Origin of the sequence: Cytobacillus sp. NCCP-133, assembly GCF_026011715.1 — a bacterium.
Lineage (GTDB): Bacteria > Bacillota > Bacilli > Bacillales > Cytobacillaceae > Cytobacillus.
This window is the reverse complement of the sequence record NZ_BRVM01000023.1, coordinates 1-47,980: the sequence shown is the minus strand read 5'-3', so window position 1 is coordinate 47,980 and position 47,980 is coordinate 1. Positions and strand designations below refer to the sequence as shown.

Genomic DNA, 47,980 nt, shown 5'->3' with positions numbered 1-47,980 from the left:
TAGCTAAAATTCAAGTAGCTTGGTCAATTTCGTTAGCTACCAAAAGTGGCGATTACCCAAGAAGCCCCCACTTCAAGCAACCAGCAAGGGGGTGGTATGTGGTGGGAGTAGTTCACTAAACGGAAATTTATTAGGTCTTACATACTCAATGCCTTTGCAGTCATCGTGAATTTAGAGATTTGTATTGAATCATGCAACGATGTTTAGTGATCTATGTATTGAGACTATAAATTGAAATTTTAATAGGAGGCTTTATCCCTGCATAATTTTCCCAATACAAGAAAAGATAAAGGTGAGTATTTTGAGGAGGTTTTGCGTTTTGGATGAGAAAAAAGATCAGAATGCTTCTAACAAAGATGATGTGAATCGTGAAACGTTGACAACACGCCAGGGACACCCTGTAAGGGATAATCAAAATATCCGTACAGTGGGCAATCGTGGACCAGCCACACTGGAGAATTATCATTTCATTGAAAAGATCTCCCACTTTGACCGTGAAGAGGTGCCAGAACGTGTCGTTCACGCACGAGGCAGCGGTGCTTTCGGTTATTTTGAAACGTATGGAAAAGCAGGTGATGAACCGGTAGAAAAGTATACTCGAGCAAAAGTATTTTCGGAAGCGGGAAAAAGAACGCCGCTAATGGTTCGTTTCTCTACTGTCGCAGGAGGTAAGGATTCGCCGGAAACAGCACGGGATCCACGCGGTTTCGCGATTAAAATGTATACGGAAGATGGTAACTGGGATTTGGTAGGCAATAACCTGAAAATTTTCTTTATCCGCGATGCGATGAAGTTTCCTGATATGATTCACGCTTTTAAACCGGATCCTGCTTCTAACGTGCCAAATCCTGAGCGGATGTTTGACTTCGTGTCACGCACACCTGAAGCAACCCATATGATTACGTTCCTGTTCTCACCATGGGGAATTCCGGCTACATACCGACATATGCAAGGTTCTGGTGTAACACGTATAAATGGGTAAATGAAAAAGGCGAGGCTGTCCTGGTTAAATATCATTGGGAGCCGAAGCAAGGGATCCGTAACTTAACACAAGATGAGGCCAACGAGATTCAAGCGAAGAACGTGGGGCATGCGACACAGGATTTATATGAAGCGATTGAGAATGGAGATTATCCAGAATGGGAGCTCTTTGTCCAGATCATGGAGGATGATTATCATCCAGAGCTTGATTTTGATCCGCTGGATGATACAAAACTTTGGCCGGAGGATCAGTTTCCCTGGCTGCCGGTGGGCCGCATGGTCCTTGATCGGAATCCAGTCGATTTTCATGCGGAGATTGAACAAGCCGCCTTCGGTACAGGGGTTCTTGTCGATGGAATGGACTTCTCAGATGATAAGATGCTCCAGGGGCGAACGTTCTCTTACTCCGATACGCAGCGGTACCGTATAGGGGCGAACTATCTGAAACTTCCAGTGAACGCACCGAAAGCGCCTGTCCGCACGAACCAGCATCGCGGACAAATGGATGTTCATGATCCTAAAGAATTTGGAGATAATCTTCATATTAACTATGAGCCATCCATGCTGGGAGGATTTGAGGAAGCGAGCAGTGAAAATCACCCGCCGCACCAGCCATCATACAATGGGGCAGTGATGAGTGCACCAATTGACCGTCCAAATAACTATGGTCAAGCAGGCCACACATACCGCAGCTTTGACGATTGGGAGCGCGATGAATTGATCAAAAATCTGTCGGAAGCGCTTGCGGCATGCAACAAACGTATTCAGGATGCCATGATTAAGCACTTCACACAAGCTGATGAAGAATATGGGCGCCGTGTAAAGGAAGGCATTGAAGTGAAGATGAAAGAAATGAAAGAGATAAAGGCGGATAACCAATTGCCGGGACGTGAAGCAGGTAAATCAAAGTATGGTCAAGGTGGCCTAGGAACACTTTCGGCAAACGAAGCTGCAAAAGACGCTGTGAAGAAAAGCCACGAAGCGGATCCATACTAATTAAATATAGAAATGAAAGGACTGCACAGTGAATCAGTGGATCTATGATCTGACTTGCTGGCAGTCTTTTTTTGTGATCCAAGTTATGAATCGGCCGTGATAATAGATAAAAGACCCTACCTATGGATGTATGAGTTCATCCGGAGAAGTATTTGCAGTACAATCTCGATAAATATTAAAAATAAGTCCTATAAAAACTGAAAAAGAGGGGCTCATTTTTCCTCACCTTTTCATCGGCCTTCTATATCGGTTACTTTCACCAGTTTATCGGTCAGATTTCATTTTTATCGGTCACTTTTCCAATATATCGGTTAAATCCCAGGTTTATCGGTCACTTTTTTCATATATCGGTCACTTCGCGCTACATCAGCTTCCTACTGCAACGTATTGAAAAGGTTTCAGATAATTAAATTTTTTGAAACTTTATATCTGGAAAACCGTATTCACTATTGAAGCAAGGCTATAATGCTTAGTTTCCTGCTTAAAGCAGGTACATTAGAAAATTCTTTGTAAGGGGGAAGAATAGGATGTTTGAGTTTATAAGTGGGGTTATGATCTTAATTCCGATTTTCATCATTGCAGTAATAGGGGGAATAGGCTACTTCTTTTGGGTGAAATTTCGATATCGTACAGCTAAGTCAAACGAAGCCCTAATTATTACAGGTCCCAGGTTAGGCGATCCAGAAAAAGAGTCCAATATTTTCACAGACTCTGAGGGACGCAGTATGAAAATCATCAGAGGTGGAGGCTACCTCTTAAGGCGTTTCCAAACATCTACCCCGGTAAATCTGACGTCTTTTCAATTGAAGCTTGCTACCCCAAGAGTTTACACAAATGGCGGGGTGCCCATTGTTGCGGATGCCGTGGCAATGGTCAAAGTTGCTGATACATTAAATGGAATTGCTAATTATGCCGAGCAATTTCTAGGAAAGAAGCAAAAAGAGATTGAAGATGAATTATCGAAGTTCTCGGGAGTAATTTGCGGGCAATCCTTTCGAAGATGACGGTTGAGGAAATTAATAACGATCGTGAGAAATTCAATCATGATGTATCAGAAATCGCGCAGAAACAACTGGATTTAATGGGTTTCAAAATTACAGCTTTAGGACTTACAGATATCCGCGATGCAGATAAAGAGAACGGGTACTTAGAGAATCTGGGAAGACCGCGGATTGCACAGGTTCGCAAGCAGGCAGAAATTGCTGAAGCAGACAATGAAAGAGAAACCCGAATACATCGAGCGAAAACAGATCAAGAAGCCAAAAAAGAAGAATATAAGCGTCAAATTGCCATTGCTGAGTCGAAAAAAGAGAAGGATTTAAAAGATGCAGCGTTCATGGAAGAAACAGAACGCGCTCGAGCGAAATCTGAACAATCTTATGAACTGGAAAAGGCAAAACTTTCAAAAGAAGTGAAAGAAGAAGAGTTAACGCTGCAATATCTTGAGCGAGAGCGTGCGGTTAAGCTTGAAGAAGAAGAAAGCAAGGTTCGAAAAGCAAAAGCAGATGCTTCCTATTATGAAACGACCAGAAATGCGGAAGCTGAGGCTCGCAAAGCGGAAATTGATGGAGAAGCGAAAGCGAAGATACGCAGGGAATAAGGTTCTGCCGAAGCCGATGTTATTCGCCAACGCGGTAAAGCCGAAGCGGAAGCTCGAAAGCTATTAGCGGAAGCAATGGAAAAACACGGCGATGTAATTATCACAGAGAAATTGATTGAAATGCTGCCGGTCTTTGCCGAAAAGATTGCCCAGCCACTTACTAATATTGACTCCATTAAAATTATTGATTCGGGTAACGGCCAAGGAATCCCTTCTTTTGGAAAGAGCATTACGAAAACAATGGTGGATATGCAAGAACCATTAAAAGAAATGACAGGAATTGATGTAGCAGAATTAATAAAGTCCTATGCATCCAAGTCCAAAGGAGATAAAATCCAGATTATGATACCGGATAGAATAGAAGATAATGGAGAAAAAGAAAATCAGGATGATTAGTTTTCAGGTATATGCGAAAGCCAGGGGACAGGTCCTCCTGGCTTTTTTGTAATATCGGAATTTATATTCCATTGACTTAGCTTTTGGGAGGATGGGGGTCATGCAGACGTTGCCACAGGACGTTGCGCTCTTAGTCTGCGTTTCTTCGCGGGCAATGCGCCTTGCGCTTTCTTTTGTCACGGCTCTGGTTAATTAGCGTAAAGGTACAAGCAGGCAGTGCGGTAACATCGTATTACCTAACTTTATCGGCCAAAAAAAAGATAGTGTTTGCATTTTTTATTCAATTTCTTCTGCAATTTCTTTTCTATTAGGAGCAAGTGGCGGTTGTTCTAACCATTTGTTTTGTGCCATGAGGTTAAACCACTTTTTTGTAACCATAAGGTTTTTTAAAATAGTTCCTTCATAAGCGGTTATAAGGTCTGTGCGCATGGCTGAGGCTAATCCTGTCCCATGATAGTTTTGGGCAGCTTGGAACAGGAAGCCAATATGATACAACATTAGCTTATCTGAAAAAGGTGGATCCGTTGAAGATGTCACTTCTGTTTCCCAGGATTTCGGTACGGGTAAATTGTCTGTTTGCATTATTTTAGAAAACTTTTTTATTTGTCCATCTGCTGTTTCCCCGGAATCGGTTAAAAACTTCCTTACTTCTTTGGATTGAGCGACTTGACTGAATGCGATTGAAAGTGTTTTGGACATAATGCTTTTTTTGAGGTTGAAAGATATACTAATGATTTCTGTCGCTGTTAATGTTCTGCCTTTTCCGAAAAACCCATCTGTAAAATCTTCGCTGGTAACTAATTTAGGTTTTTTATCTGGATAAAATAAAGGGTCTCTTTGAAAATTTCCTTTTTCGAGCAATAACTCAATTGTTTGATGATACATCTTTTTTGCATCGTTATCGCAGGAATCGTAAAAATCCCTTAAGTCTTTTCTAACAGAAACCGCAAATGAAGTGGTGTGTCCCAGCAAACCATGTAACGTCATGATATGTAAATAATTCAAGCAAAAAACATCTGTGAATAATCTCTGCTTGGTTTTGAAGAGGTCGGACTCATTAAATCCAATCGGAACGGGAAACCCTTCTTTCTCTATAAAGGTTACGATTTGTTGCTTTTGCTTTTCAGATATCTTAATAGCTTCCTCAAAAATGGCTTTAATCGACTCGTCTTCAATAATGGAGACCATATATCGATTAACCATATCTGTCATTGTACCATTTATAAATTCTCCCCAAAGTGTTCCTATTTCAGAAGATGTGAGTTTTAAATTATTCTTATCCACCTAATCACCTCCTTGATATTATTTATCAAGTTATCTTCGAGATATGAGTGTTAAATATTGGGAATCAATCTTATAGTTACGGGAGGAAGACGGTGGAAACAACTTTTTCCAAAAGTATCTGCATGAAACAAACGGTTTTGATAGAAAATATCAGCATAGATATTTGCAATTATGGGGTGGGTGAATGGGCCACACATATAAAATGAAAAAACCTGTAAAAAAGCTTGCTCACCTGAGCATTTTTGGCACCACGCAAATCCATTTGCGCAATCCTTTTGTCATAGCAATGTGGTCAGTTGTTTTCCCGGGATTTGGACATCTCCTTTTGAACAAGTATCTGAGGGGCTTTGCTTTAGTGTTATGGGAACTTTTCATTAACCAAATGATCAAGCTGAATTCAGCGATGGTCTATTCATTTATTGGAGAAGTTGAAAAAGCAAAGGAAGTATTGGATGTCAGGTATATGCACATGTACATACCTGTTTACCTGTTTGCGATTTGGGACAGTTATCGATCTACCGTTGATATGAACCAAATTTATTTATTGAACGAAAAAGACTCAGCATCTATCGAGAGAACGGTGATTAAACCGTTTGAAGTAAATTATCTCGATAAAAGAAAACCGATGGCGGCTTTTTTATGGTCTATGACGATTCCAGGACTTGGACAATTATATATTCATCGGATATTTTCCGCACTTTTCACGTTTGTGATGACGGTTGTCTTTATTCATTTTTCCCATTTCATAGAAGGCTTTCATTATCTCTTGCTTGGAGAGATTGAAAAATCGTCAAGTGTATTGGATATGCAATGGCTCCTGTATTTGCCATCGTTCTATTTTTTTACCATTTTTGATTCCTACATGAATGCAGTAGAAAATAATAATTTGTATGATGCCGAGCAAAAACGTCACTTACGAAAGTATTATCAGTCCAATTCATTCTTAATAAAGAAAGGCATTAAGGTGGAATAAATGCAGATTTTTGCTACATTTGACCATTCACCCTATCTCGAACAGGCCATAAGAAAGCTTGAGCAGCAAGGGATTCAGGATATTTTTGCCATCCCGTTAGATAATCGCAAGGAAGACTTGAAAATGTTTGATACGATTCACTCATCGGATGGCGAAACGCTGATCAATAAAGGAATGCTCCTTGCCGTGATTTTTTCGGTTGTTGGTGCCAGCAGAGGATTCATCCTGGACTGGGGACCTATCTATTGGGGCATGATTGGAGCTGTCGGCGGGTTTTTATTGGGTTTTATGATTGATCTGATTCTGGTCAAAATAAAAAAAAGTAAGCCTACTCTAAAGGGAAAAAAAGCTGAAGTTATATTAATCATTGAATGTAAGGATGAAGAAGGGAAACAAATTGATCATATTTTATGGGAAAACTTAGCACTTGGGGTGGCGAGGGTAAAATGAACACGGTAGACATATAGTTGTCAGGACTGCCGGTATTGATGGTTCAGTCTATGCCATACTGCTATGACGATTCCTAAGGAGAAGCGCAATAAACTTCTGTTCTTCACTATGAACGAAATATTACATAAATAGCAGGTGGACCTAGAAAACTCGCAGTAGCGTGTATTCTAGGTCCTTTTTGTCATCCTTAGAAAACGTTGAAACGGGCATTTGGAAATCCTTGTATTATCGTCCCTTAAAAAATACTGCTTCCATTCAAGATTATCTGCAGCTCCATAACTGTTCAGGTCGGGGTGAATTGTAATTATGTCATATTTTTCTAGTCGTTTTCGAACCTGTTCCTTCATTCTCGCGGCAATCGATTTCTTTTTCATGAATTCCTGCAAAACCCATCTCGGTGTAATGGCAAGCATCATGCAATCAAAATGGCGGCTTTGCCGGTTTTTGTGGGCAGGGGTCGCGCAATACATGAAGAATTTTTCTCCATGAAAACAGAATTCCCAAATCGGATTATAAGGGTCTTTCGGAATCTCTTTCGGCCACTCCATTTCATCGATTTCGCTTATACTCGCTAACTGCTGCCAGAACAGCAGCTCAAATTTTTCTACTATAAAAGAATCCTTCAAATCTTCGGGTGTTTTATAGAAGACGATAAGGGAGGTGTAGTGTCCAAACTTTCTGGATTGCTCGGTGAATTCTTTCAGAAGTGCGGTCACTTGTTTCACGGAGGACTCTTCCCTTGGATCATCCGCAAACCCATACCGCAGCTGATTTTTGCCAAACCCTATTGTGGCCGGGATGCATGGGAAAGGTTTCTCTTTATCAGCCATCTTTGTCACGAAGTTTTCCAATGCCGTTCTTTCCCATTCCTCGAGCTTGTGCCGATCGGAGGATTTAGCTGTGTAAAGAACGCTGATCCTGATCACCCCCTTATGACTCCTACAATATATTCGCTTTATGATAAGGCAGGTGATTGTCCATGGGAAAATGGGCAGGGCAGAGTGCGAAGGGAATTCGAGTGGGAGTTTGTTTGAGGATTCTGTTAGGTGGATTTATGAAGACGGAAAGGGTAGCGGAGTTGGGAAGATGGGCGTGATGGAATGTTCATGAAGCCGGAAGACGGAGTGGGGCAAGGAACAAGGTCTTCATGCGGTGTTCATGAAGCCGGAAAAGGGATTCGAGCCGGGAGAAAGATGGCCATGAAGGGTTCATGAAGCCGGAAAAGGGATTCGAGCCAGGAGAAAGGTGGCCATGAAGATTATAAGAGAACCCCCTTCTTATTTCTTGTCCAATATTTTTAAAAAATCAGGAAACCAGGTTTAACAGCTTCAAATTCGGGTAAAGAAATATGCTTGAGAGAGAATGATCTAGTTAAATTTGGATATTTTGGGGGCAGAAAATGAGCAATCAGATGCGTTTTATCGGGGAAAAGATTTTGAAAGAGAAAGATAGCATAGCAAAAAAGCTGCATGAAGAGCGTATACGCGGCGTGCAGATGACAGTATTGGAGAGAAGTCAGTTTGCCATGATCGAACAGCGGATTATCCAAATTCGCTCTGATTTTGTTGGCTTGTTCGGTGAAGCGATAATCGATTATCACAATAAAGAAAAGAATCATACAAAAATAGATCAATGGGGCAAAGAGACAGGCGAATATTTCTTTAAACTTGGCATTTCTTTGGATGAAGCATTAAAGGACGCAAGCTACTATCGGAAATATATTTGGAAAGCAATAGAAGAAATCATGACTGAGCATGATATGCCTGCAGCAGAGGTATTTAGAGTCATTTATCTGATAGATCCCCTGCTGGATCATGCGGTATATTGTTTCAGCTTATCCTATGTCCAATATCATCAGGTAACTTTGGAAAATGCTAAGCAAGCGTTCCTTGAATTATCAGTTCCCGTAGTACCACTTTCTAAAGGGGTGGGCATCCTGCCGCTAATCGGGAACATTGATACAGACCGGGCACAGCTCTTAATGGAAGAAACATTAAAACATTCTGTGAGGCTCAAGCTGTCACATCTCATATTGGATTTGTCAGGTGTCATGATTGTCGATACGATGGTGGCAGATCAATTATTTAAGGTAATCGAAGCCCTTTCCCTTGTCGGTGTAAAAACAATCATTACTGGAATTCGTCCAGAAGTGGCGCAGACAATTGTAACCCTTGGCATTAAGCTAAATGGGATACAAATAAAAGCCAACCTTTATCAGGCTTTTGAGGAGATACATGGGTGAATTTAAACGACTCAAAAAGCAGTGTGCATCCAAAACAGGTGCACACTGCTTTTGTATTAATGGCAGGCGTTTAAGCCCTGCCAGAGGTTCATGAAATGGACTTAAGGCTGAGGAAGAGGAAAAAACATTAACCTATGAAATGAGTTTTAAAAACGAATAATATTTGAGGGATAAAGATGTAACTGATGTTGAGATTGATTATGTCATTGGGATTAAAGTCAAACCCGCTCCGTAAATCGTTTCAAAGCAAATACATCATCCATTTTCATGATGGAATAAAGATTTATAGGGGACAGGTTTCTTTAATCGAGTCGTATTGGACAGAACTATGAAGCAAAAAGAGTGAACTAAAGATTAATTCACTCTTAAACAGAATTATACATTGTTATCGGTTTTTATTCTCTACACCATTAACTGAATCCGGCTGACCGTATCCCTCAACTTTACCAGCACGTTCTCTGTGATATTCTGATCCTGAACCTTGACCATTACCTATTAATGAATTTGTGTTTTGTTTCTCTGACTTACTGTTTTGATTTGACAAATTGTTTCACCTCCCGTTCACAGTTTAGAATGCTTAATATTTGTGAAACTATTCAATAATAGGAAAAGAACAGATTTATCATGAACTATAGTGTGAACGGGATCAGGTGCATTTTGAACTGTAGCCAAGTAATATAAGTTGATGGGAGAGCTGTCATCGAGGTCAATTTTCGTTCGACTGTAACGTGGGTTAAGGATATTCAAGCCTCATCTGCAACTTATCCTAAGAGAAAGATAAGACTGACTTTTAAATATTTTATTTACATAATAGCTGCTTATTAAATGAATTTTGTGGGAGTTGGAGAATATGAGAATACCAATCTATCAAATCGACGCCTTCACAGACGTAAAGTATAAAGGAAACCCCGCGGCTGTATGTCCATTGGAAAAATGGATAGAGAATGATTTACGAATAATCTTATACCTCAAAGAGAAAACTTTTAAATAAAAACTCTGGAGGAAAGTCATGAGAATTTATAAAGAAAAACCTGAGGACACCCAAAACGAAGAGTTAAATGAGATAAGCAATACAAACTACGGACTTGAGTTAGTTGAAGAAGGCTGCGATTTCGCTGAGGGAGATAAGAACCAATCTCCCCAGTGTGGCGGGTTATAGAGTCCCAGGCTTGTGTAAAATTAAGGGGATATGTTGTTTGCAATTATTTGAACAAGAATGAAAACGAATCCGTTTGAAGGTGTGAAATACTTTGTCATTATCAATTTTCAGCTGAAAATAGAAACCAAAATAGCTCACGCTGAAGTGAGCTATTTTGGTTTAGAGAAATTATATATCGGATCCCGCTTTTAAATTTTCCTATTGTTTTTGAATAGATCTGGCAGGCAATCTCCAGCTGAAACGATGCGATATTCCCCGCAGCATTAAAGTAATCGTAAAAAGAATATAGAAATGATAGGAATCTGATAACCAATCCATGCCTATAATAAACCCGGCAAAAACACCCCATAGAAGATATACTTCATCTCGTAAAACAATGGGCTTTCGCTGAGCCAAAACATCACGGATCATTCCTCCGCCGGCACCGGTTATGGCAGCTGAAAACATAACAGCAAATAAGGGCAGGTCAATGGATTGTGCATACATAGCCCCCTGAACAGCAAACGCTGACAAGCCAATTGAGTCAAAAATACTCCATTTCGTCAGAAGCTGAACGGCGCTTCTTGGCAATAAGATGACGATGCTGATGGTGATAAGAGCAACGATGAAAAGAGTGGTTTGCTGCCATAATTCTATGATTGGAATGCCAGTAAAAAGGTTTCGAATAGCTCCGCCGCCAAATGCTGTAATTAATCCCAGAACATAGGCGCCAACAATATCGTATTTTACTTCCAGCGCAACGACTGCCCCGCTCATTGCAAATGCAATGGTTCCAATCACGTTCAATACATCCCAAACCATACAATCCCCCTAATCAAGTATCTCTGTCCTTGTACCTGAGAGGTTTACCGATTTAGAAGGCCTGCCCCGTGGGTGGATCATGCGCTCTCCAGAGTAGCGTCCCGCTGTGGTCTTTTTACCTGAGAGATTCATCTTTCCTAAAGATTTGCCCCTTCGGTGACGTACGATACGTTCTCTCCCGCAGCAGTCATTCGCAAGTGTTTGTTTTTATAATTCTACAGTATAGAAGGGAGTCTTGAACTGTCAATAGAAATGTGTTGGGGGGGAGTGGAAGTTAGAAAACGGCAAGTAAGAACTGGGAAAAGGAGTTCATATGCAGGTGAAAGGCGAACAGGTCTCCTAATTTAACCAGCAATCGTATTTTCAGGTGCATAGGCTGTTGCACCAAGATGGGCTACATTAGGGGGGAATAAAATTACATCCCATGTTTTTGTATACAATTCCTTCTCTTCTTTAAACGAATATTACTTTGAGTGAGGAAGACTTAAAGCTCAAAAACCCCCGCATTGCGCGAGGGCCGCTGTTACCACGTATAAGCACCTTCACATGTATTAGCCTTTGGTTCATAATAACAATGCAGTTTAAATTGTCCTGAAAAAGGCTGATCGTACCATGTAGGGGGACATGGAGCATATGGATTAAAATACCATAGAGCAAACTTGGAAGGATGCTGTCTCCAATAGTCTAAGGTTTGTTTGGCCAATCTTTTTTCTACACTTCTTGCCCTGTTATAAAAAACATTCCCTTTCTGCACAGCTTCAAAAGAATAATTTCCTCCTTGTACTTGAAAAATCACTTGCGGTATGGTCCTTAAACCTTCAAAATCGAGACAATTCGCTTTTCGGCGATTGACAATTACATTTCCAACCATCAGCATCCCGAGTTTTCCTTCACCTTCGGCTTCTGCCCTCATCATCCTTGCCATTAATGCAACGTCACTGTCGGTATATTGTACTCTTGGCACTTTTTATCACCTCTAAAAGAAGTGTATTAAGAAATCCTGCAAAAATGTTAACGGCTTCAGTTTGAGGGAATATAATTCGGCCATAGTATACGTTTGAAAGCTCTGCCTATGTTCAGAGCAAAGGGATTGGTCTGTCTTTTTAAGGAACCCAAACTTTAGCGGTTATTTTTAAAGAGGGATGAAAGTCGCCTCTTTTTTGCTGTCTTTAGAAATAGAATAAAATGAATTCAATTGAACATAGGCAAAGCTTGTTTTATTAAGTGAAACTTCAATCAGCAGGGATTTTATTCCTCGCTGATTGGTTTAGACCAGAGAGCTTCTAGGAGTCTCAGCTGGATGGAGCAGTTTGACTTCCACTTTTTCTCCTATGATTTCTTTGGTCTTGAACCGGGAGTTATCCTGCCCGTAGACGCGATAATTCACTAATATAGAAATGAGTGATAAATTATGAGTACAGTCAATCATAATCTTCAGGAGAATTGGCTGAAGAATATTATTCTCTTTTTAAGCAGTCAGAGGATTTCGCTTTTTGGATCGTCCCTCGTACAATATGCCATTATGTGGCATATAACGTTAACGACAGAATCAGGTTTGATGATGACACTGTTCATCATCTGCGGGTTTATTCCACCTTCTTTTTGTTACCGGTTGCAGGTGTCTGGGCGGATCGATACAACCGGAAAATGCTGATTATTTTGGCAGATGGTCTTATCGCATTTTTAACGCTGATTCTAACCATACTCTTCATAATGGAAATGAATCGATATGGCTTCTGTTTGCCATGGCTGCCATTCGAGCCCTCGGAACAGGAATCCAGACACCAGCTGTCGGAGCGATTCTGCCGCAGATTGTCCCTAAGGATAAGCTCACAAAGGTAAACGGAGCCAACGGAAGTATTCAAGCGGTTATTATGTTTGTTTCGCCAATGGTCAGTGCGGTTTTGCTGGCAGCTGCATCACTTGAGATCATCTTCTTCATCGATGTCATCACAGCGGCGATTGCCATTGTGACACTGTTGACGTTTGTAAAAATCGCTGTGCACAAAAAAGCAGCAGCAAAACAGACAACGAGCTACTTCAGCGACTTTAAACAAGGGCTGCAATATGTGAATAGTAACCCTTTCCTGAAGAAGTTTTTCTTGTTCTTTGCCATATTCATCGTACTAATGGCGCCTGCTGCCTTTCTGACGCCTTTGCAGGTCACCCGTACCTTTGGTGGGGATGTATGGGAACTGACTGCCATTGAAATTGCTTTTTCAGTTGGCATGATGGCTGGAGGCGGATGGTTTTCTATGGAGCCGGAGAATCCATTATTGGATGAATATATTCTGCGGCAGTCAGGTAAAAAAAATCCTAAAATCTGTTATATTCCTACGGCTACAGGAGATTCAGAAGTTTGCATTCAGTGGTTTTATGACTTTTTTAAAAAACAAAAGTGCAATCCCTCCCATTTATCACTATTTAAACCGCCTACAAGAGATATAGAGGGATTTATACTGGATAAAGACATCATTTATGTTGGAGGCGGAAATACGAAGAATTTATTGGCTTTATGGAAAGAATGGGGACTAGACAGCATTTTGCGAAAGGCTTGGAATCAAGGGATTTTATTAGCCGGCATTAGCGCAGGCTCCATTTGCTGGTTTGAAGAGGGGGTAACGGATTCTTATGGTGATAAACTGGAGCCTTTGACATGCCTGGGATTCTTGAAGGGAAGCAATTGCCCTCATTACGATGGAGAAGCGGAAAGAAGGCCTGCCTATCATGAATTGTTGGCTGCTGGTAAAATAAAGCCGGGTATAGCAGCAGATGATGGAGTGGCGATCCATTATATAGAGGAAGAGGTCAGCCGAATCGTAAGTTCAAGTCGGGACGCCAGAGCCTATAAGGTTTATTTTGATAAGGAAGTAAAGGAGACTGAACTGGAAACCGAATACTTGGGTTCTTGAGGCGCATTGGTTAATATAAATCTGGAGTGCAATTTCTATAGCAGAAGGAAGGGGTAAACGATGGATTTACAGACGGTTATGCAGGAGCTGGAAGCTCTCGGCAAGGAACGGACTAAAAAGATGTACATATCCAATGGTGCACATGAGCCGGTTTTTGGCGTGGCTACAGGCGCCATGAAGCCAATCGCCAAAAAAATAAAAAGAAATCAGCCTTTGGCGGAGGAGCTTTACGCTACAGGGAACTACGATGCCATGTACTTTGCAGGCATCATAGCAGATCCTGAAGCGATGACGGAGGCCGATTTTGACCGCTGGATGGATGATGCCTATTTTTATATGCTGTCCGATTATGTTGTGGCCGTTACATTGTCTGAAACTGATATCGCACAAGAGGTTGCAGATAAATGGATTGAAAGCGGGGAAGAGCTGAAGATGTCAGGGGGCTGGAGCTGCTACTGCTGGCTTCTTGGAAATCGGCCCGACGCTGAATTTTCCGAAGAGAAGCTGGCCGAAATGCTTGATAAAGTGAAAGATACCATTCACGATTCACCGGAGCGCACGAAATCCGCCATGAATAATTTTGTTTATACCGTGGGTGTATCTTATTTGCCGCTCCATGAAAAAGCAATAGAGACCGCAAAAGCGATAGGCCCGGTAGAAATGAAGCGGGACAAGAAAAAAAGCAGTCTCCTGCGCGCATCAGAAAATATTCAAAAGGAAGTTGATAAAGGGAGGATTGGGTTTAAACGGAAATATGTCAGATGTTAAGAGGGACAAGGTGCACTGTTTAGACTTGAGCATTCTTCTTGAAAGCATGTCATAGAAATGAAAACGGAAAAAGAGAAAATGGCAGCCGGAGAAATGTACGACCCTGCAAGACCCTGTTACTGGCTCTGCCCATTGCACATTGGTTCCTTATTGGAAGAAGGTTTTAAATAAGACTGAATTTACGGCACTGCAATTATCAGAACGGGGCGGAAAGCTTTATTGTGAGGATATAGGCGATAAAGTGAAATTATCCGGTAAGGCAGTTGCTTATTTGGAAGGAAACATATATGTTTAAAGGATTTGTTTCATTGTTTGCTAGAACATGCCATAATGATGACCTTCATTACGATCCCGCTCATAATGGAGCGGATGCCAAAAAAGCCTCTGCTGATCAATAAAATGATGGAGGTGTAAGAGTATGAATAAACGAAGGACAATCAGTAAAATTAAAGATTCAGTAAAATTAAAGATTTCGTTGAGAAGAATTCGGAAAGTAAGCTATTAACAACGGAATATCACGGTTTTTCACAAAAGCTCCTATTTCAATGTGATGCGGCAGCCAAATCGAAAAAACCTTTACGAAATTTAAAAACAATCACCAGCGCAAATGTGACGTGTGCCAGCCGTCAAAAGCGTCGCGCTAAAATAACGAAAAGTGCCAGTTCATAGGGAGCTGGCACTTTTTTAATAAAATCTTTTTTCATTGATTGTTGTTTTTGCTAAGAATTTTGCCCGTTTATTTCCGCTGTAGTCACTTGCTTTCCGCGGGGCGGGCGGAGAGCCTCCTGGGCGCGCCTGTGGGGTCTCACTTGTCCCACTCCTCCCGCAGGAGTCAAGTGCCCTCTGCGAGGTAATCTGGTCCTAGTTCTTGATAGGGTTCACCTGTTTTTAAAATGTTGTAAGCGATTGTTAAAATTAAATGGGCGGAAGCAACGCGCCCTTTCATTTTTCCTTGACGTTTACTAATCCTTTTCCTATGGGACGAAATTCGCTTATTTTGTCTTGAAGTAGCCAGGACGCATTCGACAGCCATCGTTTTCAAGGCTTTATTTCCTTGTGTGGTTTTGTTTGTTTTTTTTACCGGCGCTTTCGTTGTTTCCGGGACAAACGCCAGCCCATGAAGCAAGATGTTTGGAGGATTTAACTACAGACATATCAACTCCCATCTCGGCGATAAATGTGGCGGCTGCGTTCTTGTTTACACCTGGGATGGTGTCTAGCAATTCTACCTGTTTACGATATGGAGACAGAAGATTGTCAATTTGTTCTTCCAACTCTTCAATTGTTTTTTCTAGATAATTCATATGATCCCAGTGGTAACTCAACATATCACGATGGTGACGGCGCATCCGTCCATTGATGGCACTTGCAATCTCTGCAATACTTGCTTTTGTTCACTTATCCACCAGTTCGTGTAGCTGTTTGGTTTCAATTTTTTCACCGTTGATAATTGCCTCAAGAATCTTACGTCCTGAAACACCAAAAATATTTGATAGAACCGAGGTTAGTTTGATGTTGGCATCCTGAAGAATTTTGTGAATGCGATTTCGCTCCGAGGTACGATGATGAATTAATTTTTTTCGATAGCGAGTCAGATCGCGTAAATCGCGAATATCCTCTGGTGGGACAAATGTGCTCTCAATAAGTCCGCATCGTAAAAGTTGCGCCAACCATTCGGCATCTTTCACATCGGTTTTGCGTCCTGGAACATTTTTTACGTGTCGTGCATTTGCAAGAACTAATCGGAAAGTGTCTTCGAGGATATTCCATACGGGTTTCCAGTAGACCCCGGTACTTTCCATAACCACATCGGTTACCTCACGTTCAGATAACCAATCACTTAATGCCAATAAATCCGTGGTCGTAGTTTCAAACGTTTCAATTGTTTTTTCTGGCTTTCTGTCTAATCGTCCAAATAATACACAAGCTACCACCGTTTCTTGGTGTACATCTAGGCCTGCACACCGTTCAATCATCGCTTCCATAGGAGAATCACCTCAAAAAATAAATTAACAATACAGGTGACAGTAGAAATGATGCAAAAATTTTGTATACGTACTATTCGTACAGTAAATGGTTCTTCAATACTGTCACAACCAGTTTCTTATACAGGGTATCTTCGTGGAAGACCCACCAAAAAAGCATTCAGCCTGGTTGTATTGTACGATCATTATGGACAGTGGTTTTGTGGGTTAGACTTCTTTTGGGGAAGGAGATGAATTTTTTTCATTGTAGATGGTGGCGGCTTTAAAGCCGCCATTGGGGTTTATTATGTTTTCAGCGTAAAGGAGCTAAGTCTATCTTTGTCTTTGAACAGGGCTATCATTCTCCATTTCACCTGCTAATTATAAAACATGATCTCTAAAAGCCTCTATTGCTAGGGATATCCATTTTTTCTTCTCGATGGACATGTGAGAATAAAAGGGCTCGAATTCTTCTGAATGGGCTAAGATTTTTAACTTGCCGCTCTCTGCTTTTTCTTTAACCGTGATATAAGGTAATGCTCAAAATCCAGGGCCGCTCATGACCACCTTCTTGATAGCCTCTATACTCCATAGCTCCATCGTCTGAAAATGCTGGATGCCATGCTTTAAAAGATATTTTTCAAACATGGCCTGGTAGCTGCAGCCTTCATTATTTGTGATATAAAAGGGGCTGGCCTGACTGGTTTGATATTCATCAAAATGGTCAGGACCATCATTCCCGCACACAAGGACAATTAAGAACAAGCCGCCTGAATGTGGTGAGTTTTATAGTCCCAGTCTTGTATTACATATGGAGTTATAAAGAAGAAGGAGAGCAATTGATCTGCACAATGCTCTCCTTCTTTTTTAGTATTAGGTAAAGGACAACTTTGCATGAATATTTTAGCAGAATGACAGGGCAAGTTAGGAGATGTTCTTGATGATGGATGAATTGCTGAATGTGCTGGAAGAACGAAAAGATGAGATGATCGCAATACGCAGTTATTTACATCAGAATCCAGAGCTTTCCTTTAAAAATCAGCCCGAAGCGCTACAGTTTCACCCGGCTTTCCCCCCTCTCAATCTCATAACGGATTATCCGGATTACGTAGATCCGAGAAACTGATATTCTTGGAAAAGGAGTAGCTGCTTCTCCTTTTTTTCGGATTGCTCTCTTAAAGCAGGGGGGAATAAAATTTACATCCCATGTTTTTGTATACAATTCCTTCTCTTCTTTAAACGAATATTACTTTGAGTGAAGAAGACTTAAAGCTCAAAAACCCTCGCATTGCGCGAGGGCCGCTGTTACCACGTATAAGCACCTTCACATGTATTAGCCTTTGGTTCATAATAACAATGCAGTTTAAATTGTCCTGAAAAAGGCTGATCGTACCATGTAGGCGGACATGGAGCATATGGATTAAAATACCATAGAGCAAACTTGGAAGGATGCTCTCCAATAGTCTAAGGTTTGTTTGGCCAATCTTTTTCCTACACTTCTTGCCCTGTTATAAAAAACATTCCCTTTCTGCACAGCTTCAAAAGAATAATTTCCTCCTTGTACTTGAAAAATCACTTGCGGTATGGTCCTTAAACCTTCAAAATCGAGACAATTCGCTTTTCGGCGATTGACAATTACATTTCCAACCATCAGCATCCCGAGTTTTCCTTCACCTTCGGCTTCTGCCTCATCATCCTTGCCATTAATGCAACGTCTCTGTCGGTATATTGTACTCTTGGCACTTTTTATCACCTCTAAAAGAAGTGTATTAAGAAATCCTGCAAAAATGTTAACGGGTACAGTAAAAGGGGAGAAAATATTAAATAGATTAGTGGTGGAGGGCATATCCCAAAGAGTCAAACTACTTCCATGTTCTCTTCAACTTTACTGTTTATTTCGTAAAGATGATGTTTTTGATCTAAAGTGGATATAAAGTAGAAGTTTAATGGAACAGCACAATATAATAAAAAAGTAAGTAGTTAGGAATGAGGGATGTTATGGGAAGAAATTTAGTTTTTCATATACCTGCTTATACAAGTATTAATTCAGCTTTTCCTAAACCAATCAATGATCAATATGATTATTGGATGCCATTAATAAATTATTTTTTATCAAAAGCAGACACGATTGAATTTCATTGTTGGAATGAAGAAAATAAGGTTGTTGAAGAGATCAAATGCCTTAATATAAATAAGATTGAAATGCAGGATATCACCATATTTAAAGGGGAAATAAACTCAGCTCTTACAGGTTATCTATTGAATCAATATTTGGATGACAACAACAATTTCAAGTGGTTTACGGTGGATTTGATTCACGATAAAGTACCTGTGTGTCATTCTGGTCATTGGGGGACGGAATTCTTTGTACCTAATGCTCAAGAAAAGGATGCTGCAATGATTAAAAAAGCAGTTTCGACAGAAACAAGTTTGCATCAATACTAGATAATTTAGGCATTTCTCATTATGAGGAATGCTTTTTTCTTTTGTCTAAAACGATTAAAATACATATTTCAATAAAAATATAATTAAAAACAGTATTTTTTTATTGAAAAACGATAAAAACCATGGTAAATTCAAATTGAAATTAAATAGTGAGGTGCTTTTTATGAAAAAAGGAACAACATTCTTTTTAAAGATAGCAGTCATTCTGATTGGAATCCCGGTTCTTGCATTGTGCATCTTTTTGGTGCCTGAGTTAGGGAATGTTTCAGCAGAATTGCTTCCGGAGTTCGCTGTTATAAAATATCTCGTTTCCATCATTTTTTATGCATCGGCGATCCCGTTTTACTTTGCATTATTTCAGGCTTTCAAACTCTTGCGCTATATTGACAAAAATGAAGCTTTCTCCAATTTATCTGTAAAGGCTTTAAAGAATATCAAATACTGTGCTATTTCGATCAGCATTCTGCATGTATTGGTCCTGCCGATGTTCTATCTGTTTGCAGAAATGGACGATGCCCCAGGTGTAATCTTCGTCGGATTGGTTGTTCCGTTTGCTTCGATGGTAATTGCAGTCTTTGCGGCTGTCCTTCAAAAACTTTTACAAGAAGCAATCGATTTTAAATCAGAAAATGACTTAACGGTCTGAGGTGAATACAATGGCAATTATAATCAATATTGATGTGATGATGGCTAAAAGGAAAATGAGCGTGACAGAGCTTTCAGAGAGAGTTGGGATCACAATGGCAAACCTTTCGATATTGAAAAATGGAAAGGCAAAAGCCATAAGGTTTTCAACTTTAGAAGGGATCTGCAAAGCATTGGACTGTCAGCCGGGAGATATTTTAGAATACCGCAGCGTTGACGGCACCAAAGATAACTAGAGCAGGTTGGACATTGAAAAAAAGAGAAATTTCCTTTTCCTATATTAAAAAAAGGAGAGTTATACATGAATACAGCCATTCATAAGACAGAGGGACAAACCATAAGAGCACTCAAGCAGCTTGTTCGTTTTGGGTGGGAGCAGGCCCTATCATGCTTGTTTCCTGTCGCTATTTTTGCTTCCTTGGCATTAACCCAATTCTTGCCGCTTCCTTTTCTGCCTCGATATGACTGGCTGCTGATCATTTGTCTTCTCATGCAGTGGATGATGGTGCGCTTGGGGCTTGAAACAAAGGATGAACTAAAGGTCATCACATTGTTCCACGTGATTGGTCTTGCCCTCGAACTATTTAAAGTACATATGGGTTCCTGGGCTTACCCAGAAGAGGGGTACTCCAAAGTTTTTGGCGTCCCTTTGTATAGCGGATTCATGTACGCCAGTGTAGCAAGTTATCTTTGCCAGGCGTGGAGGAGGCTAAAAGTGGAACTGGTCAAGTGGCCGCCGTTTTTGGTGGTTGTACCGCTTGCTGCTTCAATTTATTTGAATTTCTTCACCCACCATTTTTGGATGGATGTCCGCTGGTGGCTTTCCGGACTTGTTATCATTGTCTTTTGGCAATCATGGGCTGTATATGAAGTAGGCGGGACGCGTTACCGTATGCCGCTCGCACTTTCGTTTCTGCTCATCGGATTTTTTATCTGGATAGCCGAAAATATCGCAACGTATTTTAGAGCATGGGAATACCCAAACCAAGCTGAAGCATGGAGTCTCGTTCATCTTGGAAAGGTGAGTTCATGGCTATTATTAGTGATTGTCAGTTTTTTGATCGTAGCGACGTTAAAGCAGGTTAAGGGGAGAAATACCACTAAGGTAGATGCTAGTCAATTTATTTAACTGTTGTAATCATTAGCTTTCATGTTATAAACATTTCCAACGGCTACTTCAATATTGGTATCATCAATTATCTCCTTTTCCACACATCCGGCAAGCAGCAGAACCGTACACATTAAGATAAGCCTTTTGATTTCTTTTTCATCTTCTTTTTTACCCTTTTGGCAATCATGATGGCGGCAAAGAGCAAGGGGATATAAATGAATGTAAAGCCAAACCCTATTTTCCCAAAATAGTCATTAAGCAGACTAATCTCTTGGCGCGTATTAATAAAGTTAATCAATAATAATAAAGCACTGATAACAAAAAACACTCCGATTTTTTGTCTAATATTAAAGATTCTTTTGATAAGTCTAGAACAAATCCAAATGGCAATACATACATTCGGAAGCATAATTAAGTTCCAGTTTGCAATTCCTATATATTCGAAACGTTCCACAAAAGGCATTTCAACAATTTTCCACATGGTCAGAGTGGGCCAGACCTGTATAGCAAGCTGATCTTCCGAATAATAGGCAAACGTAATGACTGCTAAAATAGTATATATCAAGGTAGTGGTTAATACAGCAAGGTGAGCCCACTTTTTGGATTTCTTTGGTTCTTTTATAAAAGGGTAAAAAAACAGAATAATCTCAAAACCGATGAAGGTAAGCGACATATTGTAGGAACCTATGAGAAGTTCCTTAACTGAATGATCCCAAATTGGGAGGAGATTATAGAAATTTGAGAATTTAATGGCCCAGCCAAATGTCAGAAGAAGATAAGCCGGCAATATTAGGCCGAAAAAGGCTATACCCACTACCGTTCTGAGCCCTCCAAAAATGATATAAGTACAAAGCATCATGAATCCAAAGGAGAACCAGAAAGTGCTAAGCTCCGGAAACATCCACACTTGAATGACCTCGATAAATGTTCGTACTATAGCTAAGACGTACAAAAAAAGTAGCCTATGAAAATGGAGCTGATTGCTTTGCCGATCAAATTGCCTGTAAGGTACTTATGGGCTGTCACAAAATCACCATCAACCGTTTCGGCAATTTTATAAATCATCCAAATGATGACATGTATGCATCCCCCGGCAAACAGGATGGAAATTCAGGCATCATAGCCTGCATCCTTTGCGATGACTCTCTGATAGCCAAGAACCCCAATGCCAATTTGCATGGACATAATTAAATAAAACACTAGAAATGGAGATATCTTCAATCTGTCTGGTATTGGCTGCTCCTGTATCTGGTTCACCCCCGTTTCATGATTGGTAACTGGCTGCTGTAAAACTGCGTTCCCGCTCCCGAGTTATTCATCAATATTCTTTTTCTCTTGTGCTTTTTTCTTGCTAAAGCGGATAGGAATTTTAGTTCGCAAAAGAGCCGACTCTTGGATTGCATTTGAAATGGAAGCCTGATAATCACATCTTTCATATCTGTAACCCTTGGCGGATATAAATGCTTAAGTTCTGTTTCAATCGTCAGCATGACGTAGCCATTTAAAATTTTTTGTTCGATTAATGAAAGGTCATTTATTGAAGGGTCATCACAAATCTGCACATCTGCAACAGGTACAAGCTGTTTAATGTCCCGATTTCCCGGAATTCCTCTTCCAGAAGATATGGGAGAGAATACCATCCTGTATCATATTTTCATCAATTGAAGTGGCTATAAAGTAAGTCCAAAGCGCACATTTGTTTTTTGGTTGTAGTAAAAAAATTTCTTAAAGTCTTTGGATAAAGGATTTTTCCGATACCTAATACTGGATATCCTCTTTATTCCGTTTTTTTTCAACTAGAAAGGCGCAGGTCAAACCAATGATGAATGTGCGGAACCTACTGCTTCGTACAGTCTGTGGAGCAAGGTTATCGCTATTGTGAAGCCAACGTGGACAATTCTTCGACTCGGAAATCTCATGTTTGCATTTACTTCGCTTTCCTTCTCCAATGAAGGGGACGTAAAGTCAGTTCTTGGTCATTTATTCGCTTTGGGCTGTTTCAACACTTCGTCCTGCCACAATTGATACAGATAGATGATGATCGCAAAACCGACCATCATAGCAACAATAGCTATTGTAGACATAGTCGATTCACTCGAAACAATCCCCATCTGTTGCCATACCGGGTAAACAATGTACATAAATAACCCGTCCAATAGTATATTGACAATCAAATACATCCAAAATTTTCCGAAAGTGAAGCTGAATACCCAGATAACTATAACTAAATATGCCCCATACACCCAAGGAACCGGGACGACTTTATCCCACCCGAACAGACTGGAACCTGTCTCTTTCCACCATCCGTAATGGTAAGCCGCTTGATATGCCAAGGTATGAATAACGGTCATAAATAAAGCGACCGGCATGTACCTGCGTACAGTATCCATTTTCAAAAAGAACAAGGACGCCCAAGGCAATATCAAGAGTGACCAGAGAATAATCTGTTTCATGTCATTAAAACCCCACATTAGTTTTATGTGTAGTGTACTCTTGGTTCATATATTTATTCGATTATCCGATAAAAGTAACTGAAACACCGACTTGGTTAAGCAGAATAATATTCCACTTGGAAATAATGTTTGCGGTTGGCTACGATTTTTTTAGATGCTTTAAGGAAGGTTTAAATCATAAGACAGCAACCAAATGGTATTCGGATAGCGATGATTTATTTCCAGAATTAACAGAACGTTTCAGACCGGCAAATTTATCAAAGTGGATTGATTTTAAGTTTGCTATTAAAGCAGATTTGGAAGCTTATGAAAAACCATACTATCGATTTCCTGTGTTTAGTGATAAAGTATTCGTTTTTAACCTAGAAAATCAAGTGATTTATTTGCTTATATTGAAGAGAGATTTGATGGTGGCAAAGGGCGTTTTGTTGAAGGCTTACCCTCAAAAGAAGATTTAATGAAACTTTATTGGGCAAGTATGAGAACTCTTGATGAGTTTTTGAAAAACAAGCCTTATAAAAACCCTGAACTATATATTTTTGAACAAGTTCCAGTAAAGCTAATAGACTATATAGAGTAAATTTTTGTTCAACTAAAGCTCTGTTATATACAGTTTAGTTCAATGAGAAAAGGTAAATAATATGAGAAACACGGTTTGGAAGATCGAATAGGCAGAAATAAAATAAATTATGGTGAAGTATTACATATTTTGTTTTCAAGGGAAGTGGGACTGTGCATGTTATTTTATTACTAGGGTTCCTATTTGCAGGATGGAAATGGGGAGATTGGAGAAATTGGAAGAAATATTATTCCACTATTCTTTTCTTTATTATAGGGGACTTAATATATAGTTATTTATTGTATAATTATCCCATGTGGCAATTTCATCCTTCATTTGATAAAGCCATACTGCCGAACCATACTTTGATTTCTCTTGCAGTTGAATTTATTAGTTTCCCTGTAAAAGTATTAATTTACCTTGGGAATTTTCCCGAACATAAAAATAAAGTAAAGCAATTATACTATATTCTCACATGGGTGATCTTTTTTACAGTATTTGAGTTTACTTCAATAAATATATGGGGTGGTCTTTCACACCATAATGGTTGGAATATGCTTTATACTTTCTTTTTTTATATCGTTATTTTTGTCATGCTTCGACTGCATCAAAATCGTCCATTATTGGCATGGGCATTTTCTTTTGTGATTATTACATTTTTATTGTTTTCCTTCGATGTTCCCATTGGGTCCATGAAGTAAAAGGATAGATATACCTCAAGGGTAATTATCTAGACTCCCCTGCTAAAATTAGGAACACTCGCCGCTTATGTGGCGAGTGTTCCTTCATGTTAAACAAAAAAGCAAGTCAATTAAATCTATTAGATATTCTGAACTCTTTTTTCTATTATGAAAGGATGTAGCCACTCGCAATAAATATTGCAGTTGCCAGCACAGCCCCAATAGCCGAGACCTTCAATTTATATCGGGCATAATCAACAAGATCCATATCAAGAATGGAAGCGGTTGTGATGGTGGTATCACCAAGCGGGGAGGTTATCGCACCAAATGCACCGCTAGCAAAAACAGCTCCAACTGTCAGAGGAATGGACGCTTCGGTTGAGACAGCCAGTGTTATTCCCAAAGGCATAAACAGACCCCATGTTCCCCATGAACTTCCTATGAAATACCCCACGACAGATCCCAGTACAAATATGGCGGCAGGCGTCAGATTGGCGGGCAGAAAGCTTCCTAAAGAGCTCCCGATAAACTTGGAGAAACCAAGATCTTCGGCAGCCATTGTTAGGGCCCAGATAAGAATGAGGAGGCTAATCGCTTCCATCATCTGATTGCCGCCATCATAAAAGTGATAGAGGATTTCATTCATCTTCTCGCTTCTTATTATGTAGAAAACAAACGTTAATACAAGAGTGATAAAGACAGCCAGGAGCATGACAAACGTGGCATCCGCCATGGAAAAAGCTTCAAAAATGGTCTCTGCTCCCTGATCTATGCCGTCCTGCCATAACAGAAATAGTGAAAATGCCAGAAGCAAAGTGACCGGAAATATCAAATGCCATGGCTGTGCTTTTACAAGGGATAATTCTTTCTTAATCCCCTGGCGGTGAAACTCATGTTCTTGTTCTTCGAGATCCTGATGTACCTGTTTGTTTTGCTGGTTGATCTTTTTAGGTGACCAAAATGTCTGCACAACCCCGATCAGCAGCATAATGATTGCATAGAAGTTAAACAAGATGCTTAAGAGGAAAATTTCATAAGCGGACATATTCAGGTTAAGGCCGCTGATTCCGCCTTCAACCAAAGAGACCATGAATCCGACAAAGGCAGTCGCAACCGGCAAAAGCACAATCACAGACTCTGTCGAGATATCGAGCGTCATGCCCACCTTTTGCTTGGACAGGTTCATTTTTTTAATCAGAGTTTTTATTATAGGCCCAATCATCATGATCCGGAACATCGGCATCATGAAGGTGAAAGGGATGGTTATCCAAATGAAGCCCAAGAGGCCGCGTTCTGTTTTGATCCTGGTCCCAGCCCATTCTGAAAAACCCTTAATGCCTCCGGCTATATTCATCATGCCGACCAGCCCGCCGAATAAATATAAAAACCCGACGATTTTAATATTGGTTTCATCAGAGAGGGTGGTAACGATGTATGAGACGGATTGCTCTGTACCAGCCAGCAGGTCAGAAGAAACAATGATCGATCCAACCAAAATGCCCGCCACTAAACCAGGCAGAATGTTTTTAAGCCAAATGGACATTGCTATAACGATTAAAAATGGTAAGAGAGAAAGCCATGTTTGATCCAATTTTCTGCCCTCCAAAAAAAATGCCATTACTGATTTAGTATAGCCAAGGGAGGGTTGTCCATTCCTGAATCCTGACTGTAATTATAGAAGCATTAGATCGCCATCCTTCATTCAAAGAAGCGTTCATGAAACGATTCTTCATTTTATTTTTCAAAATGATGAAAAGGTAAGCTGAATCCGTCATTTTTATGAAATGGTTAGAAATTACTGAAGGTCGTCATGAAGGGCTCATGAAGCCGGAAATGAAGGGAGCGCGAGGAAAAAAGGTCGTCATGAAAGGTCTATGAAGCCGGAAATGAAGGGAGTGTGAGGAAAAAGGTCGTCATGAAACGCTCATGAAGCCGGAAATGAAGCGAGTCCGAGGAAAAAGGTCGTCATGAAACGCTCATGAAGCCGGAAATGAAGCGAGTCCGAGGAAAAAGGTCGCCATGAAACGCTCATGAAGCCGGAAATGAAGGGAGCGTGAGGAAGAAGGTCGCCATGAAGCTTTAATGAAGCCGATAATGAAGAGAGCCAGAAGAAAAGGTCGTCCTGGAGCGCTCATGTAATCGGTAATCAAGCCATATATGGAATAAAAGTCGTCATCAGTCAGTACTCTGCAGCACTATTGATGCAATTCACCTTATTTCATTCTTTCATGGTTAAAGGACGCCCGATAAATATGGGTGTTTACCTCAGTAACAATCCCCTAGCCTATCACATATTTTGATGAAGAGAGTATTCGAAGATAAGGACGGCTGATTTCGGATGTTCTTTAGTTTGCCCCTTTCAAGTTACTTCACATCTTATTAATAAATCCGGAGGTATGTACATGAATGATTTTCAAAATGAGCTTCAAATGTTGAATGTTGGGGATTTCCATGCGAACGAAGCGCTTCCTTGGGATCAGAACCAATACTATATGGATCAGTCTCGACAGTGCGGTGGTTTTGGCTTTAGCTGCTTCTTCTTTTTCTGCTTCAGCTGCTTTAACTGTTTTAATTGTTTCCGCTGCTCTAACTGTTTTCGCTGTGGAGGCCGTTGCGGAGGACGCTGTGGCGGGCGTTGTGGCGGCCGCTAGCACTAACAAGAATGCCAGTTTATTAAAAACTGGCTTGACCATCAAAAAAGGAGCCCCTGCATCTGCATGCAGGGGTTTTTCGTTTTAGCGTTTGACATATGAGACAAATCCCGGTACATAGGATTATAGAGAAAGATATTTTCATAAATAGGAATCGTTTACGGGTAAGGAGGAGCGATATGAAAAATTTGACCCCTTCTATGCGGTTAAAAGTGAAAAGGGACACGTTTTTTCTCCCTGATCCAACCAAGGGTGTGTATTTTCGGAACAATGTCAGCTCCTTCCGCATGGAAGGCAGTATGATCGATCAGTGGATTCAAAAGTTAATTCCGATGTTTAATGGTGAAAATACGTTGGGGGATTTGACAGCTGGTTTGCCGGGTCCACATAGAAATCGGGTGTTTGAAATTGCAGAAGTGCTGTATCGAAATGGCTTTGTTCGGGATGTAAGCCAAGACCATCCTCATCAATTAAAAGATCATGTTCTTAAAAAGTACTCTTCTCAAATCGAATTCCTGGAAAGTTTCGGCGATTCAGGTGCATACCGGTTTCAGGCCTATCGGCAGGCAAAAGTGCTGGCAGCAGGATCGGGCCCTTTTTTTGTTTCGCTGGTTTCTTCGCTGATTGAGTCCGGATTGCAGAAGGTCCATATGCTCATTACGGACCCGGAATCGACAAATAGGCAGCGGCTGAAAGATATTATCGAACACGCACGTCAAACAGATCCCGATGTCTCAGTAGAGGAGGTAACCCATCAGAAGGATGAAGATGATTCCTGGGAGGAATTGATTCAGCCGTATGATTCCATTTTATATGTGTCAGATTCAGGCGATGTGGAGGAACTGCGGGTTATACATGCCGTTTGCGGGGCGGAGAAGAAGGTGTTCCTTCCTGCTATATTTTACAAACAGGCTGGTCTGGCAGGTCCGCTGGTTCATCCGGAATCAGAAGGGTGCTGGGAGTCTGCGTGGCACCGCATCCATCAATCTGCGTTTTGCGAAGACAAGCAATTGCACACCATCTCCTCAACAGCAGGAGCCATGCTGGCTAATTTGATCGTGTTTGAACTATTTAAAGAGGTTACAGGCTTGAGTAGTGCTGACCAGCGCAATCAGTTCTTCCTGCTTAATTTAGAGACGCTGGAAGGAAATTGGCATTCGTTTAGGCCTCATCCGATAGTGACCGGAAAAACAGCAGCGGAATGGGTTCAAGATGCTGATCTGAAGATCGAACAGAGTTCGAGCAGAAGTGACCCGAACAGTTTGTTTCTTTTCTTCAGCCAATTGACATCCAAAGAATCAGGGATTTTTCATAAATGGGAGGAGGGAGACTTAAAGCAGCTTCCGTTAGCACAGTGCGAGGTTCAGGCAGTCGACCTGTTGTCTGAGGGTCCGGCAGAGCTGCTGCCAAGCATTGTATGTACAGATTTGACGCATGAGGAGGCACGCAGGGAAGCAGGTCTGACCGGGATAGAAGAGTATGTGTCGCGGATGGCTGGCCAGCTCGTTTCGGCTCTGCTTCCACAACGCGAAATAAATGTAAATTCTAATGAATTTTTTGGTGTGGGAGCAGGGGAAACCTTTGCAGAGGGGGTTTTACGCGGGCTGGACCAGTGGTTGGACGAGGAACTGGCTAAGCGCGCAAGGGATCAGAATACTGTGGCACGAGTGCACTTGAGTGCAGTAGAAGATGAACGCTGCAGGTTTTATTTGGACGCATTGACAACGATGCAGGGAGCTCCGAAAATCTGCATGGGTGAGGGAGTGTCGGGCTTCCCTGTGGTCTGGGTCGGTTCGAACGATCGCTGGTGTGGCAGTGCGGGATTTAATCTAACATTAGCGCTGAGGAAAGCGCTGCAGCAGTCGATCATACAGGGGCAAAACCAAACCGGCAGACATAAGGCAACAGCAATGGAGGCATCATCTGTGCTAGTGGAAGAAAAGGAGCCGCTAAGTTTTGTCATTCCGCCTTGTGAAGAGATTGCACAATCCCAGGTTTTGCTGGCTGCCAGACAGGTGCTGGAACGGAATCGCAAGCAGCTTTTAGTCTGTGAATTTTTGCTAGAACCATTTTTTAAAGAGCATCTGGCAGGGGTGTTCGGGGTGTTCATACGAGAGGAGGAATCTCAGTGAGTGCTGTCGTGGTAGTTGTTGGAGAAGGACTGCTGGCGGACAGCGTATGCAAAGAACTGCCCTCCAGATTGAATGTCGTTCGCCATAAAAATTTCGAGCCAGAACTGCCGGAAGGCACGCAATTGATTTTGGTGCTGCACGATACCTGGATGCCTGCTGTTCATAAAAAGGCAGAAGAGGTGTCACGGTCATCCGGAATTCCTTGGCTGCGGGGCTTTGTTTCATTTGGAGAGGGTGTGGTTGGTCCGCTGGTTCACCCTGGGACAGCGGGGTGCTCACAGTGTGCGGACATGCGGAAACTCTTTGCAGCGCGCGACCGCGAAGAGATGTGGGAATTGCAGCAGAGACTCGAAGGGCAAGAGGGATTGATACGTGACGCATGGGCATCGCGCACGGGACTTTTACAGATGGCTTACCTGCTCGTGGCGGAGGTGCAAAGGGTGCTGGAGGGCAGTTTGGAAGACTTTGAGGGACGAATGTTTTTGATCAGCCTGAAAACACTTCAGAATTCTCGTCACCTGATTGTACCAGATTCATTGTGTCCGATCTGCAGTTCCTTGCCTGAAGATTCAGAGGCAGCTGCCCGAATATCCATGCAGCCAAGCCCAAAAATAAGCGCAGACAGTTACCGCTGCCGTTCATTGGAGGATTTAAATAAAACGCTCGTTAATAATTATCTGGATCCACGGACTGGATTGTTTAATGGCAAAATGTATGATTTCACACCTCCATTTGCAGATGTCGTTGTAAACCTGCCGCTGTTTAGAGGAGACGAAGGCGTTGCAGGCCGATCGCATTCCTATAAGGTGAGTGAATTGACGGCGATTTTAGAGGGGCTTGAGCGGTCGTGCGGTATAACTCCACGTGGAAAAAGGACGGTAGTCTATGACAGTTACCACAACTTGAAAGATCGAGCTCTTAATCCTGTTACAGTAGGTGTGCATGCGGATGAACAGTATGAACGGCCGGGTTTTCCATTTAAAAAGTTTGATCCTGATAGCCCTATTAATTGGGTGTGGGGGTATTCCTTTTTGCAGGAGCGTCCGATTTTGGTTCCTGAGCTGCTTGCTTATTACAGCTTGGGCTGCGGAAATGGATATGTCTATGAAACGTCCAACGGATGCGCGCTGGGCGGTAGCTTGGAGGAGGCCATTTTCTACGGTATTTTGGAAGTGGTGGAACGTGATTCGTTCATGATGGCCTGGTACGGCAAGTTTTGCCTTCCGTGTCTTGATCCTTACTCCTCAAATGACCAGGATTTGCAGTTAATGATTGATCGAGTAAGGACGGTAGCGGGATATGATCTGTATTTGTATAACGCGACAATGGAGCACGGAATTCCAAGTGTTTGGGCAATGGCGAAAAACAGGAAGCAAAAGGGCTTGAATATCATTTGTGCGGCAGGGGCTCATCTGGATCCGGTACGGGCGGTAAAAAGCGCGGTTCACGAATTAGCTGGGATGATGATGACACTAGACAATAAATTTGAAGCGAACAAGAAGGAATTTATGCGGATGCTGCAAGATTCTTCGCTCGTCCGGAAAATGGATGACCATGGGATGCTTTACGGCTTGCCGGAAGCGGAGGAGCGCTTAAAGTTTCTGCTGGATGAAAATCGGCCGCTCCGAACGTTTTCTGAGGAATTCAAGCGGGAGGGGAGACATGCAGACCTGACAGATGAGCTGCAGGACATTCTTCAAGCGTTGCATGAAGTGAACCTTGATGTCATTGTGGTGGATCAGACCTCACCGGAAGTGAGGCGCAGCGGATTGTATTGTGTCAAAGTGCTGATTCCTGGGATGCTGCCCATGACATTTGGTCATCACTTAACACGCGTATCAGGGCTTGAGAGGGTACTAAAGGTCCCAACGAAACTTGGGTATGCCAAAGAACCGCTTACACTTGACCAGCTTAATCCACATCCCCATCCATTTCCATAAGCTCTGACTGGGAGGTAAAAGATGAGTCTAGAGACATTTCTGTACAATTTGCATTTTGATATTGAAAAGGTTAGCCCATCAGACTGGGAAGTGGATTGGGAAGATGCACCGCTTGCTTATAAGCTTTACCGCGGCTTGCCAGATGTGCCCCTGTCGCTGGAAGTTCCCCTTTCGCTTGATGAATGGGATCCACCGGCAAAGCCTGACCTTAGGAGAATCGGTCATTTTCTCTGGTATGTATTCGGCCTGCATCAAGTTTGCCAGTCAGTTTCTCTCTTTGATTCCAATGAACAAGATGATCCACTTATACAGTCGTTTCGGCGGTCTGTTCCTTCTGGCGGAGCGCTGTATCCAAACGAAATATACATGTATCTGAAATTGGAGGATTTACCTGAGGGCATATACCATTATGATGTGCTGCATCACCGCCTGGTTCTGCTGCGTGAAGGCAATTATGATTCATATATAGATCGGGCTCTTGGCAATCGCTGTGATGTGTCATCTTGTTTTGGTGCTGTGTTTGTGTCGACCATGTTTTGGAAAAATTTCTTTAAATATCATAACTTTGCTTATCGCCTGCAGGGGTTGGATGCAGGTGTGGTGATCGGACAATTATTAGAGGTGGCGAAGAGGTTTGGTTTTGCAGCGGGGGTGTACTTCCAATTTCTTGATCGTGCCCTCAACCATCTCCTTGGGCTATCTGAACAGGAGGAGAGCGTATATGCCGTTATCCCGCTCTCAGTCGAACCGACAAATTGGTTTAATAACAGAAGCAATATAGACGGGATCGTCTCTGCCTCCGAATTGTGCCAGGAAGTGAAATCGATTCAGACTCATTATTCCACCGGTTCGCTCAGAGTGAAAGAATTTCCGATGGTAACCAAAATCAATGAAGCGTCCATGCTGGAATCAACAGGATCGTTTCAGCAAATCATACCTGCAGTGAGGAATTGTGAGGGAAAGGAGGTTGCTCTTCCTTATGTAAAAAGATTATCTTTTGATCTGGCGTCAGTCTGCAGAAAGCGGTTTTCACCGGACATGGATTTCGCTTTAGGAAAGGTTAGCGGGCAGCAATTGGCTGCTCTGCTGCAGGAGGCAGCCGCTTCCTTCCCGTATCGGAACGATATAGACACGGCACCTGACAATCGACAGTCACTCGTCACACTTTATGGCTGTTTGAACCATGTTGAAGGCATTCCGGATGGCGCCTATTATTATGACAGCGATGCTCATACGCTGAGAGAGCTAAATCCTGGAGATCATCGGCTTTTAATACAATCTGGAATGCCTATGGGCAATGTGAATTTGTTCCAAGTCCCGCTCTGTCTGCATGTAGCAGGGGATAAAGATTTCTATAAAACGGCACTTGGCTTCAGAGGCTATCGTATTCTGCAAATGGAAGCGGGTATGCTTGTGCAGCGTTTGCTTATAGCGGCAACTGCCCTCGGGATGGGAGGGCATCCACTTCTCGGGTATGATGCGAAAATGTGTGATGAAATTTACAAACTGGAATCACAAGGGAAAACGAGCCTCATCCAAATCCCGATTGGCTTTTATCGGTCCCGTCCATGGCTGAGGGGAAGTTTAATTAGCTAGACAAGGCGATGATCCTGTTGCTGTTGGAAGTAAAGTTAATATCGACGCACAGCCGTACGGAACGACTAGAAGCTGCAACTTTTATTATAAGGCGCCTTTTGCTATATGCCTTAAGCAGAAGGCGCCTTGTGTTTTACCTGGAAACTCAAAAAAGATTGAAATGGCAATTGCAATGTGTCATTGTTCAAACTTTCGATGGTAATGCGACAAAGCCATAAGGGGAAAGATATAGCGGTAACTGTGATAGTGGATATAGAAGCTTTCTGCCATGGCTTGCCCTTTTGGATAGGCTGTGGTCCAATCCTCTTTATCAATCGAGTTCAGCAAATAATGAATTCCTTTTTGAATGGCTGGTGTCGGCCTGTCTTCAACAGCAAGTAAAGCATCAACTGCCCAGGACGTGTCCGTTAGGGTACTTGCATTCAAGGGTACATATGTTTTTTGACTGTCGCTCAGACAGGATTCGCCCCAGCCGCCATCATGGTTTTGAATCCTCTTCAAGAAGTCAGCGCCCTTCCGGATGGCTGGGTGACCTGGAGATAATCCAGCAGCCATAAGACCTGTGAGCGACGCCCATGTTCCATATATATAGCAAACTCCCCATCTGCCATACCACGAACCGTCCTGCTCCTGATTTTTTAAAAGCCATTTAAAAGCTTTTTGAAAAGATGAATGATCCTTTGGAAGATCTGTATAGCTGCCCAAAAACTCCAGGGTCCTTCCTGTCAAATCGGCAGAGGTCGGATCGCCAAAAATATATTCACCCTTTTCGATCGGCAGGAAATCGAGCCATGGATTCTGGGTATTCCTTTCAAATGAAGGCCAGCCGCCATCCTCATTCTGCATGGATAAAAGCCAGCTTATGCCCCGATCCCAGGCACCCTGATAGATTGGGGTATCCTTTGCGCTTCTGGCAATCGATCGGAGCGATGCAGTCGTGTCGTCTACATCAGGGTTGACTGTATTGACATCGGAAAATCCCCATCCGCCTGGCAAGCTATTCGGATTATGAATGACCCAGTCCCCAAACTCATCCTGCTGCCGCTTCAGCAAGTAGGTGTTTGCTTTTTGAACAAAGGGGTCTTTATGGGAAACACCGGCCAATTGGAGAGTAGAATTAATGAGGGAAGTGTTCCACACACTGGCATCTGTATATTGCATATGCGGGAGACTGCCGATATCCGTCCGAAGCGATTTCAATCCCTTCACGGCCTTTATTATGATCTGGTCATCCTTAGCGTAGCCCAATGATAAAAGGGCAAAGATCATTAAAAAGGTTGAACTGAAATAACTATAAAACGTTCCATCCGGTTCAATGCGCTCGAGCATATATTCTTTGGCCCGGTCCATTGCCATGGAGTGAAGCTGTTCCGGCAGGCCCAAGAGGTCTTCTATGCCGTCTTTAATGGCTGATAATAAGGAGCGGTAATCAGGGTGAATGGCCCAATCATCGTTTCCGGATCTTGTTAGGTTTAATTCTGAAAGGTCCGGGCTATATTTCGTTTTTAAGCTGAATTTAGTTTCTGCCAGAATCAGGATAGGAGCAAGATTCACTCGTCCGTATACGGAAAACTGATAGAAGTTAAAGGGAAAAGAAAGGGGCAGAAGCATGACTTCAACCGGGATCGGAAAGGATGCTGGCCATTTGTACTGCCCGGTGGAAGAGAGCATAATTTTCGTAAAAATATTCACATTTTCCATCCCGCCATTCTCAAGGATAAATCGCCTGGCTGCGATCATCCTTGGATCTTCCTTCTGAACATAGCCGGAGTAGAGGAGTGCGTAATAGGCCTCCAATGTGGCAGTCGCATTTCCACCTCTTTCATCATAAAAAAGTTTCCAGGCGCCATTTCCTTCCTGTTTGTTTCGTATTCGGGAAACCAGCCCCCTCATTAATTTTTCATCATGTATTTCCAGTGTTCTTAATAAAATGATCATATAAGCATCTGTCGAGATGCCTGTATCAAAGGGATATTTCCAAGAACCGTCTGAAGACTGGGCTTTTTTTAGCTTGTGGATTAACTGGTTAATCCCTTGAGTAGTATTGTACATGACTCACATTCCTCTCCCGGTAGTTTCCTATATTGATTCATATTCAGTTAACGGAGGGAGAATTCATAGAGGAGGGGATGAAGATCTTTTTCCGGACAAAACAAGAGCAGTCCCCCATTGAAATGATAAAGGAAGAATTAAAGAAAAGAACAGGTGTCCAAAAAACGGCAGCACTATCAGCAGAAGAGAAGAAAATCCTCGATCAAATCAAAAGGGAAACAGAAATATGGAATAAAAATAATGTCACAAGAACAAAAGCTTATTTGGATTTCTACCGGCAGCATCCAGAAATTCACTGGGCATTTCTCGGGCATATGGTTTCCCGGAATGGCGGCTGGAACATGACCGATCTCAAGGGTGAGCTACTGTCCAGATTATTATCGGACAAGGAGAAACAATCCTTTTTTTCTTTTCTGGAAAGGGGAAACTGGCTCATCTTTCAGGATGCCTATCCGCAATTTTTGATTTACCGTGAAAGCCTTAGAAAAAACAGGCCGTTATTTTTCCTGCTTCCGTTCTTAAATATTTCCGTCTTTATGGAAGCAATCTGGAATTGCTTCTGGAGAAAGCGTCAGCCATTCTTTCTCACCATCGCTCTGATTATAAATGAACAAAGCTACCTGGAAAAAAGGGTGATTCAGAATCACAATTATAAAAACGGGGTATTTCACAAGCTTGAATTCAAGCTTCAGGAGTTTCTTTCACTCAATCACATTCTTTTTCCATATAAAAAGGGGAGAGCAATTCACTTAAAGGGGCTGACTTTATATCATTTTGAGTCTTTGCATGAGCGGATTCTATTAGGGAAGAGACTGTATCATGTCTTATTCAGGAACAAGGATGTGCTTGCTAACACGGAACAATGGGCGAACACCCACCCTCATACAGGATCAAGGAAGGATTATTGGCCAGCTATTTTTAATGCTGTTCATGAAGGGGTGCCGGGCGAAAAATATCAGTTTCAATTAAAATCCTGCAACCTCCGGCCAGGGGGCAGAAGAATCTATAGTCCGGCCCTTGAAAACGCCTGGGAAAATGTAAGTCATGCAGTAGCGGAAAAAGGGGACTGGTTTGAACACTTTCACGTACTGGATTATTTTATGGAAATAGAAGATACCATTAATGGGGAGATTCAGGATGAATACTGTAAAACACTTGAAAGACTCGAGCTCGCAGCTCTGGCAAAAAAAGCCATCACGATTTGGCATTAAAAGATACATACCTGCCATGCTCCTCGCTTCCTTATTGGGAACCTATCTAGATCTTTATTATGTCGGAAAGCAGCTTTACCACTTCCCGATTCGCCCCTTGCCATCCATTTTTTCCATTCATATCGGATTTACACTGGTTGCCCTGCCGATCACGATGATTGTTATTTTGAATTTCCTGCAAAGGTGTAGGATATGGTTAAGGATCCTATTTGTATTGTGCTTGAGTTTATTGATGGCTGTTATGGAAAAAGCGGCAGAAAATATGGGACTGTTCGTTCATGCAGAGGAATGGAATCACATGAATACCTTTGCGGGCTATTGCCTATTTATTGGGCTGATCTATGCGTTTCATGGATGGATGAATAGGGAGAGAGAATAAGAGACTGGCGAGGAAAGAGTTCAATTACAGCAGTAGCCATTTGATGAAAGCGGCTATAATAAGTGAACGAAAAAGGACGCGTGAGATTCACACGTCCTTTCTTGCTGTCTGCCAACTAATTTAGTAATCCGTAACGATAACATCTCGTTCTAAAAACGCTTCGATCAGTTCACTAATTTGAAAAGCAGTCTGCGGAGCATCATAATTCTCCAATACATGTTTATAGTTCTTTTTATAGCCCATTGTTTCGTCGTAATGGGCCATGTGCCGCTTGATGTCTTCCTCAGGATCCTGGCGTTCTTTTTGCCGCTCAATAACCGTTTCGCGATCCGCAAAAATAAAGAAGCTCATAACCTGCTCGCCGTACATTTTTTTCAGCTTTTCGGCACCTTCAGGATTCAGCGTCAAATAGATGAGGGGATGCTTTTGGAATGCCTGGACGATATCCTCTTCGCGAATTCCATAATAATACCCATCAATTTCAACACTCTCGAGAAATTCTTGCTGTTTTTGCATCTGCTTGAAGGTTTGTTCATCAATGAAATGATAGTCTTCACCATCTTTTTCATAATGTCGGGGGGAACGAGTGGTGTAGGAAAGCACGGTTTGCATATCAAACGCAGTAGCCACCATTTTAGCAATGGTTTTTCTCCCTGATCCATCTGGACCAGTGTAAATGAATATTTTTTCTTTTCCCTGGATTTGATACATAAATGACCTCCTATTTTTAAATGTAGTAAAGAAACATCTGTCTCTGCGAAGTGTATTGCACCTTAATGCCAATATGCCTTTTGCAGCCTGCAATGAAGCTTTGTTAAAAAGTGAAAGAAGATGTCCCTTGTAATGATTGTACCTAAAAATGCGGCTGAATTGGGAAAATTCCTTTAATATTAACAGAATATTCAAAAGTTAATATCCTTAAAACCCCTTTTACAGAGAAAAAAAAGTATTGTGAGGAAGCTTTATAAGGGACTAAAGGAATCTGCGCCGAAAGGCTGTTTTGAATTTTAAATGTTATTAATTTATGAATCAGATTCTCACATGGATAGTACATTAAAGGACTTCTTCTATAAGACAAATATTAGTTTTTGCTGGTGTTTATTAAAGGAAGTTAACAGTCTATTTACAAATAGGTGAATGTCTAATTGTTCGACATTTTTTTAAGGATCCCTTGTTATTATGGCATTATTTTAGAAGGAAAGGAGCTGACAATTATTAAAACATTCGATAGTGATCGGGAAAAAACAGAATGAATTGATTGCCTAATTGGTTATTTGGATTAGCATTTAGCAGCCAGATTGATAACCACCTGGTGAAAACAATTTCCATTGTTCCAAAAGGGATCAAGTCTAAACGATGCTAGGAGGAATCGTGATGGAGGTTTACTTTATGTTGGTTTATATGTTTCTGTTACGCTTGTGCTTGGCTGGCTGATTAGCATTGCTTTTAATCTGTTTACACATTAGCGATTTATCTGTCATAAGAAGCTATAAAAATATGAATCTGCCACCGGCACTCGTCTCTCATTCAAAATTTCATACATACAGCAAGATCACCCATTCAGCAGCTGCCCTTTAGCGTTTTTGATTTTAAATATGAAAGATCCAGAGCTTATCTTCATAACCAGGGAGGGAATTGATGTGTGGATTTTAACCCTTCTTTTACAGGACAGAATCAAAATGTTTGAGTATGACAATAAGGATGAAGCCAGAGCAGAGTTTGAAAAAGCAGATGGTTGTAAATTTCTTTCTGAGATTATCCATTTTAAGGATTTTGAAAAAAGAGTAAGGTTAAAAACTGGTGATGTCAGAAATCCCCCTTGGAGATTTTGAGAAGAAGCGGCAAGTCACATACTAGCTGAAAATGGCTATGATGCACCATGGAATAGCTTTCTTATGTAAAGAGAAGACAAAAAGCCTATTCATCAAGCGATGAAAGGCTTTTTGTATGTACTCATTCTTTCGTCAGAACCGACAGAACTTCACCGGTGATTCTTTGTGCTTCCTGCTTCAATGCAGCGGGAAGGGCGGTAGCGATCGGGTGAAACACTTCAACGATATGATAATTCTTGAATCCCTGCACCTGGGCAGCTGTCGTCCCCTGTACGATAAACTTATCGGTACAGACGGCTGCAGAAGGGATTCCGAGCTTTTCTAAATAGATTCCATCAAGCACACTGCTTGAGCTGCATGATCCTCAGTCGCCGACACCTGCTACAACGGCATGGCAGGACTTCAATTGATCAAGCATAGCATCCGGAAACGGCAGGGAAGGGTTCTTTTTATCGAACCAGACGACTTCCGCATGATGGTTTTCACGAAACTCTTCAGCCAATGCTGATAAGAAAACATCCGAATTTCTTTTTCCGTTGTTGATAAAGGCAACTTTCCTTCCTTTCACATCCGATAGCCTGGGCGCCAAAACGTTTTCTGTTTCCACAGGGCCTTCTGTTGGATCAAGTACAATAACCTTATCTGTCAAAATCAATTCTTCTCCTCCTTTCACAGTTTTCTAATTGCCACGAGTCAAACTGACCCGTATTAGCAGTCACTTCATGTAAAGCCTGACAAACGAACCTGCTTCGTAACCGCAACAGATTGACTGACGCTTCCCCAGCCTGGAATAAAAGACGAGAATCGTCCGGCAGGACCTCCTCCGGTAATCAGCAGAATATCGTCAGGGGAAGGAAAGGCTGTTGCCCATTCATCTTTTTCCTCAGCTAAAGGTTCCAGTCTCAAGCCAAACTGATAAAACTCCGATTTTTTCCTTCTGGCATGTTCGAACAGAAAATCTTTTACTCTAGCTTTATCCCATCCATGCTCCAATAGAGTGGCCACATGTTCAGGGCAAAGCACCAGCGCACATTGCGTGCTTCTTTGCATATGGAAGGTTGCCAGATTGGTCATGATGTCAGCAATAGACATCAAAATTCCCTCTGGTATATGGGCTACGTGGTTGTTAATTTGATGCGGACCTTCGGAAGCAAAGGCAGTCACTGTGCTATCACTTCGATTAAACCCTCTCTCTACATGAAGAGGGTCCCATTCAGGAACATCCGCTTCCCCAATGCAAAAACTGATTTTTCCCGGATGTCCGATTGTCGTTTGGTCAAATTGAGAAGACCCGCCTGCATTCTTCATGATCAGGCCAATCGCACGTCCAATCGTTGCATTCGCTCGATGGGCGCCACCCATCAGATTTTTCCCGGTATTGAGCCCGATTTGATGAATAATCGGTCCGTTGACGATCAAAAGGATTGATGCGCCACCTGTACTTGCTGTTGGACCGTGAACCCCAAATGCCGGATCCAGAACAGCCTCCATTGCCGCCATGACGACAGGCATATAAGCAGGGATGCAGCCAGCCATTACCGCATTAATCGCAACTTTTTCAGCCGTAATAAATCGGTTTCTCTCCGGAATTGTCCCTGCAATGTCAGACGGCTGCGCTTTCACATAGTCAAGCATTGCCTGGACTCTTTCAGGGGTCGGGGGGATAATCGGCAGACCATCAGTCCAGCCCTTTTCGAAAAAGTGGTCTACTGCTTCCTGGGCTTGGCTGAATTCTAGTGTTTTGGAAGAAAGTTGGGTCATTGTGTCACCTCCTTGGGAAATGCTATTCTTCTTTTTTATTATAAAGCAAATAGGCTGACTTGTATAAATATTTAGATTATTCTAAATATAATTTATATGACCGGGGATGCCGACTTTGTCTGTTGTTAAACCGGCAATCACAATAAAGATGAGAAGATTCCCGGCTGGTCGGAGGGATGGGAGCTATTAGAAACCGGCTCTGCAGATGAGATTGAGGGAATCAGCATTCATATGAAAGATCCCGTTATGCTGATGTATACATCCGTTACAACAGGAAGACCTAAAGGAGCGATTTGGACACATGAAACGACTTTCTGGTTTTCGTCCATGCAGGGGCTAAGATGGAAGTTTACTGGTGAAGAAGTGGGGATGACAACAGGGCCCCTCTATCATGTGGCAGCATTGGAAGATATCGCATTGCCGATCATGCTGATGGGCGGCACACTTTTAATCACCAAAAGCAAAGGATTTAAGATTGAGAGAATTCTATCTGTTATTGAGAGCGAAAAGGTCACCGATTGCTTCCTATTTCCATTTATGATCTATGAAATGCTGAATTCATCTCAAATTGATCAGTATAAGCTTGAAAACTTAAATGTTATCTATACGGGAGGAGACCCCATTATGCCATGGGGACTCCAGCAGCTCAAAAAGAAATTTCCGCATGTGAGGCTTGTACAAGTATACGGCCTGACAGAAGGAACACCGATCGCGGCTTCGCTTGACCACGAGGACGTTTTTGAAAAAAGCCATACAGTTGGTAAGCCATCACCGCTGACCGAAATTAAAATCATTGATGACTCCGGAAAACCTCTTCCTGTAGGGACAGTGGGCGAGATCGCGATCAAAAGTCCAGCCGTATCCTCAGGTTACTGGGGAAAGCCAAGGGAAACAAAGGCAACATTTGTGGATGGCTGGTGCAAAACCGGTGATTTAGGAAAATTCGATGAGGAAGGATTCCTGACCATTGCGGGCCGAAAAAAAGATATGATTCGAAGCGGCGGTGAGAATATCTATGCCGCTGAAATTGAGGATGTACTTTTCCGGCATGATGCAATAAAGGAAGTATCGATTATTGGCATTCCTGACCCCAAATTTATTGAAGCGGTATGCGCTGTTATTGTCAAAAAGGAGGGCAAGCAGCTTACGGAAGAGGAAGTAATTGAATACTGCAAAAAACATCTTGCAGGCTACAAAAAACCAAAGAAGGTTATTTTTGTGGACGAATTACCGCGAACTCCATCCGGTAAAGTACAAAAGTTTGTTCTGCGAAACCAGTATAGAGGTGTGAATCATGGATAGGGAGGAAAGGAATTTGGGGACGGTACAAGCTGTTTCATGGTCAAAGCAGGATGGCATTGCAACGCTTATCATTAATAATCCGCCAGTGAATGTCCTTAGTAAAGGTGTTGTTGAACAATTGTCCATTGCTGCGGAAGAAATTAGAACGGACCTCGAGGTGAAGGTTGTTATTCTTACGGGGGCAGGCGAAAAGGCCTTTATGGCTGGAGGGGATATTAAAAGCTTTCCTGATTGGATTGGAAAAGGGGCAGAGGAAGCCAAGCAAAAATCCCTTTGGCTTCAGGAGCCGCTTAATAAACTTGAGAGGCTCCCGCAGCCGACCATTGCTGCGATCAATGGTTTAGCTCTAGGGGGAGGGTGCGAACTGGCCTTAAGCTGTGACATTCGGATTGCTGAGGAACAGGTTAAAATCGGTCTTCCCGAAATAAAATTAGGATTATTTCCGGGTGCGGGCGGCACACAGCGGCTTCCACGGCTAGTCGGGAAAGCACGGGCAAAAGAAATCATCTTTACCGGTGAACCTCTGACGGCGGAGGAAGCCTGTCAAATTGGTCTTGTGAACCATATTGCTCCAAAAGGAAGATCCCTGGAGAAAGCGATGGAACTGGCGAATAAAATTAACAAATTTTCTAAGCCTGCACTTTCTTATGCCAAGCAAGCGATTGATGATGGGTATGAGCAAGCACTGGAAAAAGGTTTGGTAACAGAAGCTGAATATTTTGGCTATGTCTTTCAGACAAGGGATGTAAAAGAAGGAGTTGAAGCCTTTATCCAAAAGCGGAAGGCTAACTTTATGGATAAATAGCGGATAGAGAAGTTTGAAAATTAAAACTTTTAGAGAGTTTTAAAGAGGTATGTATAGTGCTTTACAAAGGTTATAGAACCTCCTTGATTCCCTCTAGCTTCGTATTTCGGGGTTATCTTTCGCACCGTTTTTTGAAATTTCTGGTCAACCTATTCGATGATTGATGCTCGTAGGCGTATCGAACAATAGATTACTATTCTAGGAGTGAAGTTGTGAATCAAAGCCGAGCTATAGTAGAACAAACTGCTTTACCTGTCATTATGGCCCCCATGTTTTTAGTATCAAGTCCTAAAATGGTCGTTGAAGGCTGCAAAAATGGCGTCATTGGATCTTTTCCATTATTGAATGCACGAACTGCTGAAATTTTAGAAAACTGGATGGCTGAGATTACAAACGAGCTTCAGCAGGCACAGGATGCTGAGCCGCATAAAAAGATTGCTCCATGGGCCGTCCATTTTATCGCCCATCGTTCTAATAAAAGGTACGAAGCGGATCTGGAGTTAATTAAAAAATATCAACCACCCATTGTAATTACGTCATTAGGTGATCCAAGCCCTGTCGTTAAAATCGTACATGAATACAATGGGCTGGTATTTTCAGATGTTATTAATCTGTTTTATGCAAGAAAGGCAGCACAGAAAGGAGTCGATGGACTCATACTCGTCTGCAATGGTGAAGGAGGACATGCGGGAACACTTAATCCGTTCGCATTTTTAAGTGCCGTTAAAGAATTTTTTGATGGGATAACGATTTTAGCAGGAAGCATCTCCAATGGGCAAGATCTCCTTGCCGCAGAAGCCCTTGGTGCAGACTTTGCCTATATGGGGACGAGATTTATTGCGGCTGCAGAAAGTTTCGCCAATGAGCACTATCAGAAAATGCTAATTGATTCATTTATGGAAGACCTCATTTACACGGATGCTTTTAGCGGGGTAAATGCTAATTATCTTATTCCGAGTATTCGAGCGGCCGGGTTGGATCCGAATCAGTTAACAAAGAAAGAAGAAGTTGACTTTTCCAAAATGAACGAAACAGAAGCTAAAGCCTGGAAGGATATTCTCTCAGCCGGACAAGGCGTTCATAGTGTCAAGAAGGTGCAGACAACAGCTGAAATCGTACAAGAGCTTCAGGAGTCTTATGAAAAAGCTGTCGCTACTATACTGAAGAAGCATTCAGTTAATAAGTATTATAAGAGAGAATCCAATAACAAATAGTTTCAATGTAACTGAGAATGAAAGTAAAGAAAGGGCCTGCCCCTGGCTTCATTATTACGTAAGCGTCAAACTACACCCACCTAGTTTCAGTGTTATTGCCATGAGATAATCTTCTCATAAATAATGAGGAGGCTTCTAAATGAAAAAAACAGAATTGCATATGGAATGGGAACGGCGGATTGCGGATTACGAATCAAGCGGCCATACTCAAGCCACATGGTGTGCAATTAATAAAGTAAATGTTAATCAGTTAAAGTACTGGTTGAAAAAAATAAAAGGTCCAAAGCGAAACCGCAGCACCAAATCCAAATTTACACCTGTCGTTGTGACCGAACCACCTGCGAATGAATCAATGGAAATTAAAATCGGCCAGGCATCCATAGAAGTTCAACCAGGTTTTAATCCATCGTTCCTCGCCGATATTGTAAGGACGCTTAAAACCTTATGTTGAATGAGGCAGCCATAAACTCCGTTTACCTCGCTCGAGGCAGTACAGATTTAAGAAAATCAATTGATGGCTTGGCCGTTATCGTAAGGGAGGAATTCGATCTTGATCCCTTCTCTCCCTGTCTCTTCGTTTTCTGTAACCGGCAGCGCGACAAATTGAAAATCCTGCATTGGGTCCACAATGGGTTCTGGCTGTATTATCGCCGTTTGGAAAGAGGTACTTTCCAGTGGCCATCGGAAAATAGTTCGACACCATTGAAGATCAATTCCCGTCAATTGCGATGGCTGCTTGATGGGTTATCCCTTGAACAGAAACAGGCACATCAAGCCGTAAGTGCCCGAACAATCATATAAAATAATAGAAGAAATTCGGCTGTTTTTGTCGTATAATGAACCTATGAAAAAGACAACGAACTTCCCCACTCAAGACCCTACAATTGAAGATCTTCTGAAACGCTTGGAAGTGCTTGAAAACAAAAACGCTGAGTTAGAGGCGAAACTGAAAAACCAAAACGATTTGGAAAACAAACTAAAATGGTTTGAAGAACAGTTTCGTCTCCAGCAGCAAAAAAGATTCGGCATTTCGAGCGAAAAAACCAATCCCGATCAACTGGACCTTTTCAATGAAACCGAAAATGAAGCCGATCCAGAAATCCCGGAACCAGCTTTGGAGTCCATCACTTATCAGCGAAAGCGCAAGAAACATGGACAGCGTGCATTGATGCTTGAAAACCTGCCTGTGGAAACGGTCGAATACCGTTTGTCCCTGGAAGAGCAGGTCTGTTCGTGCTGCAACGGGACTATGCATCAAATGAGCACGGAAGTCCGACAGGAACTGAAGTTCATTCCTGCGGAATTGAAAGTGGTCAAGCATGTCCGCCATGTTTACGGCTGCCGTAATTGCGAGCGCAAAGAGCTTGAGACGCCAATTGTCACTGCACCAATGCCAAAGCCAGTCCATCCGGGAAGCTTGGTTTCCTCTTCCCTTATGGCTCACATCATGAATCAAAAATACGTAGACGGCCTTCCCCTTTATCGCCAAGAAAAGCAATTCAAAAGGATGGGGGTGGGATTATCCCGGCAAACCATTGCCAATTGGATGATCCATGGAGCGGACCAGTGGCTCAGCTTGATGTATGATCGTATGCATCAAATCCTGTTGGAGCAAGATATATTGCATGCGGACGAAACCACTCTCCAAGTCTTACGGGAACCCGACAGGCCAGCCACTTCAAAATCCTATATCTGGCTTTACCGCACAGGGAAGGAAGGCCCTTCGGCCATCCTTTACGATTACAAGGAAACAAGGGCCGGCAAAAATGCGAAGGATTTTCTCTCCGGGTTCAAAGGCTTCTTACAAGTGGACGGTTACGCAGGGTACCATAAGGTACCGGATGTCACCCTTGTCGGCTGTTGGGCCCACGCCAGAAGAAAGTTCGATGAGGCATTAAAGGCACTACCGCCTGCAAAGCGCCAGACCTCTGGAACCAAAGCGGCCGAAGGTCTGCAATTCTGTAATCAATTATATAGAATCGAGCGTGATTTGAAGGAGTTATCTGCTGAAGAACGCCATGAAAAACGCCTTGAACTCAGCAAGCCAGTCATGGATGCTTTTTTGACATGGCTTAAAAAACAAAAGGGCCAGGTGCTACCAAAGAGTGCCCTCGGAGAGGCCGTCACATACAGTCTTAACCAGTGGGAAAAGCTTGAGGTATTTTTGCAAGATGGGCGTTTGGAGATCGATAATAATAGAAGCGAACGGTCGATTAAGCCCTTCGTAATCGGACGAAAGAATTGGCTTTTCAGCAACACTCCACGTGGAGCGCGTTCGAGCGCAATCATTTATAGCATTGTAGAGACAGCGAAAGAAAATGACTTAAATCCATATTATTATTTACGCTATCTATTTGAGGAGCTTCCCAATCTGGATCCAAAAGACCAGAATGCACTGGACAAATTACTGCCATGGTCAGAAACGCTTCCGGTCCATTGCAGGCTCTTTAATCAATTATCTAAATCATAACTTGATCCCCATCTATAATATAGGTGGGGATTATTTTACGCTTACCCATCAAATATGACGGAGTTAAGAAAAAAGAGTAAAGGTCAAATAGAGGAGTAATTAATTTATTTCAACAAAAATCGGTCAAACTCATTTGACCGATTTTTGTTATGGAATTAAATGGAAATTCTGTTAAAATCCTCACTTGTTAGTGGGGGTGAACCCCAATTAATCCAAATCAATCCCTTAATCGTAACATTTTACATCTCTTTTAATAAAACTTTTCATTTACTTCCCACGATTCCACTGTTAAATAAGCAGCTTTTGGATCCATCCCCTTCCCCATCAAATAGGTCATTGCAGCAACTTCTTGTAAGGCATGCTCATAGGAAGTTGCTTTCGCTTCATTCAGACCATAAGTCACAAAAGGAGCAATTTTCCTTAATACTTTATCCTTTAAATGAGGATATAACGGCTGCTTTGTCACTTGTTCTGCCCATATTTCCGATTGAGGGTATTGAGGAAACTGTCGAACATGCTGAGATGGAAAAAAAGGCATATAATTGAGATACATATGACTCACCTTGTAACTATACCTCCCTTTTTTATTCCTGCGTTATCCTATGTTAGGTGATTATGCTAAGACTAGACGTTTACCTAACCATATAACCCTTTCTCTAGTTCATGTGATAGATAGCTTTGATCTATTTGGTAATTAATCATATTGGAATACATTGATTATTCATCCTTCCTTTAATGAACTGTAGGTTCCGATTTTGTTTATAGTGGGCTAAAAGGTACAAAGGGACCAGTATACACGTGCCATGGCTCATGGCTCATATGCCACGGAACATGACTCATATGCCATGGAGATGGACAAATATAATGATGCATTTCTTTCACCTCTTGGATATTTTTTGATGATTACATTTCCATGTTCTTCTTCAAAAAAACAAATCCTTTATAATTTCATCTTTGTGAAGACCTTAGCCTATACTACGTTCCACTATTGTCCTAGGTATAGGTATTTTCCCTAAAGATTCCCTTATTTAGGCTATAACCCTAGGTAATGAGCCTTTTGCTTCGGTATTACAAAAAAAGGAGGCAAGATAAATTCTGATATTAATAAAAGAAACCCTTGTTTTATTCTTTATTCAAGGGTTTCTCCGTATTGTGATTTTTTTGGTAAAACAAAGAGGATAAAATAATGCCCCATTTGCTTTATAATTATATGTTTTTACTTAGGTATGGTGCTTTACCAAAAATGAATCCAGGGGTCACGTCAACAAAGTAGTTTGCACCTTAAAAATTTAACAAGGAAACGTCCATTTTTTGTACGCTACAGGCTTCATATCTGAGATTTTAGGTAAGAACAGTATATTTCATCAAAAATTTGGTCTCTATTTTGGGTTGCGTATAAAGTAAAGCATAGATATGAATTTCAGTAATAATTTTTTAAAATGTAGTGACCTTGTTCCAGAAAAGGGCGCGTTTCTGGAACTAAGAAGGAACGCTTTTCTAGAAAGAGTTTTTTCCTGTAAATGCTGTAACTAAAGGAAAACAGGAATTTGTTTGGCTTGCCTATAACCTGTTAAAATTAAAATATACACTACAAATGAAACACATAATGGAAACCCGTAGGATTGCCAAAGGAGAAAGATGAAGGTGATTGGGGTGAAGAACGATGAAGAAGTTGTCAAGTTTGCGTAGACGGATTCGAGAATGGCTAAGAAAGAGGAGAGAACGAAAAGAAGAGAAGTCACTCCCGAGTTTTGGAAACCGTTTGATTAATGACCATCAGGAACAATTGGAAAAGCCAAAAAAATTTTATCAAAATGAAAAACCAACCGAGGAATAATTACAGGGTACGATGCTTCCATAGCGGAGGGTCGCTTTTTTCTTATATAAGTAAACCAGCTAATAGAAGCTCCTTGTTGTTCCATTAAAGGGCGCATTTCCGGAATAAGGATCTGCGCCTATTTTGCATGAAAAGGGCCAGATAATTGAAAAAGAATTTCAAATAAATTGGATATTTATGTTAACATTGGTTTGGAGTTTGTGAAGGATTGTTTAAGAAGAAGCCCCAACTTGGCTTCTTTTTTTGATTTTAGGTGACACATTAAGGACACATAACTAATATATAATTTTGTTTTAATAATGGTTAGATGTTTTTGACACCCTTAAATTTCCGAAAGTTGACGGTATTGCCTGTCCAGAATTAGTCGATTATAATGTCC

The 47,980-nt window shown here is 41.8% G+C and carries 44 protein-coding genes, 7 pseudogenes and 2 riboswitches; of the genes and pseudogenes, 32 read left to right on the top strand and 19 right to left on the bottom strand.

Annotated elements, in window-relative coordinates; genetic code table 11:
• The first annotated feature begins 319 nt into the window (after window positions 1–319).
• Window positions 320–1,977 (top strand): annotated as a pseudogene (locus tag NCCP133_RS19125) (catalase).
• 527 nt (window positions 1,978–2,504) lie between these two features.
• Window positions 2,505–3,973: pseudogene (locus NCCP133_RS19120) on the top strand (flotillin family protein).
• 276 nt (window positions 3,974–4,249) lie between these two features.
• Here the strand turns inward: NCCP133_RS19120 and NCCP133_RS19115 are convergent.
• Window positions 4,250–5,257 (bottom strand): DUF3231 family protein, encoded by a 1,008-nt coding sequence (locus tag NCCP133_RS19115; RefSeq protein WP_264806853.1) that lies wholly within the window; start codon window positions 5,255–5,257, stop codon window positions 4,250–4,252.
• A 184-nt stretch (window positions 5,258–5,441) separates the two neighbouring features.
• Here NCCP133_RS19115 and NCCP133_RS19110 point away from each other — a divergent pair, with 184 nt between their 5' ends.
• Both NCCP133_RS19110 and NCCP133_RS19105 read left to right on the top strand, forming a co-directional pair.
• The gene (locus NCCP133_RS19110) at window positions 5,442–6,230 is read left to right on the top strand and encodes a hypothetical protein (RefSeq protein ID WP_264806852.1); all 789 of its coding nucleotides are present in this window, start codon (window positions 5,442–5,444) and stop codon (window positions 6,228–6,230) included.
• Window positions 6,231–6,680, top strand: a complete 450-nt coding sequence (locus NCCP133_RS19105; RefSeq protein ID WP_264806851.1) for a hypothetical protein — start codon at window positions 6,231–6,233, stop codon at window positions 6,678–6,680.
• A 167-nt stretch (window positions 6,681–6,847) separates the two neighbouring features.
• Here NCCP133_RS19105 and NCCP133_RS19100 read toward each other — a convergent pair whose 3' ends face one another.
• Window positions 6,848–7,597 (bottom strand): YqcI/YcgG family protein, encoded by a 750-nt coding sequence (locus NCCP133_RS19100; protein WP_442874295.1) that lies wholly within the window; start codon window positions 7,595–7,597, stop codon window positions 6,848–6,850.
• A 482-nt stretch (window positions 7,598–8,079) separates the two neighbouring features.
• On the opposite strand from NCCP133_RS19100, the gene NCCP133_RS19095 reads away from it, so the two are divergent.
• Complete coding sequence (locus NCCP133_RS19095; protein WP_264806850.1) at window positions 8,080–8,922, top strand: STAS domain-containing protein; 843 nt, start codon at window positions 8,080–8,082, stop codon at window positions 8,920–8,922.
• Window positions 8,923–9,307: 385 nt separating this feature from the next.
• On the opposite strand, the gene NCCP133_RS19090 is transcribed toward NCCP133_RS19095, so the two are convergent.
• The gene (locus NCCP133_RS19090; protein ID WP_264806849.1) at window positions 9,308–9,466 is read right to left on the bottom strand and encodes a hypothetical protein; all 159 of its coding nucleotides are present in this window, start codon (window positions 9,464–9,466) and stop codon (window positions 9,308–9,310) included.
• 465 nt (window positions 9,467–9,931) lie between these two features.
• On the opposite strand from NCCP133_RS19090, the gene NCCP133_RS19085 reads away from it, so the two are divergent.
• Window positions 9,932–10,081 (top strand): hypothetical protein, encoded by a 150-nt coding sequence (locus tag NCCP133_RS19085; protein ID WP_264806848.1) that lies wholly within the window; start codon window positions 9,932–9,934, stop codon window positions 10,079–10,081.
• A 198-nt stretch (window positions 10,082–10,279) separates the two neighbouring features.
• On the opposite strand, the gene NCCP133_RS19080 is transcribed toward NCCP133_RS19085, so the two are convergent.
• Window positions 10,280–10,882 (bottom strand): trimeric intracellular cation channel family protein, encoded by a 603-nt coding sequence (locus tag NCCP133_RS19080; protein WP_264806847.1) that lies wholly within the window; start codon window positions 10,880–10,882, stop codon window positions 10,280–10,282.
• Window positions 10,883–10,903: 21 nt separating this feature from the next.
• Window positions 10,904–10,976: riboswitch (glycine riboswitch) on the bottom strand.
• A gap of 3 nt (window positions 10,977–10,979) precedes the next feature.
• A riboswitch (glycine riboswitch) is annotated at window positions 10,980–11,073 on the bottom strand.
• 332 nt (window positions 11,074–11,405) lie between these two features.
• A complete protein-coding gene (locus NCCP133_RS19075) occupies window positions 11,406–11,846 on the bottom strand; it encodes a cell wall hydrolase (protein ID WP_264806846.1) in 441 nt (146 codons plus the stop codon).
• 447 nt (window positions 11,847–12,293) lie between these two features.
• Between NCCP133_RS19075 and NCCP133_RS19070 the strand changes: the two are divergent.
• From NCCP133_RS19070 to NCCP133_RS19050, 5 genes and pseudogenes are all read left to right on the top strand, one after another.
• A pseudogene (locus NCCP133_RS19070) lies at window positions 12,294–13,128 on the top strand (MFS transporter); the annotation flags it as partial.
• Complete coding sequence (locus NCCP133_RS19065) at window positions 13,111–13,794, top strand: peptidase E (RefSeq protein ID WP_264806860.1); 684 nt, start codon at window positions 13,111–13,113, stop codon at window positions 13,792–13,794. The pseudogene NCCP133_RS19070 and the gene NCCP133_RS19065, both read left to right, overlap by 18 nt.
• Window positions 13,795–13,854: 60 nt before the next feature.
• Window positions 13,855–14,562: a DNA alkylation repair protein gene (locus NCCP133_RS19060; RefSeq protein WP_264806845.1), complete on the top strand. Its 708-nt coding sequence runs from the start codon at window positions 13,855–13,857 to the stop codon at window positions 14,560–14,562.
• A gap of 103 nt (window positions 14,563–14,665) precedes the next feature.
• A complete protein-coding gene (locus NCCP133_RS19055; RefSeq protein ID WP_264806859.1) occupies window positions 14,666–14,857 on the top strand; it encodes a PhzF family phenazine biosynthesis protein in 192 nt (63 codons plus the stop codon).
• Between the two features lie 167 nt (window positions 14,858–15,024).
• A pseudogene (locus NCCP133_RS19050) lies at window positions 15,025–15,206 on the top strand (hypothetical protein).
• A 402-nt stretch (window positions 15,207–15,608) separates the two neighbouring features.
• Here the strand turns inward: NCCP133_RS19050 and NCCP133_RS19045 are convergent.
• From NCCP133_RS19045 to NCCP133_RS19035, 3 genes and pseudogenes are all read right to left on the bottom strand, one after another.
• Window positions 15,609–15,866 carry a transposase gene (locus tag NCCP133_RS19045; RefSeq protein WP_264806844.1) on the bottom strand — a complete coding sequence of 86 codons (258 nt, stop codon included), beginning with the start codon at window positions 15,864–15,866 and terminating at the stop codon, window positions 15,609–15,611.
• Between the two features lie 90 nt (window positions 15,867–15,956).
• Window positions 15,957–16,547: an IS110 family transposase gene (locus tag NCCP133_RS19040; protein WP_264806843.1), complete on the bottom strand. Its 591-nt coding sequence runs from the start codon at window positions 16,545–16,547 to the stop codon at window positions 15,957–15,959.
• A 360-nt stretch (window positions 16,548–16,907) separates the two neighbouring features.
• Window positions 16,908–17,282: pseudogene (locus NCCP133_RS19035) on the bottom strand (LysR substrate-binding domain-containing protein); the annotation flags it as partial.
• 184 nt (window positions 17,283–17,466) lie between these two features.
• On the opposite strand from NCCP133_RS19035, the gene NCCP133_RS19030 reads away from it, so the two are divergent.
• Window positions 17,467–17,652, top strand: coding sequence for a hypothetical protein (locus NCCP133_RS19030; RefSeq protein ID WP_264806842.1), 186 nt, complete (start codon window positions 17,467–17,469; stop codon window positions 17,650–17,652).
• Window positions 17,653–17,831: 179 nt separating this feature from the next.
• Here the strand turns inward: NCCP133_RS19030 and NCCP133_RS19025 are convergent.
• Window positions 17,832–18,269, bottom strand: a pseudogene (locus NCCP133_RS19025) (cell wall hydrolase).
• A 255-nt stretch (window positions 18,270–18,524) separates the two neighbouring features.
• Here NCCP133_RS19025 and NCCP133_RS19020 point away from each other — a divergent pair.
• The 4 genes from NCCP133_RS19020 to NCCP133_RS19005 all read left to right on the top strand — a co-directional run bounded on the left by NCCP133_RS19020 (window position 18,525) and on the right by NCCP133_RS19005 (window position 20,745).
• Window positions 18,525–18,971, top strand: coding sequence for a hypothetical protein (locus NCCP133_RS19020; RefSeq protein ID WP_264806840.1), 447 nt, complete (start codon window positions 18,525–18,527; stop codon window positions 18,969–18,971).
• A 163-nt stretch (window positions 18,972–19,134) separates the two neighbouring features.
• The gene (locus tag NCCP133_RS19015; protein ID WP_264806839.1) at window positions 19,135–19,617 is read left to right on the top strand and encodes a DUF2975 domain-containing protein; all 483 of its coding nucleotides are present in this window, start codon (window positions 19,135–19,137) and stop codon (window positions 19,615–19,617) included.
• Window positions 19,618–19,627: 10 nt separating this feature from the next.
• A complete protein-coding gene (locus NCCP133_RS19010; protein ID WP_264806838.1) occupies window positions 19,628–19,852 on the top strand; it encodes a helix-turn-helix domain-containing protein in 225 nt (74 codons plus the stop codon).
• Window positions 19,853–19,953: 101 nt separating this feature from the next.
• Entirely contained in the window at window positions 19,954–20,745 is a 792-nt protein-coding gene (locus NCCP133_RS19005) for a DUF817 domain-containing protein (RefSeq protein WP_264806858.1), read from the top strand.
• A 112-nt stretch (window positions 20,746–20,857) separates the two neighbouring features.
• Here NCCP133_RS19005 and NCCP133_RS19000 read toward each other — a convergent pair whose 3' ends face one another.
• The 4 genes and pseudogenes from NCCP133_RS19000 to NCCP133_RS18990 form a co-directional block, all read right to left on the bottom strand.
• Window positions 20,858–21,628 carry a GerAB/ArcD/ProY family transporter gene (locus NCCP133_RS19000; RefSeq protein ID WP_309298092.1) on the bottom strand — a complete coding sequence of 257 codons (771 nt, stop codon included), beginning with the start codon at window positions 21,626–21,628 and terminating at the stop codon, window positions 20,858–20,860.
• A gap of 38 nt (window positions 21,629–21,666) precedes the next feature.
• A pseudogene (locus NCCP133_RS21915) lies at window positions 21,667–21,906 on the bottom strand (GerAB/ArcD/ProY family transporter).
• A gap of 74 nt (window positions 21,907–21,980) precedes the next feature.
• On the bottom strand, window positions 21,981–22,367 hold the full coding sequence (locus tag NCCP133_RS18995) for a hypothetical protein (protein WP_264806837.1): 387 nt from the start codon (window positions 22,365–22,367) through the stop codon (window positions 21,981–21,983).
• 336 nt (window positions 22,368–22,703) lie between these two features.
• On the bottom strand, window positions 22,704–23,180 hold the full coding sequence (locus NCCP133_RS18990) for a hypothetical protein (RefSeq protein ID WP_264806836.1): 477 nt from the start codon (window positions 23,178–23,180) through the stop codon (window positions 22,704–22,706).
• A 116-nt stretch (window positions 23,181–23,296) separates the two neighbouring features.
• On the opposite strand from NCCP133_RS18990, the gene NCCP133_RS18985 reads away from it, so the two are divergent.
• Both NCCP133_RS18985 and NCCP133_RS18980 read left to right on the top strand, forming a co-directional pair.
• The gene (locus NCCP133_RS18985) at window positions 23,297–23,638 is read left to right on the top strand and encodes a hypothetical protein (RefSeq protein ID WP_264806835.1); all 342 of its coding nucleotides are present in this window, start codon (window positions 23,297–23,299) and stop codon (window positions 23,636–23,638) included.
• 274 nt (window positions 23,639–23,912) lie between these two features.
• Entirely contained in the window at window positions 23,913–24,440 is a 528-nt protein-coding gene (locus tag NCCP133_RS18980) for a CBO0543 family protein (RefSeq protein ID WP_264806834.1), read from the top strand.
• 145 nt (window positions 24,441–24,585) lie between these two features.
• Here NCCP133_RS18980 and NCCP133_RS18975 read toward each other — a convergent pair whose 3' ends face one another.
• Window positions 24,586–26,010, bottom strand: coding sequence for a Na+/H+ antiporter NhaC family protein (locus NCCP133_RS18975; RefSeq protein ID WP_264806832.1), 1,425 nt, complete (start codon window positions 26,008–26,010; stop codon window positions 24,586–24,588).
• A gap of 805 nt (window positions 26,011–26,815) precedes the next feature.
• Between NCCP133_RS18975 and NCCP133_RS18970 the strand changes: the two genes are divergently transcribed.
• From NCCP133_RS18970 to NCCP133_RS18955, 4 genes are all read left to right on the top strand, one after another.
• Window positions 26,816–27,070 (top strand): heterocycloanthracin/sonorensin family bacteriocin, encoded by a 255-nt coding sequence (locus NCCP133_RS18970; protein ID WP_309298091.1) that lies wholly within the window; start codon window positions 26,816–26,818, stop codon window positions 27,068–27,070.
• Between the two features lie 179 nt (window positions 27,071–27,249).
• On the top strand, window positions 27,250–29,202 hold the full coding sequence (locus NCCP133_RS18965; RefSeq protein WP_264806831.1) for a putative thiazole-containing bacteriocin maturation protein: 1,953 nt from the start codon (window positions 27,250–27,252) through the stop codon (window positions 29,200–29,202).
• Window positions 29,199–31,142, top strand: a complete 1,944-nt coding sequence (locus NCCP133_RS18960) for a TOMM precursor leader peptide-binding protein (protein ID WP_264806830.1) — start codon at window positions 29,199–29,201, stop codon at window positions 31,140–31,142. The genes NCCP133_RS18965 and NCCP133_RS18960 overlap by 4 nt, the downstream gene beginning before the upstream one ends.
• Window positions 31,143–31,163: 21 nt before the next feature.
• The gene (locus NCCP133_RS18955) at window positions 31,164–32,738 is read left to right on the top strand and encodes a SagB family peptide dehydrogenase (RefSeq protein ID WP_264806829.1); all 1,575 of its coding nucleotides are present in this window, start codon (window positions 31,164–31,166) and stop codon (window positions 32,736–32,738) included.
• Between the two features lie 177 nt (window positions 32,739–32,915).
• On the opposite strand, the gene NCCP133_RS18950 is transcribed toward NCCP133_RS18955, so the two are convergent.
• Window positions 32,916–34,790, bottom strand: a complete 1,875-nt coding sequence (locus tag NCCP133_RS18950) for a terpene cyclase/mutase family protein (RefSeq protein ID WP_264806828.1) — start codon at window positions 34,788–34,790, stop codon at window positions 32,916–32,918.
• A gap of 77 nt (window positions 34,791–34,867) precedes the next feature.
• Here NCCP133_RS18950 and NCCP133_RS18945 point away from each other — a divergent pair, with 77 nt between their 5' ends.
• Window positions 34,868–36,001 (top strand): DUF2515 domain-containing protein, encoded by a 1,134-nt coding sequence (locus NCCP133_RS18945; RefSeq protein ID WP_264806827.1) that lies wholly within the window; start codon window positions 34,868–34,870, stop codon window positions 35,999–36,001.
• Complete coding sequence (locus NCCP133_RS18940; protein WP_264806826.1) at window positions 35,928–36,380, top strand: CBO0543 family protein; 453 nt, start codon at window positions 35,928–35,930, stop codon at window positions 36,378–36,380. Before NCCP133_RS18945 ends, NCCP133_RS18940 begins: the two co-directional genes overlap by 74 nt.
• Before the next feature lie 120 nt (window positions 36,381–36,500).
• On the opposite strand, the gene NCCP133_RS18935 is transcribed toward NCCP133_RS18940, so the two are convergent.
• The gene (locus NCCP133_RS18935; protein ID WP_264806825.1) at window positions 36,501–37,091 is read right to left on the bottom strand and encodes a guanylate kinase; all 591 of its coding nucleotides are present in this window, start codon (window positions 37,089–37,091) and stop codon (window positions 36,501–36,503) included.
• Between the two features lie 884 nt (window positions 37,092–37,975).
• Here NCCP133_RS18935 and NCCP133_RS18930 point away from each other — a divergent pair.
• A complete protein-coding gene (locus NCCP133_RS18930; RefSeq protein ID WP_264806824.1) occupies window positions 37,976–38,212 on the top strand; it encodes a hypothetical protein in 237 nt (78 codons plus the stop codon).
• A 121-nt stretch (window positions 38,213–38,333) separates the two neighbouring features.
• Here the strand turns inward: NCCP133_RS18930 and NCCP133_RS21910 are convergent, their stop codons facing one another.
• A complete protein-coding gene (locus tag NCCP133_RS21910; RefSeq protein WP_309298090.1) occupies window positions 38,334–38,867 on the bottom strand; it encodes a UGSC family (seleno)protein in 534 nt (177 codons plus the stop codon).
• 65 nt (window positions 38,868–38,932) lie between these two features.
• Entirely contained in the window at window positions 38,933–39,973 is a 1,041-nt protein-coding gene (locus NCCP133_RS18915) for a hypothetical protein (RefSeq protein WP_264806821.1), read from the bottom strand.
• A 156-nt stretch (window positions 39,974–40,129) separates the two neighbouring features.
• On the opposite strand from NCCP133_RS18915, the gene NCCP133_RS18910 reads away from it, so the two are divergent.
• The 6 genes from NCCP133_RS18910 (at window position 40,130) to tnpC (ending at window position 45,764) form a co-directional block, all read left to right on the top strand.
• Window positions 40,130–41,275, top strand: coding sequence for a class I adenylate-forming enzyme family protein (locus NCCP133_RS18910; protein WP_264806856.1), 1,146 nt, complete (start codon window positions 40,130–40,132; stop codon window positions 41,273–41,275).
• 13 nt (window positions 41,276–41,288) lie between these two features.
• Window positions 41,289–42,080 carry an enoyl-CoA hydratase gene (locus tag NCCP133_RS18905; protein WP_264806820.1) on the top strand — a complete coding sequence of 264 codons (792 nt, stop codon included), beginning with the start codon at window positions 41,289–41,291 and terminating at the stop codon, window positions 42,078–42,080.
• A 260-nt stretch (window positions 42,081–42,340) separates the two neighbouring features.
• On the top strand, window positions 42,341–43,294 hold the full coding sequence (locus NCCP133_RS18900) for an NAD(P)H-dependent flavin oxidoreductase (RefSeq protein ID WP_264806855.1): 954 nt from the start codon (window positions 42,341–42,343) through the stop codon (window positions 43,292–43,294).
• A 139-nt stretch (window positions 43,295–43,433) separates the two neighbouring features.
• On the top strand, window positions 43,434–43,745 hold the full coding sequence (gene tnpA / locus NCCP133_RS18895) for an IS66 family insertion sequence element accessory protein TnpA (RefSeq protein ID WP_264806819.1): 312 nt from the start codon (window positions 43,434–43,436) through the stop codon (window positions 43,743–43,745).
• Window positions 43,739–44,095, top strand: a complete 357-nt coding sequence (gene tnpB, locus NCCP133_RS22005) for an IS66 family insertion sequence element accessory protein TnpB (protein WP_442874293.1) — start codon at window positions 43,739–43,741, stop codon at window positions 44,093–44,095. Before tnpA ends, tnpB begins: the two co-directional genes overlap by 7 nt.
• A 43-nt stretch (window positions 44,096–44,138) precedes the next feature.
• Window positions 44,139–45,764 carry an IS66 family transposase gene (gene tnpC / locus NCCP133_RS18890; RefSeq protein ID WP_264806818.1) on the top strand — a complete coding sequence of 542 codons (1,626 nt, stop codon included), beginning with the start codon at window positions 44,139–44,141 and terminating at the stop codon, window positions 45,762–45,764.
• 250 nt (window positions 45,765–46,014) lie between these two features.
• On the opposite strand, the gene NCCP133_RS18885 is transcribed toward tnpC, so the two are convergent.
• Window positions 46,015–46,317, bottom strand: coding sequence for a hypothetical protein (locus NCCP133_RS18885; RefSeq protein ID WP_264806854.1), 303 nt, complete (start codon window positions 46,315–46,317; stop codon window positions 46,015–46,017).
• Between the two features lie 1,110 nt (window positions 46,318–47,427).
• On the opposite strand from NCCP133_RS18885, the gene NCCP133_RS18880 reads away from it, so the two are divergent.
• On the top strand, window positions 47,428–47,601 hold the full coding sequence (locus tag NCCP133_RS18880) for a hypothetical protein (protein ID WP_264806817.1): 174 nt from the start codon (window positions 47,428–47,430) through the stop codon (window positions 47,599–47,601).
• Window positions 47,602–47,980 lie beyond the last annotated feature (379 nt).

What these genes read in the sequence shown, in the direction of transcription:
- NCCP133_RS18970 (WP_309298091.1), top strand. Translation starts at nt 26,816, where the DNA reads ATGTACATGAATGATTTTCAAAATGAGCTTCAAATGTTGAATGTTGGG.
- NCCP133_RS19020 (WP_264806840.1), top strand. Translation starts at nt 18,525, where the DNA reads ATGGGAAGAAATTTAGTTTTTCATATACCTGCTTATACAAGTATTAAT.
- NCCP133_RS19045 (WP_264806844.1), bottom strand. Translation starts at nt 15,866, where the DNA reads ATGAATTATCTAGAAAAAACAATTGAAGAGTTGGAAGAACAAATTGAC.
- NCCP133_RS19110 (WP_264806852.1), top strand. Translation starts at nt 5,442, where the DNA reads ATGGGCCACACATATAAAATGAAAAAACCTGTAAAAAAGCTTGCTCAC.
- tnpA (WP_264806819.1), top strand. Translation starts at nt 43,434, where the DNA reads ATGAAAAAAACAGAATTGCATATGGAATGGGAACGGCGGATTGCGGAT.
- NCCP133_RS19065 (WP_264806860.1), top strand. Translation starts at nt 13,111, where the DNA reads ATGATGGCTGGAGGCGGATGGTTTTCTATGGAGCCGGAGAATCCATTA.
- NCCP133_RS19040 (WP_264806843.1), bottom strand. Translation starts at nt 16,547, where the DNA reads ATGGAAGCGATGATTGAACGGTGTGCAGGCCTAGATGTACACCAAGAA.
- NCCP133_RS18945 (WP_264806827.1), top strand. Translation starts at nt 34,868, where the DNA reads ATGAAGATCTTTTTCCGGACAAAACAAGAGCAGTCCCCCATTGAAATG.
- NCCP133_RS19105 (WP_264806851.1), top strand. Translation starts at nt 6,231, where the DNA reads ATGCAGATTTTTGCTACATTTGACCATTCACCCTATCTCGAACAGGCC.
- NCCP133_RS18940 (WP_264806826.1), top strand. Translation starts at nt 35,928, where the DNA reads ATGAATACTGTAAAACACTTGAAAGACTCGAGCTCGCAGCTCTGGCAA.
- NCCP133_RS18955 (WP_264806829.1), top strand. Translation starts at nt 31,164, where the DNA reads ATGAGTCTAGAGACATTTCTGTACAATTTGCATTTTGATATTGAAAAG.
- NCCP133_RS18880 (WP_264806817.1), top strand. Translation starts at nt 47,428, where the DNA reads ATGAAGAAGTTGTCAAGTTTGCGTAGACGGATTCGAGAATGGCTAAGA.
- NCCP133_RS18930 (WP_264806824.1), top strand. Translation starts at nt 37,976, where the DNA reads ATGAAAGATCCAGAGCTTATCTTCATAACCAGGGAGGGAATTGATGTG.
- NCCP133_RS19080 (WP_264806847.1), bottom strand. Translation starts at nt 10,882, where the DNA reads ATGGTTTGGGATGTATTGAACGTGATTGGAACCATTGCATTTGCAATG.
- NCCP133_RS18885 (WP_264806854.1), bottom strand. Translation starts at nt 46,317, where the DNA reads ATGTATCTCAATTATATGCCTTTTTTTCCATCTCAGCATGTTCGACAG.
- NCCP133_RS18965 (WP_264806831.1), top strand. Translation starts at nt 27,250, where the DNA reads ATGAAAAATTTGACCCCTTCTATGCGGTTAAAAGTGAAAAGGGACACG.
- NCCP133_RS19000 (WP_309298092.1), bottom strand. Translation starts at nt 21,628, where the DNA reads ATGTTTCCGGAGCTTAGCACTTTCTGGTTCTCCTTTGGATTCATGATG.
- NCCP133_RS18935 (WP_264806825.1), bottom strand. Translation starts at nt 37,091, where the DNA reads ATGTATCAAATCCAGGGAAAAGAAAAAATATTCATTTACACTGGTCCA.
- NCCP133_RS19015 (WP_264806839.1), top strand. Translation starts at nt 19,135, where the DNA reads ATGAAAAAAGGAACAACATTCTTTTTAAAGATAGCAGTCATTCTGATT.
- NCCP133_RS19085 (WP_264806848.1), top strand. Translation starts at nt 9,932, where the DNA reads ATGAGAATTTATAAAGAAAAACCTGAGGACACCCAAAACGAAGAGTTA.
- NCCP133_RS19060 (WP_264806845.1), top strand. Translation starts at nt 13,855, where the DNA reads ATGGATTTACAGACGGTTATGCAGGAGCTGGAAGCTCTCGGCAAGGAA.
- NCCP133_RS18900 (WP_264806855.1), top strand. Translation starts at nt 42,341, where the DNA reads ATGGCCCCCATGTTTTTAGTATCAAGTCCTAAAATGGTCGTTGAAGGC.
- NCCP133_RS19095 (WP_264806850.1), top strand. Translation starts at nt 8,080, where the DNA reads ATGAGCAATCAGATGCGTTTTATCGGGGAAAAGATTTTGAAAGAGAAA.
- tnpB (WP_442874293.1), top strand. Translation starts at nt 43,739, where the DNA reads ATGTTGAATGAGGCAGCCATAAACTCCGTTTACCTCGCTCGAGGCAGT.
- NCCP133_RS18915 (WP_264806821.1), bottom strand. Translation starts at nt 39,973, where the DNA reads ATGACCCAACTTTCTTCCAAAACACTAGAATTCAGCCAAGCCCAGGAA.
- NCCP133_RS19030 (WP_264806842.1), top strand. Translation starts at nt 17,467, where the DNA reads ATGATGGATGAATTGCTGAATGTGCTGGAAGAACGAAAAGATGAGATG.
- NCCP133_RS18950 (WP_264806828.1), bottom strand. Translation starts at nt 34,790, where the DNA reads ATGTACAATACTACTCAAGGGATTAACCAGTTAATCCACAAGCTAAAA.
- NCCP133_RS19010 (WP_264806838.1), top strand. Translation starts at nt 19,628, where the DNA reads ATGGCAATTATAATCAATATTGATGTGATGATGGCTAAAAGGAAAATG.
- tnpC (WP_264806818.1), top strand. Translation starts at nt 44,139, where the DNA reads ATGAAAAAGACAACGAACTTCCCCACTCAAGACCCTACAATTGAAGAT.
- NCCP133_RS18990 (WP_264806836.1), bottom strand. Translation starts at nt 23,180, where the DNA reads ATGAAACAGATTATTCTCTGGTCACTCTTGATATTGCCTTGGGCGTCC.
- NCCP133_RS18995 (WP_264806837.1), bottom strand. Translation starts at nt 22,367, where the DNA reads ATGGTATTCTCTCCCATATCTTCTGGAAGAGGAATTCCGGGAAATCGG.